The following is a 54974-nucleotide window of genomic DNA, read 5'->3' as shown; positions in this document are numbered from 1 at the left end:
GGGCTCGCCCATCATGTGCACCGTGCGGGGGTCCCCGTCCGGGCGGACGACGCGGAACTCCCCGTCGATGGGCCGGGCGTCGACCAGACAGTCGGTGACCATCGAGGTCAGCTTCGGCCGGTCCTCCTCCAGGACGACCGAGGGCAGTTCGTCGAGGGTGAGGGGAGGGGCGGCCAGGTCGCGGCCGAGGATGCGGTAGAGCTCCTCGGACCAGGCGGCCTCGTCCGTGAGCAGGTTCCACTCGGCGCTGCCGACCCGGCTGAGGAGCGACTCGCGCCCGTCGGCCGCCGGTGCGGCGGGCGTGGTCCGGACGGCCGGCGCGGACGGCGGCCCGTCCCGTAACTGGGCCAGGTGCGCGTCAAGATCGTCGAGCTGGTGCCGTGCGAGGTCGTAGAGCGCCCGCTGCCAGCGGCCCTGGGGGTCGGCCTGGTCCCCCGGTGCGCCCGGCCGGACGGCGTCCATGTCGCCCTTGAGCCGTCGTGTCTGCGTGATCAGCGCGTCGACCGGGCCGCGTCCTGGCGGCTGGGCGGCTGAGCGGTCCGCGGAGACATGGGGCGGCATGACGCACTCCGATACGGGACGGTTCGACGAGGGCTGACCAACGGCCGTCACGACTGTTGCACAGCGTGCGACGACGTGTAAGGGCTTTGGCAACACCCGATTCGGTGGTGCTTCTGGCATATGCCTCTGTCTCCCGGAAGGCGTGGCGGAACGTGGCCCGGGCGGGTCGCCGGGAGGTCAAGTCGTATGAGGCGTACGTGACTTGAGGGACTCGTGGGGACGTCGGAAAGGCCGTCAGTCATGCGTTCGACGGCCTGGTGTTCCCTGGTCATACGGCTGTGACGCAGGTCACAACAATTGGACCGCGCTTTCCCGTAATGCGAAAGGCCCCTGCGAGGTCGTACATGCATGGACATCACTCTGGAACAAGCCGTCCGCGCCCGTCTGATCACCGCGGAGGACCAGGAGCTGCCCGTGCCCGCCACGCTCCGCTACGACTCCGGCGACCCCTTCGCCGTGCACGTCGACTTTCCCGCGGAGGTCTCCCTGGAGGGCGAGGCGGTCACCTGGACGTTCGGCCGCGGTCTGCTGGAGCAGGGGGTGAGTGGCCCGGCCGGCAGCGGGGACGTGCACATCTGGCCCTGCGGACGGACGCTCACGGTGATGGAGTTCCACTCGCCGCTCGGAATGGCCCTGCTCCAGTTCGACACGGGCGCCCTGCGCCGCTTCCTGCTGCGCAGCTACGCGGTCGTCGCGGCGGGGCGGGAGGATGTCGCAGCCGCGCTCGACCGGGGGCTGCAGGCCCTCCTCGGCAACGTCTGAGGCCCACCCGGCGCGGCTGACCGGCCCTCCGGCGTCAGTGGCCGGTCCCGGCGTACAGGTCCGGACGCGGGGCGAGTTCGACCGGGGTGCGCGTGCCGCTCTCCAGCGCCCGGACCCCGGCCTCGGCGACGGCGGAGGCCGCGTAGCCGTCCCAGACGGTCGGGCCGGTGACCTCGCCCCGCCGGGTCGCGTCGACCCAGCGCTGCACCTCGCGGTCGTAGGCGTCCGCGAACCGCACCAGGTAGTCCTGGGGGACGTCCGCCGCGACGGTGCCCCGCGCGGTGACGGGCATCCCGTGGTCGTCGCCGATGCGCGCGGCGCCCCCCTCGCACACGGCCTCGCAGCGCACCTGGTAACCGAAGCCGCAGTTGACGAAGACCTCCACGTCCACCAGGGCGCCGCCCTCGGTCTCGAAGAGAACGAACTGCGGGTCCTGCAGGCCCTGCGGGGCGCCCGAGGAGACGCGCGGGCGCAGCACCGTGACCGCGGTCAGCTCCTGGCCCAGCAGCCAGCGGGCCGCGTCGATCTCGTGCGACACCGAGCTGTCGATCAGCATCGCGCTGGTGAAGTCCGGCGGCGAGGAGACGTTGCGGTGCACGCAGTGCAGCATCAGCGGCCGCCCGAGACGTCCGTCGTCCAGCAGCGCCTTGAGTCTGCGGTACTCGGCGTCGTAGCGCCGCATGAACCCGATCTGTGCCAGCCGGCGTCCGTGCCGGACCTCCGCCTCCATCACCCGCAGCGCCCCGGCCGACTCCGGCGCCATGGGCTTCTCGCACAGCACCGGAAGGCCCCGGGTGAAGGCCGCGAGCAGGGCTTCCTCGTGCGCGGGACCGGGCGAGGCGATCAGCACGGCCTCGACGCCGGGCGCGTCGAGCGCGGCCTCCGCCTCCGTGTGGACCGTCGCCGCCTCGATCCCGGCGACGGCCTCCTTCGCGCGCGCGGCGTCCGGATCCGCCACGGCGGCGACCCTCGCTCCGCTCACCGCTCGATCGAGTCGGCGTATGTGGTCGGCGCCCATGTGCCCGGCACCCAGCACCGCAACGCCCAGCAGGTCGGCCACGCGTGATCTCCTCCCCGGTCGACGATCACGCCGAAGCGTACGCCGCCGGGGGAGACGGCCTCTGGGGCCCGGTCAGTAACGCAGCACGCCGGCGAGCCCGTCCGCCGCGCCCAGGGCGCCGTCCGGGAGGAAGCGCACCTCGGCGCCGGTCTCCAGGCATTGCTCGACGATCTCGTCCACGACGTCCTCGCGGGCGTCGAGGTCGCCGCTCGCGGCGGAGACGAGGTGGTCTCCGTCGTCGCGGACCGTGACGCGGAAGTTCTCCTCGACGGCGAGCAGCCGGACCCGGCCCTCCCGTGCGCTCTGCCAGAGCTCGTCGACGCCGGCCGCGAACGTCCTGTGCCCCCGTGCGGAGTCGAGTTGCCGCATGACGGCCTCGGCGTCGCGGCGGGACTGCTCGTCGAGCACGGGGCGCACCGCCTGCCACACCGACTCGGGGGTGCCGTGGGAGAGTCCGCCGTGCGGGATGTGCAGGGCGTCCCGGCCGGCCGGCCCCTGCTCGTCGAGCAGCGCCAGCGCCGCCGGCTCGCCGGTGACGTACAGCGGCAGCGGGTCCTCGCGCTGCAGCCTGGCCACGGCGGCCTCGGCGGCCCGCAGGAAGTGGCGTGTGTCCTCGTCGCGGAAGGTGCTGGGCTGGTCGCCGATCCGCTGCCGGCGCTCGGCGTCGAAGTTCTCCCGGCTCCTGGTCAGCGGGAAGCCGCCGCCCTGCGCCTCGGTGACCCGGTCGGCGCCGCCGTGCCACAGCGTGACGCGGTCGGCGGAGACCGACAGCACCCGGAACGGGCGTTCGGAGGCCTGCGCTGAGACCAGGTTGCGGGTCAGGAACGTGTCGGAGAAGACGACGCGTTCGGGCACGGACCGGGCCAGGGACCACACCTGGTGCTCGCCCGGGGCGGCGTAGATGACCAGGCCGTCCTCGCTGTGCGACAGGTCGACCTCGGCCAGCGCCAGGTCCAGCCGGCCGGCGACGTCGGCACGCCGCTCGCGGGTCACCGCCGGGTCGTGCTCCAGCTGCTTCTTCGCCTCGGCCACGACATTGCGCAACCGGACGCGGTCCTGGGAGTTGTCGGGTTCGCGTCGATGGGTCGGCGTCAGCACGGACACCGCCGGATAGGGGCGCGGGCGGCGCAGTTCGGAGAGGGTCGCGGGGCTGAGTGCGTGCTCCATACGAGCACGATAGGACTGATTCGCATGCCGGGCATTTGGGGCAAGGTCGGCGTAAGTGTGCAGTCCGTCGCCGTCGCTGCGAAATCCTCGAGGGCGGCCGGTGACGGCGACCCCGGTCGCCGGTTACCGTACGCGTCAGTAACCGGGACAGCATCGCAGGAGGCACCCATGCCGCAGCTCGAAGTCGACGGCGCAGCCCTGACCTACGACGACGAGGGCCCGCGCGACGGCGACGGCGTGCCCCTCGTGTTCGTGCACGGCTGGACGGCGAACCGGCGCCGCTGGGACCACCAGGTGGCGCACTTCGCCCTGCGCCGCCGGGTCATCCGGCTCGACCTGCGCGGGCACGGGGAGAGCGGCGGCGCGGGCGTGAAGACGGTCGCCGAACTGGCGGCGGACCTCCTCGCCCTCCTCGACCACCTGGACGTGCCCCGCTGCGTCCTCGTGGGCCACTCGATGGGCGGCATGATCGCGCAGACCGTCGCCCTCTCCCACCCGGAGCGGGTGGAGCGCATGGTGCTGGTGAACTCCATCGGCCGGATGACCTACAGCCGGGGCAGAGGCCTGCTGATGGGGGCCTCCACGCTCGTCCCCTTCAAGATGTTCGTCGCCGCCAACATCCAGCGCGCCTTCGCACCCGGCTACCCCAAGGACGAGATCCGCGCCTACGTCAAGGCCTCCGCCGACACCCCGCGCGAGGTGGTCATGACGCTGTACGGCGCCATGCGCGCCTTCGACGTCCTCGACCGGGCCGGAGAGATCCAGGCGCCCACTCTCATGATCCACGGCTACCACGACATCCAGCTGCCGGTGCGGCAGATGCTGCGGATGGCCATGGCCTACCCGGACGCCGTCGTCCGCATCATCGACGCGGGCCACGAACTCCCGGTCGAGAAGCCGGCCGAGCTGACCGCCGCGATCGACGCCTTCGTGACCGACAAGCCCGCGTAGCGGGTGCGGGGAGGCCGTCAGCCGAAGCGGTCCGGGTCCGCCGCCTTCCAGTCCGCCTCCCACGACGGCGGCGGCCCCGCGAGCAGCTCTCCCGGCGCCAGCCACTCGTACAGGTCCGCGTACGAGCGTTCCACGCCCGGAGCGACCCGCCGGACCAGGTGGCCGGGAGCGAGCGCGCCCGGCTCACGCACGCCCATCGCCGCCATGATCCGGACGGCGTCGCGCACGGTCTCCCGCTGGTAGCGCTCGACCTGCCGGGCCCTGTCCGTCACGTGCAGGCGACGGGTGCGCAGCGGGTCCTGCGTCGCCACGCCGGCCGGGCAGCCGCCGGTGTGGCAGCGCCCGGCCCGCACACAGCCGACGGCGAGCATCATCGCGCGGGCCGCGTTCGTGTAGTCGGCGCCCTGGACGAGGCGCGCGACGACGTCCCAGCCCGTGGCCACCCGGCCGCTCGCGCCGATCCGGACCCGGTCCCGCAGCCCGACGCCGACCAGCGCGTTGTGCACGGTGACGAGCCCCTGGGTGAGCGGCATGCCGAGCCGCCCCGCGAACCCCGACGGAGCGGCTCCCGTGCCGCCCTCCGCTCCGTCGACCACCACGAAGTCGGGAACCGCTCCCTCCGCCAGCATCGCCCTGCACACCGCCAGGAACTCCCGCCGCGCCCCCACGCACAGCTTCAGCCCGACCGGCTTGCCGCCCGCCGCCTCACGAAGACGGGCCAGGAACAGCACCAGTTCGCGCGGCGTCGAGAACATCCGGTGCGAGGGCGGCGAGACGACGTCGACGCCCTCCGGGACCCGTCGCTCGCGCGCGATCTCGGCGCTCACCTTCACCGCCGGCAGCACCGCGCCCATGCCCGGCGACGCCCCCTGCGACAGCTTCAGCGACACGCACTTCACCTCGGGCAGCGCCGCCTTGTCCGCGAACTCCCGCCAATCGAGGCGGCCGTCGTCGCCGCGGCAGCCGAAGTACCCCGTCCCGATCTCCCAGACGAGGTCGCCGCCGCCTCGCAGATGGTGTTCCGACAGCCCGCCCTCCCCGGTGTCCTGCGCGAAACGGCCCAGCGCGGCGCCTCGGCTGAGGGCGAGGACCGCGCGCGCCGACAGCGCCCCGAAGCTCATCGCCGAGACGTTCAGCAGCGCCATGTCGTAGGGCTGCGAGCAGTCGGGCCCGCCCACCCGCACCACCGGCGGCTCCTCGGCCGCCTCCGCCGGCCGCAGTGACGGCACCAGGAACTCCGGCCCGTCCCACGCGTCGGCCCGCGGCTCCCGCACCGCCTCCCACCGCTGGTGCGGCCCTGCGGCGGGGCGCCTCAGACGTCCGGCCGGCGGGTGGTTGCGCCGTACGGAGTGACGCCGCCGCACCAGGTCCGCGGCGCCGACACAGGTCAGCGCCAGCGCCGGTCCGGCCGCCCACCACCACCGGCCGGACACCAGCAGCGCGGCGGGCGCCGACACGGCGGCGGTGAGGGCGACGAGCGGCAGTGGCCAGAACCGGCCCACTCAGTCGGCGTCCTCGTCGGGGCCGCACGAACTGCCGCTGGGCGGAAGCGAGCCGTACAGCAGGAAGTCGTCGACCTTGCGGTGCACGCACTTGGACGATCCGTACCCGGTGTGCCCCTCGCTCCTGTTGTCGAGCACCACGGCCGACGGCCCGAGCCGCTTCGCCGTCTCGACGGTCCAGCGGTACGGCGTCGCCGGGTCACCGCGCGTGCCGACCAGGAGCATCTTCGGCGTGCTCAGGTCCTTCACCTCGTCGCGGATGAAGTCGGTGCCCTTCGGGCGGCCGTAGCACATCAGGACCTCCGCCAGCCGGTACCGGCCGAACACCGGCGACGCCTCGTCGTAGGCGGCCCGCAGCCGTTCGAGGTCCGCGGTGACCTGCTGGGCGGTCGGGCGGTCGGGGTCGTCCGCGCAGTTGATCGCCATCAGCGCGGCGGGCAGGTTGTCCGGGGGGACGTCCTCGGCGTCGACGAGCGCGCCGGGCGAGGGCCCGCCGCCCGGCGACCGGAGCGGAAAGGGGAACGGGAAGGGGAGCGGAAGCGCGAAGCCGCCGCCGGCGAAGCCCAGGACGCCGCCGGCGTCGCCGTTCTCGATCAGCTGGGCCAGCGCCCGCTCCAGCGCCGGCCACAGCTCCCTGCTGTACAGCCCCTGCCCGAGAGCGCCGACCAGGTCCTGGCCGGTGAAGTCCGCGCCGAAGTCCGTCGGCAGCGGGTTCTCGTCCAGCGAGCGGACCAGCCGCACGACCGCCTCACGGGCCACCCGCGGATCCTGCCCGAAGGGGCAGGCGATGTCCTTCACGCACCAGCCGACGAAGTCGTCCAGCGCCACCTGCTGCCCCCGCGCGCCCGCGACGCCCTGCTCGGTGAGCGGCTCGGTCAGCGTGTCGACGCCGTCGAGGACCACGCGCCCCACCTTGCCGGGGAACCGGGCGGCGTAGACCGCGCCGAGCCGGCTGCCGTAGGAGAAGCCGAGGTAGTTGAGCTTCTTGTCGCCGAGCGCCTGGCGCATCACGTCCAGGTCCCGTGCCGCGTCCACCGTGCCGATGTGCGGCAGGACCGGCCCGGAGTGCTCGGCGCAGACGGCGGCGGCCTTCTTCAGCCGCGGCAGCAGGGTCCGTGGATCGGCCAGGGCCTCGTCGTCGTCCAGCGGGGCCAGTCCGCTGTCCTGCCCGGTCCCGCAGCTGACGGGGGAGGAGCGGCCGACGCCCCGGGGATCGAAGGCGACCACGTCGTAGCCGTCCGTGAGATCCATGAACTCCTTGCCGCCGTGAGCGAGTTCGGGGACTCCCGCGCCGCCGGGGCCGCCGAAGTCGAGCACCACGGAGCCGCGCTTGTGGCCGGTGGCCCGGTAGCGGGCGATCGCGAGGTCGAGCGTGGCCTTCTCGGGATGGGCGTAGTCGAGCGGGACGGTCAGCTTGGCGCACTGCAGGTCCTTGGGCATGCCGTCGCCCTTGCACGCCGACCACGCGACCTTCTGACCGTTGAACCGGGAGAGGTCGGCGCCGTCGTCCGCGTGCGCGTTCCGGTTCGCGGTGACCGTCGGAAGGCCCGCGCCCATCAGGGTCAGTGCGGCGGTGGCGGCGAGCGCACAGCGTCGCAACCCGGGCCGCGTCGACATCTTGGCCAGCATCAATGCCTCCAGGGACGCCCGCAGCGGTCCGGGGGACGGCGTCCTCGCTCACGATAAGCGGCCGTCCGGCGACCCGCCTCCGGGCGGTGGAGCCCTGCCCGCCCGCCTCGCCGGTGACCGGCGTGCGGGCGGGCCGCGTGAGCCGTCCGGCTCACGCGGCCCGCACGTCCGGGCGCCCGCGCGGCGGGTTCGGCGCCGGTTCGACGGCGGTGACGTCCGACCGGGTGAAAGGGCGCTCAGGCATAACCCGGGCGGTCCGCCGGCAGTTCTACCCGGTGCGGGCGAGTGCCCGCGACTCATGTCTGGAAGGCAGGGACCCCATGAGACGGGTTACCCGAACCGGTGTGATGGCCGTCGCCGCGGTGTCCGGCGCGATGGCCGTGGCACTGCCCGCACACGCCGACTCCACGGCGAACGGTTCCGCGGCGGGCTCGCCCGGGCTGATCTCCGGCAACGGCGTGCAGCTGCCCGTGCACCTCCCGGTGAACCTGTGCGGGAACACGGTGAACGTGGTGGGCGTGCTGAACCCCGCCGCGGGCAACACCTGCGCCGACGTGGGCACGGCCGCCGCGCACGGCGCGCACCGTGCCCCGTCCGGCGCCGCCGCCGAGGGGAGCGCGAAGGACTCCCCGGGCGTCGTCTCCGGCAACGGGGTCCAGCTGCCGGTGCACCTCCCGGTGAACGTCGGCGGCAACAGCGTGAACGTCGTCGGCATCGCCGACCCGGCCTTCGGCAACGAGTCCGTCAACGCCCCCGGCGAGGAGCCCGTGGAGCCCTCCGCGCCCGCGGTGCGGCCGCCGGTCCGGCACGACCCGCCGTCGCAGTCCCAGCACCCGGGCCCGCGGGCCGAGCCCCCGGCCCCCGCGCTCGCCCTCGCCCCGCAGGCCGTGGCTCCCGTCGCCGCGCTCGCCCGCACGGGAGCCGACGCCACCCTGCCCGCCCTCGGCGGCGGCGCCGCCCTGGTGCTCGGCGGGGCGCTGCTGTATCGGAGGTTCCGCCCGAGCGCCGAGCGCTGAGCGGCGCCGACGGGCGGACGAGCCGCAGACCCCGTCGGGCCGGGGCCCGCGGCCGCGCGCGACGGCCGGGGAGGACCCGCCGCTAATTGCGTTGTGCGGGGGCGCGCACAGGTGCTGGAGTGGGCGTATGGATCATGCCGCGGTACTCGCCCTGTACGACCGGGAGATGCGTGAAGGCGCGCGCCCCGAGAGCTCCGACGCCCGGGTCGAGAAGGCGGGGAGGGTGGTCCGGCACATCGGCGGCCACGGGGGCTGGAGCGGCGTCCTGTGGTCGGACCTGAGCGCGGCCGACGCGGACGCGGCCATCGCCGAGCAGATCGCCTGCTTCGGCCGCCTCGGCCACGAGTTCGAGTGGAAGCTGTACGGGCACGACCGTCCGGCCGACCTCGGGCGGCGGCTCGTCGCGGCCGGGTTCACGCCCGACCAGGAGGAGACGCTCATGGTCGGCGAGACGAGCGACCAGCTCCTCGACGTCGCACCGCCCGAGGGCGTCCGCATCGTCCCGGTCACGGACCGGGCGGGCGTCGAGCTCATGGTCGAGGCGAACGAGAAGGCCTTCGGCCGTGACGGTTCCTGGCTGCGCGACCTCCTGCACGCCCGCCTCGCCCGCGACCCCGGCGAACTCGTCGCCCTGGTCGCGCTGGCCGGGGACGTGCCGGTGAGCTCGGCGCGGATGGAACTCCTGCCGGGCACCGGGTTCGCCGGGCTGTGGGGCGGCGGCACCGTCGAGGGCTGGCGCGGCCGAGGTCTCTACCGTGCGCTGATCGCCCACCGCGCCCGCATCGCCGCCGAGCGCGGCTACCGGTACCTGCAGGTCGACGCCTCCGACCAGAGCCGCCCCATCCTGGAACGGCTCGGCTTCCGCGCGCTGAGCACGACGACGCCGTACGTCTACGCGCACTGACGCCCGTCGTGCCGGGCGCCGTGCGTCAGCGTCGTCGCGACTTCGCCCGGTCCAGTGCGGCGACGCCCACCGCGGCCAGCCCGATCTGGATGAGCCACTCGATCCAGTCGACGCCCTTCGTGTCGTCCACCCCGAGGCCCGCGGCGAGCAGCGAGCCGATCAGCGCCGCCACGATGCCGACCGCGATCGTCCACAGCACGCCGATGCGCTGGCGTCCCGGGACGACGAGCCGCCCGAGCACACCGATGACGATGCCGATGAAGATGGCACTGATGAGGCCGTCGATCTCCATCTCCGCCCCTCCGCTTCTCCGTGAGAGCCCGTTGACCTATGTGTGCCCGCGGGGCGGTGGGACAGTCCGTTCCGCTTGGCGGCGTCCGCCCCGGCGGGGACGGGCGCCGCGACGGCGGGGACGACGTGTGACGGCCGGGGCGACCTGTGTCCGCCGGTCGGCCCGGCCGTGCTCCCGGGTGCCGGAAGGGACTACGGGGTGGGGGTGCGGGTGCTCCGCGCCGCCGTGGCGATGCACATCAGCCCGAGGAGCAGGGCCAGTGCGCCGATGACGATGTTGTTGACCGCGACGCCGGCGTCCGGATGGTCGCCGACGATCCACGGTGCGACGATCATCCAGATGCCCGCCGCGCACATGGCCCAGCTCAGGCCGTACATCCGCGCGGGAGCAGCGGTGAAGCCGAGGCCCAGCAGGGCGATCGCGATGCCGACGATCAGGTTGTGGGTGACGAGGGCGGGCTGGCCGGTGGCGTAGTGGAGTACCCAGGGGGACACCGCGCAGTACAGACCGAGCAGGAACACCGGTCCGTCCACGAGTGCCACATCACGACCGCCGAGCATGCGGGCGTAACGCGCCCGCATCTCGTGAACGTCGGGGTGCGTCGACATGTCGCCTCTGGTGGGCGAGACGTTGGCCATGATCCGTCTCCTTTGACTCTCAGGGCCGACCGCTTCGGTGCGGTGTGCGGTAATCGCCGCGCACGCCCATTGTGCTCTTATTAATCCTTTATGTGTAGAGCTCGCGCCGACCGATCCGGCCTCCCGGGTCCTGCGCCGGCCGGTTCACCACGCGTCGCTTCTGCGTCGTATCGTGGCGTCGTGAGCGAGTCGCCGAGTCCCGATGACGCCGGTCTGACCACGGGGGCGCTGGCCCACCGGCTCGGCGTGGCGCCCACCACCCTGCGTTCGTGGGACCGGCGGTACGGCATCGGGCCCGCCGTGCGCGCGGACGGCCGGCACCGGCGCTGGCAGCCGAGCGACGTGGCGGTGCTGGAGGCGATGTGCCGGCTCACCTCGTCCGGCGTGCCGCCCGCGGACGCGGCCCGCGCGGCGAAGGACGCGGTGCTCCGGCCGGCCGCGGAAGCCGAGGACGCGGTCCCCGAACGGACGGGTACGCCCGGCGCTCCCGCGCTCGGCGGCGGCGACGTTCGTCAGGAGTGCCGTGGCCTGGCCCGCGCGGCCGTGCGCCTCGACGCGCCGGCCGTCGCGGAGCGGCTGGAAGCGGCCGTGGACCGGCACGGGCTCGCCGTCGCCTGGCAGGAGGTGATGGTCCCGACCCTGCACGCCGTGGGCCGTAAGTGGGCCTCGTCCGGCGACCGGTACGTCGAGGTCGAGCACCTGCTGTCCTGGCAGGTCTCCACCGCGTTGCGCCGGGCGCCCCACGCCGTCGTGAAGGGCGGCCGGGAGGGAGGGCCCGGGCCGGTGCTGCTGGCCTGCGTGCCGGGCGAACAGCACAGCCTGCCCTTGGAGGCACTCAACGCGGGCCTCCTCCAACTCGGCGTCCCGACGCGGATGTTCGGAGCCGCCGTGCCGGCCGAGGCGCTGACCGCGGCCGTGCGGCGGCTGGGCCCGGTCGCCGTGGTGCTGTGGTCGCAGACGCGCTCCACCGCAAGCCTGCCCCTGGCCAGGCATCTCGCGGACACCCGCTGGGGCGTCACCGGAGCCCGGCGGGCCCCGACCGTGGTGCTCGGGGGCGCCGGCTGGGCCGGCCGCCCCGCACCGGGCCTGCCCCGGCCCACGGGCCTGAGCGAAGCGCTGACGCTGCTGGCCGGCGCACAGGGTCACGGCACGGCGTGAGACGCGGCCGCGGGACCGAGCGCCGAGGCTCGGACGCGGTCGGCGGACGCGGCGCGGGCGGCGGACGCGGCGCGGGCGGCGGAGCAGGCGGGGGCGTCCGGTGCGGACGCCCGGTTCAGTGCAGCTTCTTCAGCAGTTCCGTGGCGAGCGGGGCCGAGGAGGCGGGGTTCTGGCCCGTGACGAGGTTGCGGTCGACGACCACGTGCGGCGCCCAGGGCTCGCCGACCCGCACGTCGACGCCCGCCTCGGTGAGCCGGTCCTGAAGCAGCCACTTCGCCTTGTCGCCCAGACCGGCCTGGTGCTCCTCGGCGTTGGTGAACGCCGCGATCCGGTAGCCGGCGAACGCGTTGGAGCCGTCCTCGGCGACCGCGGCGAGCAGCGCCGCGGGGCCGTGGCAGACGACGCCCAGCGGCCTGCCCGAGGCCAGGGCGTCGGTGAGGAGACGGCCGGACACGGCGTCGACCGCCAGGTCCTCCATCGGGCCGTGGCCGCCCGGGTAGAAGACGGCCGCGTAGTCGCCGAGGTCCACGTCCTCCAGGCGCAGCGGCCGCTGCAGCTCCGTCATGCCGGCCAGCACCGCGGCGACCCGGTCGGCGCCCTCCTGCCCGCCGTTGACCTCCGCGGCCAGGCTGCCCTTGTCCACGGTGGGCACGACGCCGCCGGGGGTGGCGACGACGACCTCGTGGCCCGCCGCCCGGAACGCCTCGTAGGGGGCGACGGCTTCCTCGGCCCAGAAGCCCGTGGGGTGCTGCGTGCCGTCGGCGAGCGTCCAGTGGTCGGCGCCGGTCAGCACGAAAAGAATCTTGGCCATGAGTGATCTCCGAGAGTGTCGGCGCCGACGCTCCGCTCCGCGGACCGCCGACGCATGGGTGCCTGAGCGAACCTAGGCGGTCGAGCCATAGGGATCCAATGAGGATTCCGATGCCCGACATCGACGATCCTATGGGCGGCGGAGGAATACTGGCGCGGTGGAACACAGCGACGGCCGGCCCGCCGGCCCCCTGGACCTGAACCTGCTGCGCACCTTCCTCGCCGTGTACCGCTCCGGCTCGTTCACCGGCGCGGCGCAGCTGCTGAGGCTGTCCCAGCCGACCGTGACGACGCAGATGCGGGCGCTGGAACGGCAGACCGGACGCGAGCTCTTCGAGCGGCTCCCGCGCGGCGTGTCGCCGACCGCCGTCGCCGACGAGCTGGCGGCCCGTGTGTCCGCGCCGCTCGACGAGCTCGCCGTCGTGGCCGACCCGGACCCGGCGGCGGGCCGGGCCGGTCCGGCCGACCCGGTGCACCTCGCCGGGCCGGCCGAACTGCTGTGCACCCGGGCGCTCCCCGCCCTGGCGCCACTGGTGGCCGGGGGAGTCCGGCTGCGCGTCGCCACCGGCCTGACCGACGCGCTGCTGGAGGAGCTGCGCGCGGGACGGCACGACCTGGTCGTGGCCACCACCCGGCCCCGCGGCCGTACCCTGCACGCGGTCCCGCTGGCGGACGAGGAGTTCGTCCTCGTCGCGGCTCCGGCGTGGGCCGAGCGGCTCCGGGGCCCGTTGGCCGCCGAGGGTCCGGCGGCGCTGCACGGCGTCCCGCTGATCACGTACGCCGAGGACCTGCCCATCGCGCGCCGCTACTGGCGGCACGTGTTCGGCCGGCGCCTGTCGGGCTCCGCCGCGGTGACCGTGCCCGATCTGCGCGGAGTGCTGGCCGCGACCGCGGCGGGCGCGGGCGTCACGGTGCTGCCCCGCTATCTCTGCCTCGGCGAACTGGCCTCCGGCGCCCTCGTCCCGCTCCACGAGCCGCCGGACCCGCCCATCAACACGGCGTACCTGGTCCAGCGGCCCGGGGCGGCGGCGAACCGGGACGTGACCCGGGTGCGCGATCTCCTGCTGAGCGTGGCCCCGCAGTGGTGACGGGCGCTCAGGGGCGTTCCCGCGCCCGCTTGAACCGCGCCAGCCCCTCCGAGAGCGTCACGACCGGGTCCGGGTAGTCGAGCGCCGCGCGGTCCGTACCGGTGAGCTTCCACGGCTCGTGCACCTCGGGCGCCGAAAGGCCCGCCAGCTCCGGCAGCCACCGCCGCACGTACGCCCCGTCCGGGTCGAACCGCTTCGCCTGGGTGACGGGGTTCAGCACCCGGTTGGGCCGCGAGTCGGTGCCGGTGCCCGCCACCCACTGCCAGTTGAGCTGGTTGTTGGCCACGTCCCCGTCGACCAGCAGCTCCAGGAAGTGCCGGGCGCCGATGCGCCAGTCGACGTACAGCGTCTTGGCGAGGAAGCTCGCGGTCAGCAGGCGGCCCCGGTTGTGCATCCACCCCTCGTGGCGCAGCTGCCGCATCGCCGCGTCCACCAGCGGGTAGCCGGTACGGCCCTCCCGCCACGCCTCGACGTCGGCGCGGGCCGTGCGCTCCGAACGCCAGCGGTCGTGCTTGGTGCGGTAGTCGGCGCTCGCCGCCCCGGGCCGGGCCGCGAGCACCTGACGATGGAAGTCGCGCCAGGCCAGCTGCTGCACGAACGCCTCGGCGCCCGGTCCGCCCACCTGGCGCGTGCGGTGCACGAGCTCCACCGCGGAGAGGGTCCCGAAGTGCAGATGGGGCGACAGCCGGGAGGTGACGTCGCCCGCCAGGTCGTCGTGCCCGTCCTCGTACGTGCCGACGCCCGACCGCAGCCAGGAGGCGAACCGCCGGCGGCCCTCCTCCTCGCCCCCCGCCGCCAGACCCGGCGACAGCCCCGCCAGGCCCTTGCGGGCGGGCAGCTCCTCGGAGCCGACCCCCTCCGGGACGGGCACGGTCCGGGGCGCGCCGAGCGGCTCACGCAGCCGTGCCCGCGACCAGTGCCCGAAGTACGGCGTGAAGACGGCGAAGTGGTCCGAGGTGGCCGGGGCGAGCGCGCCCGGACCGACGGCGGTCGTCACCTCGTCGTGCACATGCAGCCGTACGCCCTCCGCCTCCAGGGCGCGCCGCAGGCCGTCCTCGCGCCGCCGCGCGTGCCTGCTCACGTCGGAGGCCAGATGGACCTCGTCCGCCTCCGCCTCGGCCGCCACCCGGCACACCTGCTCCACCAGCTCGCCCGAGCGCACGACGAGCCGGCCGCCCCGCTCGCGCAGTCCCGTGTCGAGGTCGCGCAGACAGTCGGCGAGGAACGCCAGTCTGTTCGGCGCGGCGAACCCGGCGCGGTCGACGGCCCGGTCGCGCACGAACAGCGGGACCACCTGCCGGGCGCCGTCCAGGGCCGCGCGCAGCGGCGGGTGGTCGTGCAGACGCAGGTCGGCGGTGAACAGGACGAGCGAGACGTTCATGAGGGTGCTCCGGGGGACGGGTTCGTTGCGTGCATCGCTTCCGTTCGGCGGGGCCCGGCGGATGCAGCCGGGCGGGGCCGTCCGGGCCGCTCCCGCCGAGGCCGGTCAGCGGGCCGGTTCCCGTGTCCGCGCCGCCGCGTCCGCCACCGCCGCCTGCGCGATGTTGCGGGCCATGCCGCCGAACACGAGCGCGTGGAAGGGCGCCACGCTCCACCAGTAGGCGTGGCCGAGCAGGCCGTGGGGGTGGAACACCGCGCGCTGGTGGAAGCGGGCGCGGCCGCCGGCGGCCGGTTCGGCCCGCAGCTCCAGCCAGGCCAGGCCAGGCAGCCGCATCTCGGCCCGCAGCCGCAGCAGACGGCCGGGCTCGATCTCCTCGACCCGCCAGAAGTCCAGCGAGTCGCCCACCCGCAGCCGGGCGGCGTCCCGGCGGCCGCGGCGCAGCCCCACCCCGCCCGCCAGCCGGTCGAGCCGGCCGCGGACGGCCCAGGCGAGCGGGAAGGAGTACCAGCCGTTGTCGCCGCCGATGCCCTCGATCACCCGCCACAGCGAAGCGGGCGGGGCGTCGACGGCGAGGTCGCGGGTGTCGGTGTAGAGGCTGCCGCCGGCCCAGCCGGGGTCGGTGGGCAGGGGGTCGCTGGGAGCGCCCGGGACGGAGGCGGAGGACCAGCGGGTGGCGACCTGCGCCTCCCGCACCTTGCGCAGGGCGAGCCGGACCGCCTCGTCGAACCCGAGGGGATGGCCGGGCGGGTCCGGCACATGGCGGGCGATGTCGTGCTCGTGGCAGACGACCTCGTGTCGCAGCGACTCGGTGAGCGGCCGTGCGATCGAGGCCGGCACGGGGGTGACCAGCCCGACCCAGTGGCTCGACAGGCCGGGGGTGAGCATCGGCAGCGACAGGATCAGCCGGCGCGGAAGTTCGGCGATCTCGGCGTAGCGGAGCATCATCTCGCGGTACGTCAGGACGTCCGGCCCGCCGATGTCGAAGGCGCGGTCGACGTCGTCCGGGAGCCGGGCGCAGCCGACCAGGGCGCGCAGCACGTCGCGGACGGCCACGGGCTGGATCCGGGTGTGCACCCAGCTCGGAGTGACCATCACCGGCAGCCGCTCCGTCAGATAGCGCAGCATCTCGAAGGAGGCCGACCCGGAGCCGATCACCACCGCGGCCCGCAGCACGGCGGTGGGGACGCCGGAGTCCAGCAGGATCCGTCCCACCTCGGCGCGTGAGCGCAGGTGCGGCGACAGCTCCCGCTCGGGCACGCCGGCCGGGGTGAGAGCCCCGAGGTAGACGATGCGGCGCACGCCGGCCGCCCGGGCCTGCTCCGCGAAGATCCGGGCCGCCCTGCGGTCCGTCTCCTCGAAGTCGTCCCCCGTGGCCAGCGCGTGCACCAGGTAGTAGGCGACCTCGACGCCGTGCAGGGCGGCCGCGACCGACGCGGCGTCCGTGACGTCGCCGCGCGCCCTCTCGACGTCGTCGGCCCAGGGGTGGTCGCGCAGCCGGTCGGGATCGCGGGCCAGACAGCGCACCCGGTGCCCCGCGGCCAGCAGCTCGGGGACGAGCCGGCCGCCCACGTATCCCGTGGCGCCGGTCACCAGGCAGAGCGCTGGGGTGTCGTGGCCGTCTGAGGTCATGAGTCCTCAAGTCCCTTGTTCGGTCCGCGGTCGTTCGTCCGGTCGCCCCCTGGAGTCGGCCGGGCGATGTCCGCCGACGCGGCGACGTCCGGCGGACGATCCCTTGCAGATCGCTTCCACGCGGAGACGGCGTGCGGATGCCCCCCGGTGATATGCGCACGAACGAGTGATCGCCTACGACGACTGCGCCGACCCCGCGGCCACGGCCGACGAGCGTGCGGAGCGGGGGCCGGAAGAGGTGACGTCCCGGCCACTCGGGGATGAACATGTTCGCGCCGATCCCGGGAAGCCGCAGTACGGAGAAGTTGTCCGTTTCGCATCGGGAGGTGTCTGCCGCTATGAGCGCGAAGGTCTTGGAGCGTTTCCCCGCAGGATCCCCGCGAGGATCGTGGCCGGCGGAGGAGTACGCGGCACGGCGGCGAGCCGAGGGGGAGCCCGCGACCGTGGTCATGGACCTGAAGTCGGACGCCTTCCTCGTCGTGGTCCCCCTGAGCGACGAGGACTGACCTTCTGAGGAGGCCGGGCGACGCCCGGCCTCCTCAGAAGGACGCGGGGCCGTCGGCGGGTGTCCGGGTGCCTTTCCCCTGTCCCGCGTCGGTGAATTTCCCTGGTCCGCGATACGAGACCGGTCGGATTCTCCTTGACTGCCGTCGTCGACGGCTGCCACGATCAAGGACATGACGATGCGACCGGACCTCACGCGGCGACGCCATGTCGACCTCGCGCGGGTCTCCAGCGCCTCCTGTTGCGCCGCGGCCTGATCCCTTCTCGCGATCCGCCGCGCTTTTCCTTCTCTGCGCTTCTCTCCTTGAATCGCCTGGATTCACGGCGCCCGTTTCTCCCTGACGTCCGCACGCCTCCGGCGCCTGAACGCCGTGAATTCGGCGTGCCCGGAAACCTTCCGCACCAGGAGTTCCGCATGCCCGCCCGCCCGGGCCGGCGAGGTCGCCGCCGTCCTCGCGGATGAACTGCCCGCAGCCACCTGGTCGTCCCTACCGCTCCCACCCGGGGCCCCGCCACGCCGAGGCGCCCCGGGCTCCTTCGAAAGAGGACCCATGGCCACCGTCCTGTCCGTATCCGGCAGTCCTTCCGCCTCCTCCCGCACCGGCCGTCTGCTGCGCCACCTCGACCAGCGGCTCGCCGCCCAGGGACACCGGGTGATCCCGCTCGACGTCCGCACGGTCCCCGCCGCGGCCCTGCTCGGCGCGGACTTCCGTCACCCGGCGATCGTCGAGGCCACCGAGCTGTTCGCGCGCGCCGACGGCGTCGTCGTGGGCACCCCGGTCTACAAGGCGTCCTACTCCGGCGTCCTGAAGGCGCTCCTGGACCTGCTCCCGCAGTACGCGCTCACCGGCAAGACGGTCCTGCCCCTGGCCACCGGCGGCTCCACCGCCCACGTCCTGGCCATCGACTACGCCCTGCGCCCGGTGCTGAACTCCATGGGCGCGGCCCACATCGTGCAGGGCTGGTTCACCCTCGACAAGGACATCACCGCCCACGAGGACGGCTCCGTCACCGTCGCGCCGGCCGCCGCCGAGGCCCTCGCCCAGATCGTCGACCAGTTCTCGGCCGCGCTGGGGCGTACGCCGCACCTGGCCGTGGCGAGCTGAGGGCGCCGTCCGGCCCGTCCCGCCCCGAAGACGCCCGCGGGTCGCGGGACCGGCCCGCCGTGGCCCGCCGCCCGCGTCTCACCCCGCCAGCGCGGTGAGATGCGCCGCGCGCGACGCGGGCGTCTGGCCCTGGACCATCAGGAACAGGGCCTCTCTCGCCAGGCGTTGGGCCCTGTTCGTCAGCAGCATCGAACGGCCGCCCCCGGCCACCACCGCCGCCGTGGTGGCGGCCCGCATCAGCTCGAACGCCCGGGCCCGCAGAGCCAGCCGTCGCGCAGGGTGCTCGTGCGGCGCCGGGTGGTCGGCCAGGGCGTAGGCCTCGCCGCGCAGTGCCGTCAGCCGGGCCTGGAAGGGGGCCGCCGTGTCCTCGTCCAGCAGGGCGAGAGCCGCGCCGGTGACGCCGAACACCGCGGGGCCGACGTTCGCCGCCCTCGCGCGGTCCGTCGCCGCCCACTGCTCGTACGGGGTGCGCACAGCCACCGCCTCCTCCGGCAGCCACAGGCCGTCCAGCTCCAGGGAGACCGTGCGGGCCGCTGTCAGGGCCGCCAGGCGCATCGGGGCCGACGGTCGCAGGCCCGGCTGCGGACCTGCCTCGGCGAACGCGAACAGTGCCTCGTCCGCGTCGGTGACGCCGGCCAGCAGCATGACGTCGTTCAGGCCCCATCCCGTGTACCAGGGCACGGTCCCGTCGAAGCGCCAGCCGCCCCGCTCCCGGGCGGCCCGCACCGGCCTGCGCGGGTACGCCCGCAGATGCGCGTACGCCACCCCGGACAGCAGCTCACCGGTCGCCAGCCGGCCCAGCAGCCGTTCGCGCACCGGCGCCTCGCTCCCGGCCAGGGTCAGCACCGGGGTGTGGTGCTGCGTCTGCACGAACCAGGTCGAGCAGCACGCCCCGGCCAGGATCTCCGCCGTCTCCCGCACCACCGCCCCGGACGCCGCCGCGCCGCCGTACTCCTTCGGGGCGTTCAGTCCGAGCAGACCCGAGCGCCTGATCTCGGTCAGGTGCCCCACGGGCACCTCCCCCTGGTCGACCTGTTCGGCCTGCGGGGCGAGGAGGTCGTCGGCGAGGCGGCGGGCGCGGGCGACGAGAGGGTGCGCAGCGGTCATGGAGGAGATTCTTTCCCGGTCCCCGGCGCGGGGTGTCGATCCGGGGCGGCGCCGTTCGTGTAGGAGATGAGACAAGGGCACGACACGGCACGACACCCCAGGAGGACGTCATGACGCACTACCTGCTCAGCGTGGTCCAGCCGGCCGGCGGCGAGCCGCCCGCGGCCGAGGAGCTCGCCGGGATCATGCGCCGCGTGCAGGCGTACAACGACGAGCTGCGCGCCGCCGGCGCCTGGGTCTTCGGCGGCGGGCTGCACGGACCGGAGACGGCCACGATGCTGCGGCCGAAGGACGGCGACGTGCTCGTCACCGACGGGCCGTACGCCGAGGGAAAGGAGTACCTCGGCGGGCTGTGCCTGATCAAGGCCGCCGACCTGGACGAGGCCCTGGAGTGGGGCCGCAAGGCGGCCCTGGCCACGACCCTGCCCATCGAGGTGCGCCCCTTCGCCGACGCGCACTGAGCGATGCCGGACACCACGGACGTCGAGGCCGTCTTCCGCGCGGAGTACGGCCGGGCCGTCGCCGTCCTCGTCCGCTTCCTCGGCGACATCGACCTCGCCGAGGAAGCGGTCCAGGACGCCTTCGCCACGGCCGTGCGGCGCTGGCCGCGGACCGGTGTGCCGCCCAGCCCGGCGGGCTGGATCATCACCACCGCCCGCAACCGGGCCGTGGACCGGCTGCGCCGGGAGTCCACCAGGGACGCCCGCCAGACCGAGGCCGCCCTGCTGTACGCCGCCGACCAGCCCGTGGAGGAGGGCCCCGTGCGCGACGACCGGCTCCGCCTGGTCTTCACCTGCTGTCACCCCGCGCTGGCCCCACAGGCACAGGTCGCGCTGACCCTGCGCCTGCTCGGCGGTCTCACCACCGCGCAGATCGCCCGCGCCTTCCTCGTCCCCGAGCCGACCATGGCGCAGCGACTGGTCCGCGCCAAGGCGAAGATCCGCGACGCCCGCATCCCCTACCGGATGCCCCGCGACGCCGACCTGCCCGACCGCCTCGACGGCGTGCTCGCCGTCGTCTACCTGATCTTCAACCAGGGCTACGAGGGCGACGCCGGGCTGTGCGCGGAGGCCGTCCGCCTGGGCAGGCTCCTGACCGAGCTGATGCCGGACGAGCCCGAGGCCACCGGACTGCTGGCGCTGATGCTGCTCGTCGAATCGCGCCGCGGTGCGCGCGAGGACGCCGACGGCATGCTCGTGCCGCTGCCCGCACAGGACCGGGGCCGCTGGGACCGGGACCTGATCGCCGAAGGACAGGCGCTCGTCCGCCGCTGCCTGCGCCGCAACCGGCCGGGGCCGTACCAGATCCAGGCCGCGGTGCAGGCCGTCCACAGTGACGCACCGACCGCCGAGGCCACCGACTGGCACCAGGTGCTGCGACTGTACGACCAGCTCACGGCCGTCGCGCCGAGTCCGGTCGTGGCCCTGAACCGGGCGGTCGCCGTGGCCGAGACCGAGGGGCCGCGCCAGGCCCTCGACCTGGTCGACGCGCTGGACCTCGACGGCTACCACGTGTGGCACGCCGTCCGCGCCGACCTCCTTCGCCGTCTCGGCCGCGCCGCCGAGGCGGTGCACGCCTACGAGGCGGCCCTCGCGCTGAGCCGGAGCCCGGCGGAACGCGCCCTCCTGCAGCGGCGACGGCGCCAACTGCTCGCCGGTCCGGGAATGTAACGTGGGGGATGAATGGTTGGCATATACATCGAGCCGACGCTCGTCCCGAACTCCCCGGGCCGCCAGGCCCGCCCGACCCAGGGCCGCAAGGCCCGTGCACCCCAGCGAGGCACCGTGACCACCGCAGCCACACCCGAACAGCCCGCCGACGTCGTCGCCCGACTGCGCGCCGCCTTCCGCACCGGCCGCACCAAGCCCGTCGCCTGGCGCACGGACCAGCTGCGCCGGCTGCGCGCCCTTCTCACGGACCAGGGCGCCGAACTCGCCGCCGCCCTCCACGCCGACCTGGGCAAGAGCTCCACCGAGGCCTACCGCACCGAGATCGACTTCACCGTCCGCGAGATCGACCACACCCTGGAGCACCTGGACGGGTGGCTGAGCCCCGAGGCCGCCCCGGTCCCGGCCCACCTCGGCGCCGACGCCCGTGCCTGGACGCTGGTCGAGCCGCTCGGCGTGGTCCTGGTCATCGCCCCCTGGAACTACCCGGCCCAGCTCCTGCTCGCCCCGCTGGTCGGAGCCCTCGCCGCCGGCAACGCGGTGGTCGTCAAGCCCAGCGAGCTCGCGCCCGCCACCTCGGCCGCCCTGGCCCGCCTGCTGCCGGCCCACCTCGACACCGAGGCGGTCGCCGTCGTGGAGGGCGGGATCCCGGAGACCACCGCCCTGCTCGCCGAGCGCTTCGACCACATCTTCTACACCGGCAACGGCGCCGTCGGCCGGGTGGTCCTGCGCGCCGCCGCCGAGCACCTCACCCCGGTCACCCTCGAACTCGGCGGCAAGTCCCCGGCGTTCGTCGACCGCGACGCCGATCTCACCGTGGTCGCCGACCGGCTGGCCCGCGGCAAGTTTCTCAACGCCGGCCAGACCTGCGTCGCCCCCGACTACGTCCTGACCGATCCGGCGACGGCCGCCGCCCTGGAACCCCTCCTGAAGAGCGCGGTCGAGACGCTGTACGGGGCCGACCCGCAGACCTCCGCCGAATACGGCCGCATCGTCAACGAACGCCACTTCGACCGGCTCGGCGGCCTGCTCGGCTCGGGCCGGGTCGTGGTCGGCGGCGGTCACGACCGCGCGGACAAGTACATCGCGCCCACCGTGCTCGCCGACGTCGACCCGAAGTCGCCCGTCATGCAGGAGGAGATCTTCGGCCCGATCCTGCCGATCGTCACCGTCGAGGACCTGGACGAGGCGATCGGCTTCATCAACGACCGGGACAAGCCCCTCGCCCTCTACGTCTTCACCGAATCCGACGACACCCGGGACCGCATCGCCGGCGAGACCTCCTCCGGGGGCCTCGGCCTCGGTCTGCCGCTCGCCCACCTCACCGTCTCCGACCTGCCGTTCGGCGGCGTGGGCGAGAGCGGCATGGGCAGCTACCACGGGCGCTACTCCATCGAGACGTTCAGCCACCGCAAGGCGGTGCTGGAGAAGCCGCTGCACTGAACGGCTCGCACCGCGGGCGGCCGCCTCGACGCGAGGAGGCCGCCCGCGCCCACGACGTGACGCACGCCCAGGTCCGGCCGGCCTTGGAGCCTCGGCCGGGGCCCGCACGTCCTGGCCGTCCCGGGGACCGGAAACCCCGCGCACCCGGAAGAGAACGCGGCCGCCGGGGCCCTGCGCCTCACGGGAGAGGAACTGCGACGCCCGGACGCGGCGCACCGCGCCGCCGGTGAGGCCCGTCCGGCGGAGAGTGGCGCGGCGAAGGTTTTACGTATAACCTCACCCGTCAACCCCCTTCCGGAATGCCCTCCGGAGTGCTCCGCACCCGCCTGTGAAAGGTCCCGATGAGTCGCATCGCCCTGGTCACCCTCGTCGTCGACGACTACGACGAGGCGATCCGCTTCTACACCGGGGCGCTCGGCTTCCGGCTCGTCGAGGACGAGCCCCGCCCCGACGGCGCCCGCTGGGTCGTCGTGCGCCCGGGGGACCGTCAGGACGGCGTGGGGCTGCTGCTCGCCCGCGCCAAGGACGAGGCCCAGCGCGCCCGGGTCGGGGACCAGACCGGCGGCCGTGTCGGCTTCTTCCTGCACACCGAGGACTTCGCCGGCGACCACGCCCGCATGCTCGCCGCCGGGGTGACCTTCCTGGAGGAGCCCCGTCACGAGCCGTACGGCTCCGTCGCCGTCTTCCAGGACCTGTACGGAAACCGCTGGGACCTGCTCCAGCCGGCCACCGCCTGAGCACCGCCCGCCGAACCACTCGCCGAGGAACACGCACATGACCGCGCCCCGCATCGACACCGACACCCTCCGCCGGCTCCCCAAGGCCGTCCTGCACGACCACCTCGACGGCGGCCTGCGCCCCGCCACCGTCGTCGAACTCGCCGAGGAGGTCGGCCACGCCCTGCCGACCACCGACCCCGACGAGCTGGCCGCGTGGTACTTCGAGGCCGCCAACTCGGGCGACCTGGTGCGCTACATAGCCACCTTCGAGCACACCCTCGCCGTCATGCAGACCCGTGAGGGCCTGCTGCGCACCGCCGAGGAGTACGTCCTCGACCTGGCCGCGGACGGCGTCGTCTACGGCGAGGTCCGCTACGCCCCCGAACTGATGCTGAACGGCGAGCTGACGCTCCCCGAGGTCGTCGAGACGGTCCAGGAGGGCCTCGCGGCCGGTATGGCGAAGGCCGCCGCCGCGGGCAGCCCCGTCCGGGTCGGCACCCTGCTCTGCGGCATGCGGATGTTCGACCGCGTGCGCGAGGCCGCAGACCTCGCGGTCGCCTTCCGGGACGCGGGCGTCGTCGGCTTCGACATCGCCGGCGCCGAGGACGGCTTCCCGCCCGCCGACCACCTCGACGCCTTCGAGCACCTGCGCCGAGAGAACGTCCCCTTCACCATCCACGCGGGTGAGGCCCACGGCCTGCCCAGCATCCACCAGGCCCTCCAGGTCTGCGGCGCCCAGCGCATCGGCCACGGCGTGCGCCTCACCGACGACATCGTGGACGGCAAGCTCGGCCGGCTCGCGGGCTGGGTGCGCGACCGCCGGATCGCGCTGGAGATGTGCCCCACCTCCAACCTCCAGACCGGCGCCGCCACCTCGATCGCCGAGCACCCGATCACGGCCCTGAAGGACCTCGGCTTCCGCGTCACCCTCAACACGGACAACCGGCTGGTCTCCGGCACCACGATGACCCGGGAGATGGCGCTGCTGGTCGAGGAGGCGGGCTGGGGCGTGGAGGATCTGCGCACGGTCACGGTGAACGCCCTCAAGAGCGCGTTCATCCCGTTCGACGAGCGCAGGGCCCTCATCGAGGACGTCGTCCTGCCGGGCTACGCGACCGCGCTCTGAAGGATCCCGCGGACGTAGGCGGCCTGTCCGACGTGCTGCAGATCGTCGGACAGGACGCTCACCAGCCGCACGCCCAGCGTGACCGGCGGATCCCAGCGTTCGTCCACCACGCGCTCCAGGTCCGCCGCCGTGAGCGCGCGCAGCGCCGTGAGGGTCTGCGCGTGCACGGCGTCGTGGTACCCGGTCAGCAGCTCGGCTTCCCGTACCCGCACCTTCGCGACCTGCGCGGAGCTGTGGCCGTAGCCGGTGTCCCGGCGCGGCAGATCCAGACCGAACCGTTTCTCCCAGTCCTGGGTCAGCCACACCTGGTCGAGTCCGAAGGCGTCCGCGACGTGGTCGTCCTGGACCCGGGTCAGATGCCACACCAGCCAGGCGGCCGAGTTGGCCCCGGCGGCGGGCCGGGCGCCGAGACCGTCGGGGTCCAGGCCCTCGACGGCCGCGTGGACCTCTTCCTGAACGCGGCCGAACCCGTCGATGAGGATGTCCTTGGCGTGCATACGTCCACCATCGCTCAGCCCGCGCTCATCCGCCCCCCGTTTCCAGCAGCCGCATCAGCCCGTTTCCAACAGCCCCATCAGCGCCCTGGCCGCGGGGCTGGTCGCCCGGGTGGGCGGCAGCAGGGCGACCGTCTCGTAGGCGGCCTCGCCCGTGCCCTCGAGGGCCAGGGCGGTGAGGGCCTCGCGCTTGTGCCGGAAGTGACGCGGCACGACCGCGACGCCCAGGTTCTCGTCCACCAGGTCCAGCAGGTCGTGCACGTCGTTGACCTCCAGCGCGACCGTGCGCCGCACCCCCGCCCCGGCGAACGCGGCGTCCGTGGCGCGCCGCGGGCCCCAGTCCGGGTGGAAGTCGACGAACACCTCGCCGGCCAGGTCCTGCGGCGTCAGCGCCGCCGACGTCCCGGCGAGCCGGTGGTCGGGATGGCACAGCACGTACATCGGCTCGGCGGCCAGCGGCACACAGCGCAGCTGATCGGTGTCGGGCTGGGTGCGGTAGGCGAAGGCCAGGTCGAGCCGGCCGGCCGTCACCTCCTCGCCGAGCGCGCCCGACCCCGTCTGGCGCAGCCGGATCTCCACGTCGGGATGGCGCCGCCGGAACGCCGCGAGCAACCCCGCCACGTGCACCCCGGCGATGCACTGCTCGGTCCCCACCGCGAGGGTGCCGCGGACCACGCCCTGCACGGCGGCCACCGCCTCGTGGGCCGCGCGCACCTGCGCCAGGACGCGCTCCGCCTCGGCCAGCAGCGCCCGGCCCGCCTCCGTCAGCGTCACCCTGCGGGTGGTCCGCACGAACAGGGGCGCGCGCAGCTCCCGCTCCAGCGCCCGGATCGACGCCGACAGCCCCGACTGGGAGACCATCAGGCGTTCGGCGGCCCGGGTGAAATGCTGGTCCTCGGCGACGGCGACGAAGTGCTGGAGGTGGCGCAGTTCCATGATTGAGAAGCCTAGCCGCTGAATTCCATCGGATTCTTCTGTTGGACCACTGCCCGCAGGCGGAGTCAGAGTGGGAGAAGGTTCCGGAAACAGATCGTCCCGAACCGTCGTGCCAACCCCTCCTGGAGTCGCGTTGTACACCGCACACCCCGACCGTTACGCGGACATGCCCTACCGGCGCACCGGACGCAGCGGCCTGAAGCTCCCCGCGCTGTCGCTCGGCCTGTGGCACAACTTCGGCCCGGACCGCCCGGTCGAGACCCAGCGGGCCATCCTGCGCCGCGCCTTCGACCTCGGCATCACCCACTTCGACCTGGCCAACAACTACGGCCCGCCGCCCGGCGCCGCCGAGTCCGCGCTCGGCGGGTTCCTGAAGAGCGACTTCGGGGCCTACCGCGACGAGCTGGTCATCTCCACCAAGGCCGGCTACCTGATGTGGCCCGGCCCGTACGGCGAGTGGGGCTCGCGCAAGTACGTGCTGTCCTCGCTGGACCAGAGCCTGTCGCGCATGGGGCTGGACTACGTGGACGTCTTCTACTCGCACCGCCCCGACCCGCAGACTCCCCTGGAGGAGACGATGGGCGCCCTGCACTCCGCGGTCCAGCAGGGCAAGGCGCTCTACGTCGGCGTCTCCAACTACTCGGCGGAGCAGACCCGGGAGGCGGCCCGCATCCTCGGCGAACTGGGCACCCCGCTGCTCATCCACCAGCCCCGCTACTCGATGCTGGACCGCCGTCCGGAGACCGAGGGCCTGCTGGACGCCCTGGACGAGCTCCAGGTCGGCTCGATCGTGTTCTCCCCGCTGGAGCAGGGCCTGCTGACCGGCCGCTACCTGAACGGCATCCCGGAGGACTCGCGGGCGGCGAGCGACAGCCCCTTCCTGAACTCCGAGGCGCTCACCGAGGAGCTCGTCGGGAAGCTGCGCGCCCTGAACGAGATCGCCGAGTCCCGTGGTCAGTCCCTCGCCCAGCTCGCCCTCGCCTGGGTGCTGCGCGGCGGCCGGGTGACCTCGGCACTGGTGGGCGCGAGCAGTGCCCGGCAGATCGAGGACAGCGTCGGCGCCCTGGACCGGCTGGACTTCGAGGACGAGGAGCTGGCCCGGATCGACGCCGTGATCAACGGCTGAGCCGCTCCGTCAGCCGCACGGTCACCGAGTCGCCCTCCCCCTTTCCGATCGCCTTGCGCACCTCGGCCTTGACGGGGAGCTTGTGGGTGCCGTCCCCGAGGGCCATGAAGGAGCTGCGGAAGGGGTGCCCGTCGACCGTTCCGCGGATCTTCACCAGCCCGCGGGTGCCGAAGAACGCGACGGACCCGGGCCAGACGACATAGGTCCAGCCGCCGGTCGCCGGACTCCTGCGCAGGACGGCGGTGAATTCGGCATTCAGTGTTCCGCTTGTGCTCCCGTTCGCCATTTCGTTCGTCGTCGCGTCCGTGCTTCCGTCGGCGCTCATGAAGTCCTCCGATCGCGGTGATCCCTTTTGGTGTGGACCGCCGCGAGCGGAGGAATTCATCGCTTCCCGGGCTTCAGCTTCCGGCGGGCACGCGGTCGAGGAATCCGAGGACGGAGGTGATCCGGTCCTGCGCGTCCAGCGTGATGACGTCGGATCCGGCCACCGGCGCCGCACCTCCGCCGGAGGAGGGATCCCCGGCGTCGCTCACCAGCTCCCAGGAGAACCGGGCCGTGTCGTGGTGCCCGTCGACCACGCCCGTGGGCCGGAAGGAGAAGCCCGGGAACTGGGCTTGCACGGCCGAGACCAATTCGGCGATCTCCTCGTGGCCGACGGCGTCGGCGAGCGGGTCGGTGTACCGGCCGTCCTCCGCCCACGCTGCGTCGACAGCCTTGGCCAAAGCCTCGAACCCGCGGGCATTCCAGGCCTCGAAGTAGCGGGCGACGGCGTTTTCGTACCGGTCGGTGTTCGCGGACATGGGGGAATCAGCCTCCGTCGAGGTCGTCGTCACTGGTCAGAAGCCGGATTCGGGTCTTCGCCGATCCGGTGTCACCAGCCTGCCCGCGCCCGCCGCCCCGGTCGATTACCCGCCGGGTAATGACGGCGGTCCCCGGCGCGCGCCGAATTCCGGCCATGAGCCATGGGGAATATGCCAAGAGACTGGCCAAAAAGACATGGTGACAGTGATTCACCAGTGAACATACTCGAACGTCAGGGACGAGTTCACTCATAGGAGCCGCACGGAAAGCGAGGAAGCGCCGGCGAACGAGCACCGGGGGAGAGGGACGTGCACGACGAATTCCTGTGCCATGTCACGGCGTACGGCGTCTGCGACGGCCGGCGCATCGGCGTACCGCTCGGCACCTACCGGGCTCCGACGCTCGCGCTCGCGCTGTGGTGGCTGCGGGACCGGGCCTCATGGATGGCGGAACGGCTGGATCCGCAGCCCGACAGCGAGCACATCCCGCCGGGCGCGCTGGTCCCGGTCGCCGACAGCGTGCGCGACGTGCCCGCGCTGCTGCGGGCCTGGTGCGCCGACCTGGACCGGCAGGAGCTGGTGGCCGACGAGCTGGCGGGCGGCCGGCTGGTGCGCATCGCGGTCAGCGACGACACCACCGAATACGAACTGCTCGCCGAGTCCGTCGACGCGCTGCGCATGCAGCGGACCGTGCCTGCCCTCGTCCTCCCCGTCGGCTGAGGCGCTTCGCCTCCGCCCGGCCCCTCCGCATTCCGCCCCCGGCCCCTCCCGGGGCCCCGCCCGCGCTCCGTCTCGTCCCCGCCGTCGCAGGGCACCCGGACGGGCGAATCGATAGAATTCCGGCATGGTGGAACGGCCGGTCCCCTCGACTGCGCCCGCACTCGTGCTGGCGACCGAGACGGGCTCCACCCTGCTGGTCCCGGGCCGCGACTACCGCGTCGGCCGCGATCCGCTCAGCGACGTCGTCATCGATGACGCCCGGGTCTCCTGGCGGCACGCCGTGCTGCGCTGCGCGGGCGGCCACTGGACGGTCGAGGACCAGCACAGCACCAACGGCACCTACGCCGACGGCGACCGCGTCCACGCGTGGAGCGTCGGCCCCGGCAGCCTCATCCGCTTCGGCAGCCCGTCCGACGGGCCCTACGTCATCCTGTCCTGCCCGCCCCGGTCCCTGACGGAGCGGCCGTCGGGCGTGTCGATGCCCGCGGCGACCGGCGCCTTCCGGCAGCCCACCGGCGTCCGGACGCTGCCGTCGCACACCGTGCGGATCGGCCGTGCCCCCGACAACGACCTGGTCGTCGACGACCTCGTGGTCTCGCGCCGGCACGCCGAGCTGCGCGCGCTGCCCGGCGGCGGACACGAGATCGCCGACCTGGGCAGCCACAACGGGACGTACCTCAACGGGCGGCCCGTGGAGCGCGCCCCGCTCGGCCCCGGGGACGTCGTGGGCATCGGCCACTCGGCGTTCTGCCTGGCCGGCGACCAGCTCCAGGAGTACGTCGACACCGGGGAGATCTCCCTCGACGTACAGGACCTGACGGTCGCCGTCGACCGCGGACGCAAGGTCCTCCTCGACCACGTGTCCTTCCCGGTGGGGGAGAAGTGCCTGCTCGGGGTCGTCGGACCCAGCGGCGCCGGCAAGTCCACCCTGCTCGGAGCCCTGACCGGGCAGCGCCCCGCCGACCGCGGCACGGTCGTCTACGACGGCCGTGACCTCTACCGCGACTACGCCGAGCTGCGCCAGCGCATCGGACTGGTCCCCCAGGACGACATCCTGCACGCCCAGCTGACCGTGCGCGCCGCCCTCGGCTACGCCGCCGAACTGCGCTTCCCCCAGGACACCCTGAAGGCCGAGCGCCGGGAACGGGTCGAGGAGGTCATCCGCGAACTCGGACTGGAGCAGCGTGCCGGCCAGCCGGTGCACAGCCTCTCCGGCGGTCAGCGCAAACGGGTCAGCGTGGCCCTGGAACTGCTCACCAAACCCTCGCTGCTCTTCCTGGACGAGCCGACCTCCGGCCTCGACCCCGGTATGGACCGCTCGGTGATGCACATGCTGCGCGGTCTCGCCGACGACGGCCGCACGGTCGTCGTCGTCACCCACAGCGTCCTCAGCCTCGACGTCTGCGACCGGCTGCTGGTGCTCGCGCCGGGCGGCCGGGTCGCCTACTACGGGCCGCCCGCGGACGCGCTGGCCTTCTTCGGCTTCGAGCAGTGGCCCGAGGCCTTCGAGGCGTTCGAACGCGACCGGGACCGGGACTGGGCGGGGGAGTACCGCGACTCGCCGCTGCGGCGGCAGTACGTGGTCGACGCCGGGGAGCAGCCCCGGCTGCCCCGCTCCGGCCCGGTGATCATGCTGCCGCCGCCCCGGCCCCGCAGCCGGGCCGCGCAGCTCGGCACGCTCGTCCGGCGGTACGCGGCCGCGCTCGCCGCCGACCGCACGTTCCTCGCGATCATGATCGCCCTGCCGTTCGTCATGGGAGCCATGGCCCGGGCCCTCGCCGGGAGCGAGCTCACCCGGGACACCGCGATGAACGCGCTGCTCGTCCTGTGCGTCGGAGGGGTCCTCACGGGCGCGGCCAACGCCGTGCGCGAACTCGTCAAGGAACGGGTGATCTACCGGCGGGAACGCGCCGTCGGCCTGTCCCGGTCGGCGTATCTGATGTCCAAGGTCGTCGTCCTGGGCACGGTGACCGCCGGGCAGGCGGTGGTGCTGACGCTCGTCGCCCTGCTCGGAGTGGACCTGCACGCGCCCGGCGGCCGAGGCGTGCTGACGGCGCCCCTGGTGGAGATCGCCGTCGCGGTGGCGCTGCTGGGCTTCACGGCGATGATGCTCGGCCTCGTGGTCTCCGCGCTGGTGCGCAAGGAGGAGGTGACGATGCCGCTGCTCGTGCTGCTCGCCCTCGTCCAGGTGGTCTTCTGCGGGGCGCTGCTGAAACTGGACGGATTCCCGGGCCTGGAGCAGTTCGCCTGGCTGGCGCCCGCACGGTGGGCGCTCGGCGCGATGGCGGCCACGGTCGGACTGTCCCGGCTCGTGCCCGGTGACATCACCGCTGATCCGCTGTTCGCACACTCGGCGGCGGTGTGGCTGCTCGACACGGCGATGCTGGTCGTGCTCTCGGCGCTCTTCGCGTTCGTGGCCTCCCGCCTCCAGCGCAGGCACGAGCCCGCCGTGATGCGCAGGTGACGCCCGAGTCGGCCCCGGCCGCCCGAGTCGGCCGCGGCCGTTCGCGTCCGTCCCGGCCGTCCGGGGCGCGTCGGACCGCGAGGGGGGCGGGACGGCGTCGGACGCGGCCGGCGCCGCGCGGATCCGAGGGCCTGCACTCCGGCTCTCGCGCCGGGCGACGCGAAGTCGGTGGAGCCGGTGTCATGCCGCGCAGCCCGTCACTCGCACGGCGTCCGCCGTCAACTGGGTCCCGTCCCGTCCCGGCGACGGAGCGCCTCGACCGCCGCCCCGCCCAGGAAGCCCGCGGCCGCCCCCCACAGCGCGGCCGCACCCAGCGCCGACCACACCTCGGGGCGCAGGAACAGCCGCCCGGACAACTGGCCCCCCAGATCGCCCAGGCCGAGGACCGACAGGCCGTAGTGCGCGGAGATCCGGCAGGTCAGGCAGATCATGAGCACCGTGAGCACCAGTGCGACCGCCGTGCGCAGGGCGTGCCACCGCACAGGCGTCCGGGGCGGCGAGTGCGCGGCCGTCAGGAACGCGGCCGCCGGCACCAGGATCGCGTCGACGACGACCAGCCACCACACCCGCCCGTCGTGCTCGGCGAGGGTGCTCAGGTTCAGCCGCGCGGTGTCCGGTCCGCGCAGCACCTCGTCCAGGACGTGCGGCATCGGCAGGGCGAACGGCCCCTCCACCCGGCCGTTCCAGGTGGCGCCCAGCCCGATGGTGAACACCGGCCAGACCACATTGGGCATCCCGAGCAGCACCACCGCGAACGTCTCGGCCGGGTGCCCGCGGGTCGCCGCGACGACGAGCGCGACGACCACCCCCAGGGCGACGCAGCCGAGCAGCAGCACGAGCATCGCGTGCGCGGCCGGCCGTACCGACCGCTGCAGACGCAGCAGCCGTGCCGGCAACGGCGCCGAGCGCGAGACCAGCAACGCCGCCACGAGCACGCCGGCCAGCCACGCCGAGCCGGACACGAGCGTCAGCGGCACGTCGGCGGTGAAGCCTGCCTCCGGGCTGACGCCGAACAGTTCGCCCAGGTCGTTCAGCGTGTCGTCGCCGAGAGGGAGCGCGAAGGTCCGGTGCGCGGCGAGCGCGGCGCCGAGCAGGCCGAGCAGCCAGACGACGGCGATCCGCGCCGCCCAGCCGGCCAGCTCGGCGACGCTCGCCACCGCCCGGCGCCGCAGCGGCCGCAGAAAACCCGCGCCGACGACGAGCGCCCCCACGAGAGTGACCGACAGGGGCATCACCGTCAGGTTCGCCCGGGTGCCGGCGAGCCCGCCCGCATCGCCGGAGACCTCGACCGTGCCGCCGACGGCCGTGACGACGGTCGCCGCGACCACCCGGGGGAACGCGCCGTCGGGCAGATCCGAGGCTCCGGCCGCCCACAGGCCCAGCGCGGCGATCACCCCCATGACGATCAGGCCGGCCACCGCCGTGACGATCGCGCGGCCCCACCCGTGGCGGGACACTGCCTGGTCATGGGGGCTGTGCGGGATCACCCTGCCACGCTAGGCAGCCCCGGCGGGGCGCGCCTGCCGGGAGGGCCGTTCGCGACGGGCCGGCAGGTCGGCCGCGGTCATGGCCGCCGTGTGAGGAACCCCATGGTCGTTGCGTGCAAGAGGTGATAAATGAGGGGGACTGCACAGCGCGAGTCGGGGTACGAGCACTGGTGCACAGCAGCGTCCGGCATGTCCGGCCTCCTAGAGAGAAACGCATGATCGAGCACATCGAGCACCTGGACGGGGCAGTGATACCGATTGGTTTCGATGTACCCGTGGAACCGCTGAGGCGGGCTGCGCACTACACGGGTGAGCCCGGCTGCATAGCCGAGGCCCGTGCCTTCGCCGCCCACTTCGTCGAGCAGCTCAGGACCGAGTGGTGCGCCACGGTCGGGGACCGGGTGATCGGCGAGGTGATGCTGGTGGTCAGCGAGCTGGTGACCAACGCCGACCGCCACAGCAACGGGCCGTACATCCTGGAACTGGAGGGCACGGGCGCCACGGTGACGGTGTGCGTCTACGACAGCAGCGACGCGCTGCCCATGCGGTTCCCGAAGGACCCCCAGCGCATCGGCCGGCACGGTCTGGAGATCGTGCACGCGGTCTCGGCGGAGGTCACCGCCGAGCGCGTGCCGGTCGGCAAGCGCGTCCGCGCCGTGCTCAAGCTCGAAGCCTAGGCCGGTGGGGCTCCGCCCCGTCCTTCCTCCGGTTCGCCGCATGCCTTTCGTCGGCCGACGACGTGCTCTCCGTCGGCCGACGCTCCTTGCTCTTCACGCTTTTGCCCCTGCGGCCCTCGCTGTCGAACCCGATGGCCCTGCTGTCGACCCCGGCTCGGCCGGGGTCGCTTCCCGTCTCCGGCGGGCGGCTCCGTCAGGCGCAGCCGAGCTCGCCCAGCATGCCCTGGCGCAGCCGGGCGATGATCCGCTTGATCAGACGGGAGACGTGCATCTGTGAACAGCCGAGCCGCTCGCCGATCTCCGCCTGCGTGGCTTCCTCGACGAACCGCATGTGGATGATCTGCCGGTCGCGCTCGCTGAGCTCGGCCATGAGCGGGGCGAGGGAGTGGTAGTCCTCGACGAGGCGCAGTCCCTCTTCCTCCACGCCGATGAAGTCGGCCAGGACCGCCTCGCCGTTCTCCGGACCGTCGCCGGTGAGCGCGGCGTCGAGGGAGGAGGAGTTGTAGCCGTTGGCCGCGATCTGCGCCTCGACCACCTGGCTCTCCGCGATGTTCATCAGCGTGGCCAGCTCGGCCACCGTCGGCTCCCGGTCGAGACGGCTGGCGAGCTCGTCGCGCGCCTTGGCCAGTTCGACGCGCAGCTCCTGCAGCCGGCGGGGCACATGGACCGCCCAGGTCGTGTCCCGGAAGAAACGCTTGATCTCACCGACGATGTAGGGGAGCGCGAACGACGTGAACTCCACCTCGCGGGCCACCTCGAACCGGTCGATGGCCTTGATCAGGCCGATCATCCCGGTCTGGACGATGTCCTCCATGTCGTCCCCGCGGCCCCGGAACCGACCGGCCGCGAACCGCACGAGGGACATGTTCATCTCAATGAGGGTGTTGCGCGCGTACTGGTATTCGTGGGTGCCCTCTTCCAGCACGGCCAGGCGCTGGAAGAACTGCCGGGACAATTCGCGGGCGTCGCGCGGAGCGATGCTGCGAGGCGCCTCGATGCCCGGCAGCGGTGCGCTGTCCCTGCCGGCTCCGGCGCCGCCCTCGACGACCTCTGCCTCCGACCGGTTCACGGCGGTCTGCATGGTCTCTCCCTCGACAGTCACGGTTCGGCGTCTGCTGTTCTCGGTCCGTGAGCGGACACACACGTGCACGCCCGTTCAGGGGGCGGGTACCCGGTCTTCGCGGACCCATGCATACGAATGTCGAAGAAAATCGTAGCGGCCGCCCATCCGTCGGCAACCCGCCCGCCGGCGACCCGCCGCCGACGGACCGCCGCCCCCGGTGCCCGCCCACGGCCCCCGGCCGCCCGCGCCCGTCGATTCCACCGAGGGCGCAATGCCGCACTCTTGCGGGCCCGACCGGCGCTCCTAGGCTTGAGAGGTGAGCAATCAAGACGTGAGCAGCCAAGCGCCGAACCGAGCCCGCGTGATCCCCTTGCGCCCGCCCTCCGCGCGCCCGGGCGTCCCCGTCTCCTCTCCCGATCCCGCCGTCTCCCGGCCCGCCGCGAGAGAGCCCCTGTGGCGGGACCTGATCGGAGACGTCCTGCGCCGCGAACGGCAGGCGCAGGAGCGCACCCTCAAGGACGTCGCCGACTCCGCCCGCATTTCCATGCCGTACCTGTCGGAGGTCGAGCGCGGCCGCAAGGAGGCCTCCTCGGAGGTCCTCGCGGCCGCTGCCCAGGCCCTCGGCCTGAGCCTGGGCGACCTGCTCTCCCAGGCCCAGGGCGAGCTGGTCAGGCTCGCCGGCCGGCCCCCCGCGCGCAGCCGCGCGACGCCCGCCTCGTCGTACGACGGGCTCTGCCTGGCCGCCTGACGGGCACCGCGGGCCGGCGTCTCACACCTTGGCGAGACGCCGGCTCACCACCTCGTCGGCCAGCCCGTAGGCCACCGCCTCCTGGGCGGTGAACACCTTGTCGCGGTCCATGTCGGCGCGCAGCGTCGTGACGTCGTGCCGGGTGTGCCGGGCCAGCACCTCCTCCACCTGCGAGCGGATGCGGACCATCTCCGCAGCCTGCAGCGCCAGATCCGACACGGTGCCCTGCCGGCCGCCGCTCGCCGGCTGCCCGAGCAGCACGCGCGCGTGCTCCAGCACGAACCGCCGGCCGGGGTCCCCGCCGGCCAGCAGCACGGCCGCCGTCGAGGCCGCCTGTCCGACGCAGAACGTCGAGATGGGGGCCTGGACGTACGTCATCGTGTCGTAGATCGCCATCAGCGAGGTGAACGAGCCGCCGGGCGAGTTGAGGTAGATCGCGATCTCGTTCTCCGGCGCCGACGACTCCAGATGCAGGAGTTGCGCGATGACGACGTTGGCGACGCCGTCGTCGATCTCCGTGCCGATGAAGATGATCCGCTCGGACAGCAGCCGGCTGAACACGTCGTAGGACCGCTCGCCCTGCGGGGTCCGCTCGACGACGTTCGGAATCGTGTAGGTCCCCATGTCACAGCCCCATCCGTCGCTTGGAGGCGGTGGGCTGGACGTCCGCGAGGGACTCCACGACCCGGTCCACCATGCCGTACTCCCTGGCCTGCTCCGCCGTGAACCAGCGGTCGCGGTCCCCGTCCCGGGAGATGGTCTCCGGGGACTGTCCGGTGTGCTCGGCGGTGATCCGCTCGATGGTCCGCTTGGTGAACTCCAGGTTCTCGGCCTGGATCTCGATGTCCGCGGTGGTGCCGCCGATCCCCGCCGACGGCTGGTGCATCATCACGCGTGCGTTCGGCAGCGCGTACCGCTTGCCGGGAGCGCCGACGCTGAGCAGGAACTGGCCCATGCTGGCCGCGAAGCCCATGGCGAGCGTCGAGACGTCGTTGGGGATCAGCTGCATCGTGTCGTAGATCGCCAGGCCCGCGTGCACCGATCCGCCCGGGCTGTTGATGTACAGGCTGATGTCGGTGCGCGGGTCCTCCGCCGACAGGATCAGCAGCTGGGAGCAGATCCGGTTCGCGGAGACCTCGTCGACCTGGGTGCCGAGCAGGACGATGCGCCGGCCGAGCAGCTGCGCGGCGAGCTGGTCGTCGAACCGGGTGGGCGCCGTGTCGCCCTCCTCGGCCCGGGGGGCGAACGTGGTGTGTGGAGTCATCGGTTCTCCTCGTCGTGGCGCGGATGCCGTCGACTCCACTGTTGACCGGGCTCCGCGCCCGGACGCCGTTTCTCTGCCCGCGGCAGATTCGCCAGGGGCAGAGGGCTCCGGGGTGTCGTGCGCGGCCCGCCGGAACGTCCGGGCTCGGGTCCGGCGGGCCGCGCACGTCCGGCGGTCCGGCCGATGAGTTCCGGAGCCCGCGGGAGTCGACACTGAAGACCGCGTCCCACGCCCAGGAGGTTTGCGATGACCACCGACGGATTCACCACGTGTCTCTGGTTCGACGGCCAGGCCGAGGAAGCCGCCCACTACTACGTCTCGATCTTCAAGAACTCCGCGATCGGGAGCATCGGCCGCTACAACGAGGCCGGTCCCGGTCCGGCGGGCTCCGTGCTGGCCGTCGAGTTCACGGCCAACGGACAGAGGTTCGTCGGGATCAACGGCGGCCCGCAGTTCACCTTCAGCGAGGCGATCTCCTTCCAGATCCACTGCGCGGACCAGGAGGAGGTCGACCACTACTGGGCCAAGCTCACCGAGAACGGCGGCGAGCCCGGCCCGTGCGGCTGGCTGAAGGACAGGTACGGGCTGTCCTGGCAGGTCATCCCGGACGGGGTGATCGAGATGATCAGCGACCCCGACCCCGAGAAGGCCGCGCGCACCACCCGGGCCATGTACGCCATGGGCAAGCTCGATCTCGCCGCCCTGCGCAGGGCCTACGAGGGCGAGTAGGCGCCGGACGCCGGGGGCGGGCCGGCCGACCGGGCTTCGGCCAGGATCTCTCCGATCACATGCCGGGAGTTCTCCGCCAGCGGCGGATTGGTCTCCCAGTAGTACGGCAGCTGGATCAGCGAGATCGACAGGGCCCAGCCCCGGCCGCGCGCCCACTCGGCGTCGTCCGCGCCCACGGCGTCGCGGAAGGCGCCGCGCGCCGAGGCGGGGAGCAGATTCCAGGCGACGATCAGATCGACGGCCGGGTCGCCGACCCCGACGCAGCCGAAGTCGATCACCGCTGCCAGTCGCCCGTCCTGGACCAGCACGTTCCCGGGCGAGATGTCCCCGTGGGCCCATACGGGCGGCGCCGTGCGGCCCGGCGCCCGCAGCGCCTCCTCCCACAGGGCGGTGACCGCGTCGGTGTCGATCCGCCCGGTGAGGCGGGCGAGGGCGTCGCGGGTGGGGGCGTCGCGCTCGGCCAGCGGAACGCCGCGGTGGTTCCGCGGGCCGCCACGCGGGTCGATCCCGCGCAGGGCGGTGACGAACGCCGCCAGCTCCGCCGCCAGCGACAGCGGCCGCTCCACGGCGCCCGCGACGGGGTTGCGGCCGTCCAGCCAGCCGTAGACCGACCACGGCCAGGCGAACCCCTCTCCCGGCCTGCCCTGCGCCAGCGGCACCGGCGCCGCCACCGGCAGCGCGGGCCCGAGCCGGGCCAGCCAGCGCGCCTCGTGCCCCACGCTCTCGACCGCGCCGGGGTGCCGGGGCAGTCGCACCACCTTGTCGTCGCCCAGCCGGAACATCGCGTTCTCCGTGCCGGAGGAGGGCAGCCGCCGCACGGGCAGCCCGGCCCACCGCGGGAACTGGGCGGCGACGAGCCCGCTCACCAGCGGGGCGTCGAGGTCGACCTCGTCCGGACGCATCTTCACAGCGGCACACATGCGCCCCATTGGACGAGGCCGACTGCCCCGCCGTCCAACGGATTTCGCGGCGCGGCCGACCGGTCCGGTCCGGGTCGCACGCCGGGTCGCACGCCCGGTCGCTCCTGGCGGCCCGCGTGCTCGGCGCGCGGGCCGAGGGGCGGGTGGCTAGCGTGAGGAACCGGACAAAACCCATCTCATCAGGAGGGCCGTCGTGATGGCCGTACGACCAGAGGGAGCCCCGTGCTGGGCCGACGCGATGTTCAGCGACGTGGAGGGCGCCAAGAGGTTCTACGGCGACGTCCTCGGCTGGACCTTCGGCGAGGCGACGTCGGAGTACGGGAACTACACCCAGGCCTACGTCGACGGCAAGGCGGTGGCCGCCGTCGTCCCGCCGATGCCCGGTCAGGAGGGACAGTCCCAGTGGTGCCTGTACTTGGCCTCCCCGGACGCCGCCGCGACCGCCGCCAGGATCCGTGAGCACGGCGGCGAGGTGCTGATGGAGCCGATGCAGGTCGGGGATTTCGGCACCATGTGCCTGGGACGCGAACCCGGCGGCGCCGTGTTCGGGGTGTGGCAGGCGGGCGTCCACGAGGGCTTCGAGGCCCCACCCGAGCAGCCCGGCGCGTTCTGCTGGGCCGAGGTCTTCACCCGCGAACCCGAGAAGACGGACGCGTTCCTCCCGGCCGTCTTCCCGTACAAGGCCAAGCAGATGCGGGACGACGCCGTCGACTTCCGGATGTTCGACGTCGGCGGCCAGACCGTGCTCGGCCGGATGCGGATGGGGGAGGAGTTCCCGCCCGAGGTGCCGTCGTACGTCAACGTCTACTTCACGGTCGAGGACTGCGACGAGGCGGTGGCCAGGGCTACCCGGCACGGCGGCGTGCTGCGCTTCGGTCCGATGGACACGCCGTTCGGCCGGTTCGCGGCGCTCAGCGACCCGCAGGGCGCGAGCTTCTCCGTGATCGACTTGACGACCACCGCGGGCGAGATGCCCCAAGCCGACGAGGTGCCCTAGAAGGTCGAGGACCCGGGGCCCCATGGCATGATCGTGCGCATGCGTGAACGAGTGGTGGCCGCGTGCGACGGGGCCTCGAAAGGGAACCCGGGTCCGGCGGCCTGGGCGTGGGTGGTCGCGGACGACGCGGAGGCGCCGACCCGCTGGGAGGCGGGGCCGCTCGGCAGAGCCACCAACAACGTCGCCGAACTGACCGCGTTGGAACGCCTGTTGGCTGCGACCGACCCGGCCGTTCCGCTTGAGGTCCGCATGGACTCGCAGTACGCCATGAAGGCCGTCACCACCTGGCTGCCCGGCTGGAAGCGCAACGGCTGGAAGACCTCCGCGGGGAAGCCGGTGGCCAACCAGGAACTGGTCGTGCGCATCGACGAGCTGCTCGAGGGCCGCTCGGTCGACTTCCGCTACGTGCCCGCCCACCAGGTCGACGGCGACCCGCTCAACGACTTCGCCGACCGCGCCGCCAGCCAGGCGGCGATCGTCCAGCAGCCGGCCGGCAGCGCTCAGGGGTCCCCCGAGCCGCCGGCCTCGCCGGACACCCCGAAGACGGCGTCCGGACAGAAGAACGGCCGCCCCGCCGGGAACAAGTCGTCCCGGCGGAGCGGCGGTTCGTCCTCCCGCACGATCAAGGCCAAGTTCCCCGGCCGCTGTCCGTGCGGCCGCCCCTACGCGGCGGGCGAGGAGATCGCCAAGAACGCGCAGGGCTGGGGGCACCCGGAGTGCCGTACGGCGGACGCGGGTTGAGCGAGGGCGCGGCCGTCACAGCACCGCGCCGCGCCACCCTCCGGTCTCCAGGCCGCGGTCCTCGATGAACTCCTTGAAGCGCTCCAGATCGCCCTTGGCGCGACGCTTCACCAAGCCCAGCTTGTCGCCGACCTTCTCGGCGACGCCCTCCGGCTGGAACTCCATCTGGAGCATCACCTTGGTGTGTCCGTCGTCGAGCCGGTGGAAGGTCACCACCCCGGCCTGCCGGGCCTCGCCGGAGACGGTGGTCCAGGCGACCCGTTCGTCGGGGATCTGTTCCGTGATCTCCGCGTCGAACTCCCGGTGCACGCCGTCGACACTGGTCACCCAGTGCGTGAGCGTGTCGGACCGCTGTTCGACGCGTTCCACCCCGCTCATGAACTTCGGGAACGTCTCGAACTGCGTCCACTGGTTGTAGGCGGTGTGCACGGGCACGCCGACCTCGATGGATTCCTCGACCTGCGACACGGTCGTCTCCTCCTGCGTTGTCGTGGTTCGTATGGTCGGTGACGTCGGTGCGGGTACCCGTGACCCGTGCCGCAAACCGGGCGGCGGCGATCAGCCGGCGACGGCGCGAGCGGGACGGTCCGCGTCGAGGGCGTCGAAGGTGTAGTACGCCGTGTGATCGAGAAGGTCCGCCGGGGCGGTGTCGTTCCAGGGCTTCATCGTCTCGTGCAGATCGACGACGTCCGGCGTCCCGCCGCCGGGGAGGTAGGCGGACCCCGGGTGCCGGCGCTGCCACTGGGCCCACAGCTTGTCTATGTAGGCGTGGTGCAGCCAGAACACCGGGTCGTTGGGGGAGACCCCGGTCCCCATCTGGCCGCCGACCCACACATGGACCCGGTTGTGCAGATTGACCCCGCGCCAGCCCTCGAGATGGTTGCGGAAGCCGTCGGAGGCGCTGTTCCAGGGCGCCATGTCGTACGTCGCCATCGCCAGGACCGAGTCCACCTCGGACCGGGTCGGCAGCTCGCGCACGCCCGCCCCCAACGCGCGCCGCAGATAGGTGCGCCCGTCCACCCGCACGTTGATCGGCCAGGCGCCCGCCGAGGCGGCGAACGGGCCGTCCATCACCTGGCCGTCCCGGCTGCGCCCGCTGCCGCCCAGGAAGTCGGGCGCCCACAGCGACGAGCGGGGCGAACGGTCGGCGGACCAGTCCCAGTACGGCAGCGACACCGACGCGTCCACGGACTGCAGCGCCCGCTCGAACTCCAGGAGGAATCTGCGGTGCCAGGGCAGGAACGACGGCGAACGGTGGCCGGTGCGCTCCCCGTTGTCGGTGTCGCCGAGGATGAAGGCGTTGTGAGTGGTGACGAAGGCGTCGTAGCGGCCGTTGCGCTTGAGTTCGAGGACGGCGGCGACGAACCGCCGCTTCTCGTCGGAGGTCAGGGACGCCTGGTTCTTGCGGACGGTCATGTGCGGTGCTCCAAGGGTGCGGGAGAGGAGGGCGGACGGCGGCCGGTCAGCCGGCGGGGAAGGGTTCGAGCCGGGCGCCCTGCAGCTCGTCGACCGCGGCGCGGGCCGCGGCCCTCGGCGTGGACACCGGGGCGTAGTGACTGACCACGCTGATCCAGGAGCCGTCGGCGTTGCGCATCACGTGCAGCTCCACCCCGTCGACGTACACGGCGTAGCCGCCGCCGTGGTGGTGGCCGCTCCCGGTGGCGGGCCGGCCCTGTATGCGGCGGCCCCGGTAGACCTCGTCGAAGGACTCGGGGGAGTCGTGGGAGCCGCCGTGGGCGTCGTGGTGCGGCTCGGCGGCCCGGGCGGCGGTGGCGGCGGCGAACGGGGCACCGGCGACGACGGCCGCCGCGGTGAGTGCGCGACGACGGCTGAGTTCCGGCATGCGGGACCTCCTGGAGTGCGTTCGGTTGACGACTCCGCATGCCTATCGGCGGCGTGGAGAGGGGGAGAAATCGCTCCCGACCGGTTGGCCGCGATCCGGACAATCAATTACAAGTCGTACAGCGTTGAACGAAGATGATCTTGTCGCGGAATGGCCTCCGGCGGAGCGGAAGGGGCAATTCCTTTGTGCCGGGACCCCGCTTTCGGTGGACTTTCGCGCGCCCGCGCTCCGCCGGTGGTGTGGCTCACGTGCGAAAAGTGGCGCGATCGGGCACGAGGGGCGGCCGGCGGCCCGCGCCCTTCCTGCTACCCTGCGTCGTCAATCAACCACGACCGGTAACCCCTGGGGGTGTGCGTGAAGGTCGCCTGTGTCGGCGGCGGGCCCGCCGGCCTGTATCTCTCGATCCTGCTCAAGCGGCAGGACCCGTCCCACGACGTCACCGTCCACGAACGCAACCCGGAGGGCTCGACCTACGGCTGGGGCGTCACCTACTGGCAGGGGCTGCTCGACAAGCTCCGCGCCTGCGACCCCGAGTCGGCGGAGGCGATCGAGGAGCACTCCGTCCGCTGGAACGAGGGTGTCGCCCACGTGGGGGACCTGGCCACCCGTCAGCCGGGGGACGAGGGGCACGGCATCGGCCGGCACAAACTGCTCGAACTCCTCGCCGCGCGCGCCCGCGCCCTCGGCGTGCGCCTGGAGTTCGAGAGCGAGGTATCGGCCGACGACCTGCCGGACGCCGATCTGGTCGTGGCCGGCGACGGCGTGCACAGCGCCCTTCGCTCCCGTCACGCGGAGGAGTTCGGCGCCGCCCTCACACCGGGCCGCAACCGCTATGTCTGGCTCGGCACCACCAAGGTCTTCGACTCCTTCACGTTCGCCTTCGTGGAGACCGAGCACGGCTGGATCTGGTGCTACGGCTATCCCTTCAGCTCCGAACAGAGCACCTGCGTCATCGAGTGCGCGCCCGAGACCCTGGCCGGCCTCGGCCTCGACCGGGCGAGCGAGGCCGACAGCCTCGCCGCTCTGGAGAAGCTCTTCGCGCACATCCTCGACGGCCGTCCCCTCATCGGCCGCGCCGCCTCCGACGGCGGCTCCCCGTGGCTCACCTTCCGCACCCTCACCAACCGCACCTGGCACCGGGACCGGCTCGTCCTGCTCGGCGACGCCGCCCACACCACGCACTACTCGATCGGCGCCGGCACCACCCTCGCCCTGGAGGACGCCATCGCCCTGGCCGAGGCGCTGCGCGAGAGCACCGACCTGCCGCAGGCGCTCGCCCGCTACGAACGCGAGCGCCGCTCCGCGCTGCTCTCCCTGCAGAGCGCCGCCCGCTACAGCGCGCAGTGGTACGAGAACCTGACCCGCTACATCCATCTCCCCCCGGAGCAGATGTTCGCGCTCCTCGGTCAGCGCCACTCGCCCCTGCTGCCCTATGTGCCGCCCCAGCTGTACTACCGGCTCGACCGGGCGGCCGGGCGGCTGGAGGTCCTGCGCCGGTTCAAGCGCTGGCTGGGGCCGAAGCTGGCGCGGGGAGCGCACGCCCGCGCGCTGAGCGCCCGCGAGTGACCGGACGGGCCCTCCGGATCAGGTGGACCGGCCTTGGGTGAATGGCAATTCACTGTTACGGTGAATTTCCATTCACCTCCGTTCGTGTCGCACCGGCCGCTGGAGTGTCCATGGCGTCGCCCGCTCCGATATCCGCTCCGACCGGTGAGCGCTCCGGTCTGCGGGCCCGGCTGACCATCCCGGTGCTGGCGTACTGCGGCATCCTCATGGCGGTCATGCAGACCGTCGTCGTCCCGCTGCTGCCCGACCTGCCCCGGCTCACCGGCGCCTCTGCGGGCGCGGTCTCCTGGATGGTGACCGCCTCGCTGCTGTCCGGCGCGGTCCTCACCCCGGTCCTCGGTCGCGCCGGCGACATGTACGGCAAGCGACGGGTGCTGCTCCTGTCGTTCGCCCTGATGGCCGCCGGTTCGGTTATCTGCGCCCTCACCTCCGACATCGGCGTCCTGATCGCGGCGCGCGCCCTGCAAGGCGCCGCGTCCTCCGTCGTCCCGCTGTCCATCAGCATCCTGCGCGACGAACTGCCCCCGCAGCGACGGGGATCCGCCGTGGCGCTGATGAGCTCCACCGTCGGCATCGGGGCCGCGCTGGGGCTGCCCGCGGCGGCCGTGGTCGTGCAGTACGCGAACTGGCACGTGATGTTCTGGGTCACCGCCGCGCTGGGCGCGACCGGCGTCGCGCTGATCCGGTGGGCGGTGCCGGAGTCGCCCGTCCGCGAGCCCGGCCGGTTCGACGTCACCGGCGCGCTGGGACTGGCCGCCGGGCTGGTCTGCCTGCTCCTGGCCGTGTCCCAGGGTGGCCAGTGGGGCTGGGCGAGCCCTCGTGTCGTCGGCCTGTTCGTGGGCGCGGCCGTCGTCCTCGCCCTGTGGCGCCGGCAGCAGCTGCGCGCCGAACGGCCGCTGGTCGACCTGCGCCTGGTGTCACGGCCCAGCGTCGGGCTCTCCCACGTGGCCGCGCTCCTGACCGGCTTCGCCTTCTACGCCAACTCGCTGGTCACCGCCCAGCTGGTCCAGGCCCCGAAGGCGAGCGGCTACGGACTCGGGCTGTCCATCGTCCAGACCGGTCTGTGCCTGCTGCCCGGGGGCGTCACGATGCTGCTGTTCTCGCCGGTCTCGGCCCGCATCTCCCAGGCGCGCGGCCCGCGCGTCACTCTCGCCCTGGGCGCCGCCGTCATCGCCTCGGGATACGCGGTGCGCGTCGCCGACAGCCGCGAACTGTGGATGATCATGGTGGGGGCGACGGTCGTGTCGACCGGCACGACCCTCGCCTACTCGGCGCTGCCCGCGCTCATACTGCGCGCCGTCCCGCCCGGGCAGACCGCCTCGGCGAACGGCGTCAACGTCCTGATGCGCACCATCGGCCAGGCCGTCTCCAGCGCGGCCGTCGCCGCCGTGCTCGTGCACCACACGGGCCTCGTCGGCGGACGGGTGGTGCCGACCCTGCACGGCTACCTGGTGGCCTTCGCGGTGGCGGGCGCGGTGGCGCTGGCCGCCTGCGCGGTGGCGCTCACCATCCCCGGCGACTCCGCCCCGGACGACACGCCGCGCGCTCGCGGCCGCACCCGGCCGGTGAGCGACGGCGCGATGGAGGGAGCATGAGTGCCGTGAGCACCGCACCCGACGCCCCCGCCGCCAGCGGCCGCCGGCCCCCCGCACGGCGCGACGCCGAAGCCACCAAGGCGGCCATCCTGCGCGCCGCCCGCCACCTCCTCGCCCGCCAGGCGCACGCCGACATCACCCTCAAGGCGGTCGCGGAGCGCGCCGGGGTCAGCGCGCCGCTGGTGGTGAAGTACTTCGGCAACAAGGACGCCCTCTTCGCCCACGTGATGTCCTTCGAGGAGGACGCCGACGCCCTGCTCGACGCCCCGCCGGCCGAACTGGGGCGGCACATGGTCCGGCACGTGCTGGTCAGCCAACGCGAGCGCGGCGCCGACCCGGTGCTGCGCATCGTCTTCGCGCCCCTGCACGGCGAGCACGGCGACGTCCTGCGCGCCAACTTCCGCGCCCAGGTCACCGGGAAGCTCGCCGCCCGGCTGACCGGTCCCGACGCGGGCGTGCGCGCGGAACTCGCGGTCGCCGCGCTGCTCGGCCTCGGCGTGATGTTCGGCATCGCGCGAGGCGCCGCCCTGCGGGCGATGCCGGTCGAGGACGTCGTCGACCGGTACGGGCCCACGGTGCAGGCGCACCTCGACGGCCGGGTCCCCGAGCTCCCGCCCGGACCGGCCGGGGAGTGATCCGCCGCGGGGGCGCGCGCCGGAGGCGACCGGGGCCGCGCCGTGTCGCACCGGGTGACAGACTGTCGCCATGGACGAGCGCGAATTCGGTAGGTCTGGTCAGCACGCATCCGTCGTCGGTCTCGGCACCTGGCAGCTGGGCGCCGACTGGGGAGACGTCGACGACAAGGAGGCGCTGACGGTTCTGGAGGCGGCGGCCGAGTCGGGAGTCACCTTCTTCGACACCGCCGACGTCTACGGCGACGGACGCAGCGAGCAGACCATCGCCGCCTTCCTGAGCGGCCGGCCGGACCTGCACGTGCTGGTCGCCACCAAGATGGGCCGCCGGGTGGAGCAGATTCCCGGGAACTACGTGCTCGACAACTTCCGCGCGTGGAACGACCGTTCCCGCCGCAACCTCGGCGTCGACCGGATCGACCTGGTCCAGCTGCACTGCCCGCCGACCCCCGTCTACTCGACCGACGAGGTGTTCGACGCCCTCGACACGCTGGTCGAGGAGGAGCGCATCGCGCACTACGGCGTCAGCGTGGAGACCTGCGCCGAGGCCCTCACCGCGATCGCCCGGCCCGGCGTGGCGAGCGTGCAGATCATCCTCAACCCCTTCCGCCTGAAGCCCCTGTACGAGGTGCTCCCGGCGGCCCGCGCGGCCGGCGTCGGCGTCATCGCCCGCGTCCCGCTCGCCTCCGGTCTGCTCTCGGGCAAGTACACGGCGGACACCGTCTTCCCGGAGAACGACCACCGCGCCTACAACCGGCACGGCGAGGCCTTCGACCAGGGGGAGACCTTCTCCGGCGTCGACTACACCACCGGCGTCGAGGCCGCCGTCGAGTTCGCGGCCCTGGCCCCCGAGGGGTACACCCCGGCCCAGCTCGCGCTGCGCTGGATCATCCAGCAGCCCGGCGTGACCACGGTGATCCCGGGCGCCCGCTCACCCGAGCAGGCCCGCGCCAACGCGGCCGCGGCCAAGCTCCCCGCACTCTCCGAGCAGACCCTCGCGGCCGTCCGCGACCTCTACGAGCGGCGCATCAAGGACCAGGTCGAGGGACGCTGGTAGACGAACCCGGCGGTGAGCGGCGAAAACCGCCGCTCACGGGGTACTCGCGATGAAGAGGAGGTCGACGGGACCACTCGGAACCGGGAGGACGGTACAGGTGACGGACACGGCGACGAACGCCGCGCGGAGCACGGGGCGCAACGAGACCGAGGAGGAGAGAGCCGACCGGATGTGGGTGGAGCTCCTCCAGGAGATCCGCGTCGCCCAGACGGGTGTGCAGATCCTCTTCGGCTTTCTGCTGACCGTCGTGTTCACCCCGCGCTACGCGGGCCTGCAGGACGCCGACAAGGTCATCTACATCGTGACCGTGGTCCTCGGGGCGTGCGCGACCGGAGCCCTCATCGGACCGGTGTCCCTGCACCGACTGGTCTCCGGCCGGCGGGTGAAGCCGCAGACGGTGCAGGTGGCGTCCAGGCTGACCTTCGTCGGTCTGATCCTGCTGCTCGCCACCATGACCTCCTCGCTGCTGCTGATCCTGCGCGTGGCCACCCATGACGCCTTCGTGCCCTGGCTGGTCGCGGGTGTGGTCTCGTGGTACGCACTGTGCTGGTTCGTGCTGCCCCTGTGGACCCGGCGCCGCTACACGACGGACTGAGCCGGACCGGTCCGACGGTCCGGCCCAGCCGGGTTCACCCGGCTTCGGGCCCTGCGCCGCGGGCCCCGCGCAGCGCGGCGATGCAGGTGCCGATCGCCTGCTGGAGCTCTTCCAGCTGCTGCACCATGTCGTCCTCGTAGAACTCCTGCGTGTCGACGTCGTCGAAGGTCAGCTCCTCGAAGACCCTGGTCGCCCGCTGCAGGCTGCTGTAGAACTTCGTGCGCCGTTCCTGCACGCGCAGTTCGGGGTCGGCCTCGACCGTCTCCACGACCAGGGACTTCATGGTGTCGTAGGCCTCGCTCGCCCACTCCCCGGAGTCCTCGTCGTCGTCGAGCTCGTCGAGCAGCGACAGATGGCGCTCGGCTTCCTGGCGCAGCTCGACGGGCGCGTCCACGGTCTGGCCCGCGGGCGTCTTGATCAGGCCGGACTCGGCGATCTGACGCACATACCCGATCCGGTCGGCCGAGCGGCTCTCGGAGGCCACCGCCTTCTTCAGGTCGTCGGTGCGCACCACGTCCCGCGCCAGCTCGGTCTGCAGGTCCGGGTCCTCCTTGATGCGGTCCAGGAGGGCGGCGCGGGCCGCGCGGGCGGTCGAGGGGTCGGCGAGGATCGCGGCGCGCAGGGCGGTGGGATTCTCCGCGACCTCCAGCGCCTTCGTGGGGCGGATGCCCTCGGCCTCGGCGGCCTCCGCGATCGCGGTCCCGCGTTCGGAGGCGGCGCTGGAACGCGAGACGTAGTAGGTCAGCCACACCTCGGCGTCCGGCAGCTCCACCTCCTGGCCCGGCGCGAGCTCCTCGAAGTGCGGGACCAGACCGTCGTCGGCGGCCCGGTCCCACGCCTTGTAGTAGCGCATGACGCGCTCGGGGGAGCAGCCGGCCAGCTCCGCGAACTCCTTCGCCGACACCTTCGGCGTCTCGTCCGCGCTCTGCCCGCCGGGCCGGACGCTGCGCGCCACCATCAGGCCGAAGGCCCACCCGCCGGTCCGCGCGTAGACGCCGAACTCGCGGGCGTCGCGCGCCACGAGGTCCGACAGCGGCGCGGGGCCCGTCGCGGGGAGCGTCCCGGCGGGCGGCTCGACGGACATCTCGGCAGGCGTCTCGACGGACGTCTCGGACAGGTCGGTCGCCAAGGTCACGGATGACTCTCCTCTGCGGGCTGCTGGACATAGGATCGGCACTGCGAGAGTGCCGATCCGCAGCCTATATGGGCCCATTGGCGACGCTTTGCCCGACCCGCCTGCCGTCCGGCCGGCCCGCGGTCCCCTCAGCCGAAGGCCTCGCGCAGGGCGGGCAGCAGGGTCTTCTCCGACCAGTCCAGATACGCCGGCTGCGAGTCGCCGCCGATCTGCACCAGGGCGATCTCCGTGAACCCGGCCTCGGCGTAGGGGCGTACGGCCTCGACGAAGTCGTCCGGATCGTCGCCGCAGGGGATCGAGGAGGCGACGTCGTCGGGAGTGACGAACTGGGTCGCCGCGTCGAAGGAGTCGGGGTGGGGCAGTTCGGAGTTCACCTTCCAGCCGCTGCCGAACCAGCGGAACTGGGCGTGCGCCCGTTTCACCGCGGCCGCCCGGTCGGAGTCGTGGCAGACCGGGAGCTGACCCACGCGCGGCTTGCCCGCGCCGCCGTGCCGGTCGAAGGACTCCAGCAGACCCGGCTTCGGCTCGGTGGCGATCACCAGGTCGGCCAGCCGGCCGGCGAGCGCGCACGAACGCTCGCCCGAGACGGCGATCCCGATGGGCGGCGGCTCGTCGGGAAGGTCCCACAGCCGCGCCGAGTCCACGTCGAAATGGGTCCCGTGCCGCGTGACGTGCCCGCCCTCGAACAGGGCGCGGATGATCCCGACGGCCTCCTCCAGCATCTCGTGCCGTACGTCCACCGAGGGCCAACCGCCGCCGATCACGTGCTCGTTGAGGTTCTCCCCGGAGCCCAGCCCCAGCCGGAAGCGCCCCTCGGACAGCAGTTGCATCGTCGCGGCCTTCTGCGCCACCACCGCGGGGTGGTAGCGGAAGGTCGGACAGGTCACGTACGTCATGAGCGGGATGCGTGACGTGGCCTGGGCGGCGGCCCCGAGCACGCTCCACGCGTACGGCGAGTGCCCCTGCGAGCGCAGCCACGGGAAGTAGTGGTCCGACGTCACCGAGAAGTCGAATCCCGCCTCCTCGGCCCGCACCACGTGGTCGACCAGGTCCCGAGGGCCGGCCTGCTCGGTCATCATCGTGTATCCGATTCGTACCATGAGGTCCGAGTCCCCGGCCGACGGCAGGGGAAACGGGTCGTCCGCGGCCGGAAAACCCGTCGATCGCCGGGCGCGGGCGGGGCAGGATGCGGGCATGAGCGACCACCCCCCGCCTTCCGGCACCTCGTCCGCCCTGCCGTCGAGCACCCCGTCCGCGGAGGGCGTCGACTCCCTCGGCGTCCTCGCGTTCCTCGACGCCGTCGAGTCGGCCGAGCTCGTGGAACCGCACAGCCTGATGATCCTGCGGCACGGCCGGGTCGTCGCCTCCGGCTGGTGGGAGCCGTACACCTCCGACCGGCTCCACCTGCTGTACTCGCTCAGCAAGAGCTTCACGGCGACGGCCGCCGGCTTCGCCCTCGCGGAGGGGCTGATCGGACTCGACGACCCGGTCGTGTCGTACTTCCCGGAGCTCGACGCGGAGATCACCGACCCGCGCAGCCGGGCCGTGCTGGTGCGCCATGTGGCGTCCATGGCGAGCGGCCACGAGGAGGAGACCTACGACCGGGCCCACGCCCTCGACCGCGACGACCTCGTCCGGGGCTTTCTGCTGCTGCCGCCCGACCGTGAACCGGGAAGCGTCTTCGCCTACAACCAGCCCGCCACCTATACGCTCGCCGCGATCGTGCAGCGCGTGACCGGCCGCTCGCTCACCGCGTATCTGCGGCCGCGTCTGCTGGATCCGCTCGGCGTCGGCGACGTCGCCTGGCTGACCGACCGGTCCGGCCGTGAGCTCGGCTTCAGCGGACTGCACGGCACGACCGACGCCGTCGCCCGGCTGGGACAGCTCTATCTGGACGAGGGCACATGGCAGGGGGAACGGCTGCTGTCCCGGGAGTGGGTCGCCGAGGCCACCCGCGAACACGTGCCGACCCGTCCCGGGGCCCCGGCCGGTGCGGACCGGCAGGACTGGGACCGCGGCTACGGCTTCCAGTTCTGGCGCTCGCGGCACGGCTACCGCGGCGACGGGGCCTACGGGCAGTTCTGCCTGATCCTGCCGGAGCACGACGCCGTGATCGCGACCACCGCCGCCACCGGCGACATGCAGGCGTTGCTCACCCTCGTCTGGGAGCATCTGCTGCCCGCGTTCCGGCCCGGTCCGCTGACCGGCCGCGAGGAGGCCGACGCGGCTCTCGCCCGGCGTCTGGTGCGGCTCGCGCTGCCCCCGGCCGCCGGCGAGCCCGCGCCGCCGCAGGAGGCCGGCCGCTGGGCGGGAGCCGCGTTCGCCCCCGACGGCGGTGTCTGCGCCGACCAGCCGGGACTGACCGGCGTCACGGTCGCCGGGGGAGGCGGCGACGGGTGGTCGCTGGGCCTCGCGGAGAAGGACGGCGACCTCAGGCTGGAGCTGCCCACCACCGGCGGCTGGCGGGTGAGCGACGAACCGCTGCCCACCGCGGTCTGCGGCGGGTGGACCGACGCCGACACGCTCACCGCGCACGTCGTCTTCCTGGAGACCCCGCACCGACTGCGGGTGACCTGCTCCCTCGCCACGCGGACGTTCACCGCCCGCTGGGACACGACGCCCCTGCACCGCGGTCCGCTGCGCTCGATGCGCGCACCGGACCGTACGTCCCGGTCAGGCGGCTGAGCCGGGCCGGAAGGTCTTCAGGAACGTGTCGAGGGCCTGCCGGTCGGCCTTGGTGTCCCAGTCCTCGGCGGGCGTCGTCCACCGCAGCGAGAAGCTGCGGTGCCCGCCGAGCAGGAAACCGCGGCCGAACGTCCGTTCCTGACCGCCGTCGACGTCGACGACCCACTCCATGTCGGCGGCCTTGTACCCCAGGTACGTCGTCGCGCGGATCGCGCCGATCCGCCGGAAACCGTCGTCCTTCCTCAGGTTCGGCTCGACGTCGTCCCGCCAGACGGCGACCGGGTCGTCTCCGGCTCTCTCGCTGTAAGTCACCGCGAGAGTGCGCGCATCGCCGGGCGCGCCGAAGGTGACGCGGTACGCGTGGTCGGCGCCGCGTGCGGTGTCCAGCCGCTTCCACCCCGCGGGCAGGGCGACCGAGAAGCCCTCGGGCGCCCGGTAGACCCGGAAGCCCTGCGGGAGCGCGGTCGCGGTGGCGGAGGGCGAAGCGTCCGGCGAGGCGCTCACGGACGGGCGGGCCGGCGCGGCTGGGCTCGCGGCCGTCGGCGGCGGGGTGGGCGCGGGCGCGGGCGTGGTGGAGCCTCTGTCGGCGTCCTCGTCGGGCGCCGGGGCGGACGTGGACGGCCGGGCCCGCGTCCCTCCCGCCGAGGTGTCGTCGGCGTCGGGCAGCTGGTGGGTCACGACGAGGGCGGCGAACGCCACCGTGACGACGGCCAGCGCGGTCCCGGCCGCCATGGCCCGGCCGCTCCACTGCGGGCCGACGTGCCGGACCGCGGCGCAGACGCGCCGCAGCCGCGGCGTGGGCAGGCCGGTGTGCGGGTCGTCGTCCAGCACCCGGGTGAGGGACTGGCGTACGACCGTGCGGGTCAGCCGCTCCCGGGAGTCCTTGCGCAGCAGCCCCTGCACGGTCGGGTTGAGGGGGCCCGCCCGCAGGGGAGCGCGCAGGGGCAGCCGGTCCACGCCCTTCAGCGTGCTCTCGGGCCGGTCCCGGTCCCGGTACGGCGGCCGTCCCTCGACCATCGTGTAGAGGATCGCGCCCAGCGCCCACAGGTCGGCCGCCGGGCCGATGCGCTCGTCGCGCGCCTGCTCGGGGGAGGCGTACGACGGCGCGGCCACCCGCGGGGCGAGCGTCGCCCCCGCCAGCCCGAAGCCGGTGAGGACGAGGGGGCCCTGGCTGCGCAGGAACACCTGTCCGGGGCTCAGTTCGCCGTGGGTGATGCCCTCACCGTGCGCGGCCTCCAGGACGTCCAGCAGCTGCAGCCCGATCGCCGCCGCCCGGGCCGGGCTGAACGCGCCCTTCTGCGCCATGAGCTGGCCGAGCGGCAGGCCGTCGATCCACTCGGTGACGGTCCACAGGGAGCCCGTCTCCTCCACGGCGTCGATCACCGTGGCGATGCGGCCCGGACACAGCCGCGCCATCGTCTCGGACATGCCCAGCACCCGGTCGGCGGCCTGGCGCGCCTTCTCCTCGCCCTGGTCGGGGGGCAGTCCGATCCGGGTGACCAGGCAGGGCCGGACCGCACCGGTCTCCTCGACGTACTCGCCGTACCAGCTGACGCGGTTCGTCTCCCGGTGGACGACGTCGAGCAGCCGGTACCTCCCGGCGACCAACTCGTGCGTGGAGACGTGCGTCTTGACCATGGCCATCCCTCGCTGAACCGCTGGTACTCACCTTTCCCAGTGGTACGCCCTGCGTGAGGGGGTCCGTTCAATCGAAGGGCAACTCCGGCGCGATTCCTGTCTTTCATTCAAGAAAGCCGGGCGTTCGACCGTATGCGTGTGCGAGGAAAAGGGAATGGGCGCGCGGGCACGCCCGGCGGGTTTTCGGTATCCCTCCGAAGGGACGCCGGCTCAGCGCAGCCCGAACCGCTCCGTCCAGACCGTCATGTCCGTGGTCGTCGCGTTGCCGCCGCAGACCACCAGGCCCAGCCGCACGTCCTGCCCCATCCGCTCGACGACCTGCCGGGCCGCGGGCAGCAGACAGCCCGCCGCCGGCTCGGTCCACAGCTTGGCGTGTTCGGCGAGGTCCAGACAGCCCCGCACGGCCTCCCGGTCGGGAACGCTCAGCACCTCGGTGACCAGGGCGGACACATGGTCGTACGTCAACTGCGAGACGCTCGGCGCACTGAGGGTGGAGACGATCGACGACAGCGCGACCGGCACCGGCCCGCGCGCCGTCAGCGCCTCCGTCATGGCCTGTGCCCCCTCGGTCTCCACGCCCCAGATCCGCACCTGCGGACGGCGGGCGCGCAGGGCCGCGGCGACGCCGGCGATCAGCCCGCCGCCCCCGACGCTGACCAGGACGTCCGTGACGTCGTCCGCGTCGGCGGCGAACTCCAGACCGACCGTGCCCTGCCCGGCGACGACCAGGGGATCGTCGAACGGGTGCACCAGCGTGAAGCCCTCCTGCCGCAGCCGCTCCACCAGCGAGAACGCGCCGTCCATGGTGTCGGTCAAGCGCACGGACGCGCCGGCCGTCCGCGCGATCTCGACGGCACGGGCGGGCGCCGAACGCGGCATCACCACCGTGGCCTTCACCTCCAGCGCGGCGGCCATGACCGCGAGCGCGATGCCGTGGTTGCCGCCGCTCACCGCGACGACCCCGGCCGCCCGTTCCGCCTCGCTCAACGACAGCAGCTTCGCCGTCGCGCCACGCGCCTTGAACGAGCCGGTGCGCTGCAGGAGTTCCAGCTTCGCGGTCACCGGCACGCCGAGCAGCGCCGACAGGCCGGGGCTCGGCACGGTCGGGGTGCGGACGACGTGTCCGGCGATCCGCTCGGCGGCCGCCTCGATGTCCGAGATGCCGATCAACGCAGTCACCCTTCCGGCGCGGGCGAAGAGGAGGGGAAGGGGCCGCGCCTCGTCCGCTCGCACCCTCGCCCGCGGCCACGCCCCGGGTCAACTCGTTTGACGTCCCGCCTCGCAGGTCCCCGCGTACGCCGAAGCCGACCGGGCGCGCAGATCGCGGACCGCGCCGACGGCCGGCGGGTCTCGCCGAGCGCCGGCCCGCAGGCGCAGGGCCGCCCGCCCGTCCCGACGAGCCCCGTGGCCCGGCCGCCGCCGCCACGACCGATTGCGGACAGCCCGCCACGACCGGTTGCGGCCAGCCCGCCGGGCTCGGATCCGGTCAGCCCGCCGGGCCCGGATCCGGTTCGATCAGGTGCTCGCGGTAGGCGATCGCCACCGCCTCCGTACGGCTCGCGGCGCCCACCTTGGCGAGGATGTTGGAGACATGGACGCTGGCCGTCTTACCGCTGATGAAGAGCTCCTCGCCGATCTGCCGGTTGCTGCGGCCGAGGGCGAGCAGCCGCAGGACGTCCTGCTCCCGGGCCGTCAGCGCGACCGAACGGTCCCGGGCGGTGGAGGGGCCGGCGGCCGGGCGGCCGCTCCAAATCAGGGCGTCCGCCCGCTCCAGCAGCGGAGTGGCCCCCAGCCGTGCGGCCGTCTCCCGGGCGGCCCGTGCCTCGGAGGTCGCCTCCTCACGCCGGTCCGCCGCGAGCAGGGCCTGCGCGTACCGCAGCCGGCAGCGGGCGAGTTCGTAGGCGTCGCCGTAGCCGAAGGCCTGCACCGTCTTCTCCCAGGCGGCCGCGTCCGGGCCCGTGACGGCCCAGGCGCACTCGGCCTCCGCGCGGGCCAGCCAGGCCCGCCCCTCGGGGCCCTGCGGCACGCCCGTCTGGCCATGCAGGGTCACCTCCCGGGCCGGCTCCAGCAGTTCGGCCGCGACGGCGGACCAGCGCCGGGCCGCGCTCTCGTCGCCCTCGCGGCGTGCCGCGGCGGCCGCGTCGGCCACCGGGGTGAGGGCCAGCGCGGTGAGCCGCACGGTGACGTCGGGGCGGCTTCCCGCTTCGTCCGTCAAGGACTCGACCGAGGACCGCAGCCGGGCCACCGCGGCCTCCGCGTCACCGCTCAGCGCCGCCGCGTCGGTCAGGACGATGCCCGCGACGAGCGCCGCCATCCAGTCGTGGCGCCCTCCGACGAGGGCCCGGGCCCGCTCCACGGCGCTGCGCTCGCCGCGCGCGAGGGCGACGTACAGCGCGGGGCCGAGCGCGAAGCCGCCCGACGCCGGGAGGACCGCCAGGTCGTCGGCCGCGGTGCGCAGGCACTCGTCCCACCGGCCCAGGGTGTAGAGCACCAGGAGCTGCAGATAGCGCATCTCCAGCGGATACGGCGAGGACAGCAGACCCGCCCGGCGGGCCCGGTCCAGGCCCTCGGCCAGCCAGGGCAGACACTCCGCCGGCTCCCCGGCCTCATAGGCCCCGATCGCCAGGGAGAACAGGGCGCGCATCTCCACGGGGGCGTTGCCCCCGCGCCGGGCCAGCTCCCGGGCCTCCTTCAGCAGGGCCCGCCCCTCGGGGGAGCGGCGGCCGCCGCCCTCCAGGTTGGCCAGCGACACCAGCAGGTCGGCGCGCGCGTCCGTCAGCCCGAGCCGCTCGGCCACGCCCAGCGCCTGCCGGGCCACCCGCAGCGCGGTGGCCACGTCGCC

56 protein-coding genes (2 of these 56 cut by a window edge) are annotated in these 54974 nt (G+C 73.5%); 28 read left to right on the top strand and 28 right to left on the bottom strand.

The features are described 5' to 3' along the window. Positions 1-561: the 5' portion of a PP2C family protein-serine/threonine phosphatase gene (locus tag Sri02f_RS30000; RefSeq protein ID WP_109004469.1), read on the bottom strand. It extends 837 nt beyond the left edge of the window; 561 of the gene's 1398 nt are visible here — the first part of the coding sequence; its start codon is at positions 559-561; the stop codon falls past the left edge of the window. A 348-nt stretch (positions 562-909) separates the two neighbouring features. On the opposite strand from Sri02f_RS30000, the gene Sri02f_RS29995 reads away from it, so the two are divergent. Continuing rightward, on the top strand, positions 910-1323 hold the full coding sequence (locus Sri02f_RS29995; protein ID WP_109004468.1) for an SsgA family sporulation/cell division regulator: 414 nt from the start codon (positions 910-912) through the stop codon (positions 1321-1323). Positions 1324-1357: 34 nt separating this feature from the next. On the opposite strand, the gene Sri02f_RS29990 is transcribed toward Sri02f_RS29995, so the two are convergent. Together Sri02f_RS29990 and Sri02f_RS29985 are read right to left on the bottom strand one after the other, a co-directional pair. Then, positions 1358-2383, bottom strand: coding sequence for a Gfo/Idh/MocA family protein (locus tag Sri02f_RS29990; protein ID WP_109004467.1), 1026 nt, complete (start codon positions 2381-2383; stop codon positions 1358-1360). A gap of 72 nt (positions 2384-2455) precedes the next feature. Continuing rightward, on the bottom strand, positions 2456-3550 hold the full coding sequence (locus Sri02f_RS29985) for a baeRF3 domain-containing protein (RefSeq protein ID WP_109004466.1): 1095 nt from the start codon (positions 3548-3550) through the stop codon (positions 2456-2458). Positions 3551-3718: 168 nt separating this feature from the next. Here Sri02f_RS29985 and Sri02f_RS29980 point away from each other — a divergent pair, with 168 nt between their 5' ends. Further along, positions 3719-4501 (top strand): alpha/beta fold hydrolase, encoded by a 783-nt coding sequence (locus tag Sri02f_RS29980; RefSeq protein ID WP_109004465.1) that lies wholly within the window; start codon positions 3719-3721, stop codon positions 4499-4501. A gap of 17 nt (positions 4502-4518) precedes the next feature. On the opposite strand, the gene Sri02f_RS29975 is transcribed toward Sri02f_RS29980, so the two are convergent. Together Sri02f_RS29975 and Sri02f_RS29970 are read right to left on the bottom strand one after the other, a co-directional pair. Further along, complete coding sequence (locus Sri02f_RS29975; protein WP_109004464.1) at positions 4519-6003, bottom strand: FMN-binding glutamate synthase family protein; 1485 nt, start codon at positions 6001-6003, stop codon at positions 4519-4521. Next, positions 6004-7632 (bottom strand): alpha/beta hydrolase, encoded by a 1629-nt coding sequence (locus Sri02f_RS29970; protein ID WP_109004463.1) that lies wholly within the window; start codon positions 7630-7632, stop codon positions 6004-6006. It lies immediately after the preceding gene. A 320-nt stretch (positions 7633-7952) separates the two neighbouring features. On the opposite strand from Sri02f_RS29970, the gene Sri02f_RS29965 reads away from it, so the two are divergent. Then, positions 7953-8648 (top strand): chaplin, encoded by a 696-nt coding sequence (locus Sri02f_RS29965; protein ID WP_109004462.1) that lies wholly within the window; start codon positions 7953-7955, stop codon positions 8646-8648. A 127-nt stretch (positions 8649-8775) separates the two neighbouring features. Beyond that, positions 8776-9552 (top strand): GNAT family N-acetyltransferase, encoded by a 777-nt coding sequence (locus Sri02f_RS29960; protein ID WP_109004461.1) that lies wholly within the window; start codon positions 8776-8778, stop codon positions 9550-9552. A gap of 25 nt (positions 9553-9577) precedes the next feature. On the opposite strand, the gene Sri02f_RS29955 is transcribed toward Sri02f_RS29960, so the two are convergent. Beyond that, entirely contained in the window at positions 9578-9844 is a 267-nt protein-coding gene (locus Sri02f_RS29955; protein WP_109004460.1) for a GlsB/YeaQ/YmgE family stress response membrane protein, read from the bottom strand. 191 nt (positions 9845-10035) lie between these two features. Beyond that, entirely contained in the window at positions 10036-10482 is a 447-nt protein-coding gene (locus Sri02f_RS29950) for an SPW repeat protein (RefSeq protein WP_109004459.1), read from the bottom strand. 180 nt (positions 10483-10662) lie between these two features. On the opposite strand from Sri02f_RS29950, the gene Sri02f_RS29945 reads away from it, so the two are divergent. Next, the gene (locus Sri02f_RS29945; RefSeq protein WP_245970867.1) at positions 10663-11640 is read left to right on the top strand and encodes a MerR family transcriptional regulator; all 978 of its coding nucleotides are present in this window, start codon (positions 10663-10665) and stop codon (positions 11638-11640) included. Between the two features lie 115 nt (positions 11641-11755). Here the strand turns inward: Sri02f_RS29945 and Sri02f_RS29940 are convergent, their stop codons facing one another. Beyond that, positions 11756-12451 (bottom strand): type 1 glutamine amidotransferase domain-containing protein, encoded by a 696-nt coding sequence (locus Sri02f_RS29940; RefSeq protein WP_109004457.1) that lies wholly within the window; start codon positions 12449-12451, stop codon positions 11756-11758. Positions 12452-12608: 157 nt separating this feature from the next. On the opposite strand from Sri02f_RS29940, the gene Sri02f_RS29935 reads away from it, so the two are divergent. Continuing rightward, complete coding sequence (locus tag Sri02f_RS29935; protein WP_109004456.1) at positions 12609-13538, top strand: LysR family transcriptional regulator; 930 nt, start codon at positions 12609-12611, stop codon at positions 13536-13538. 7 nt (positions 13539-13545) lie between these two features. Here Sri02f_RS29935 and Sri02f_RS29930 read toward each other — a convergent pair whose 3' ends face one another. Continuing rightward, positions 13546-14919 (bottom strand): cryptochrome/photolyase family protein, encoded by a 1374-nt coding sequence (locus tag Sri02f_RS29930; protein WP_109004455.1) that lies wholly within the window; start codon positions 14917-14919, stop codon positions 13546-13548. A 105-nt stretch (positions 14920-15024) separates the two neighbouring features. Further along, on the bottom strand, positions 15025-16548 hold the full coding sequence (locus Sri02f_RS29925; protein ID WP_109004454.1) for an SDR family oxidoreductase: 1524 nt from the start codon (positions 16546-16548) through the stop codon (positions 15025-15027). 338 nt (positions 16549-16886) lie between these two features. Here Sri02f_RS29925 and Sri02f_RS29920 point away from each other — a divergent pair, with 338 nt between their 5' ends. From Sri02f_RS29920 to ssuE, 3 genes are all read left to right on the top strand, one after another. Then, positions 16887-17054, top strand: a complete 168-nt coding sequence (locus tag Sri02f_RS29920; protein ID WP_174855734.1) for a DUF8839 family protein — start codon at positions 16887-16889, stop codon at positions 17052-17054. 171 nt (positions 17055-17225) lie between these two features. After that, positions 17226-17309, top strand: a complete 84-nt coding sequence (locus Sri02f_RS44175; protein WP_373865140.1) for a putative leader peptide — start codon at positions 17226-17228, stop codon at positions 17307-17309. 294 nt (positions 17310-17603) lie between these two features. Beyond that, complete coding sequence (gene ssuE / locus Sri02f_RS29915) at positions 17604-18158, top strand: NADPH-dependent FMN reductase (protein ID WP_109004453.1); 555 nt, start codon at positions 17604-17606, stop codon at positions 18156-18158. Positions 18159-18236: 78 nt separating this feature from the next. On the opposite strand, the gene Sri02f_RS29910 is transcribed toward ssuE, so the two are convergent. Next, positions 18237-19265, bottom strand: a complete 1029-nt coding sequence (locus Sri02f_RS29910; RefSeq protein ID WP_109004452.1) for an acyl-CoA dehydrogenase family protein — start codon at positions 19263-19265, stop codon at positions 18237-18239. Between the two features lie 110 nt (positions 19266-19375). Between Sri02f_RS29910 and Sri02f_RS29905 the strand changes: the two genes are divergently transcribed. The 5 genes from Sri02f_RS29905 (at position 19376) to Sri02f_RS29880 (ending at position 24220) form a co-directional block, all read left to right on the top strand. Further along, entirely contained in the window at positions 19376-19726 is a 351-nt protein-coding gene (locus Sri02f_RS29905) for a YciI family protein (RefSeq protein ID WP_109004451.1), read from the top strand. A gap of 3 nt (positions 19727-19729) precedes the next feature. Continuing rightward, positions 19730-20935 (top strand): RNA polymerase sigma factor, encoded by a 1206-nt coding sequence (locus Sri02f_RS29900; protein WP_109004450.1) that lies wholly within the window; start codon positions 19730-19732, stop codon positions 20933-20935. Between the two features lie 114 nt (positions 20936-21049). Further along, positions 21050-22375: an aldehyde dehydrogenase family protein gene (locus Sri02f_RS29895; protein WP_245970874.1), complete on the top strand. Its 1326-nt coding sequence runs from the start codon at positions 21050-21052 to the stop codon at positions 22373-22375. A 341-nt stretch (positions 22376-22716) separates the two neighbouring features. After that, positions 22717-23112, top strand: coding sequence for a VOC family protein (locus Sri02f_RS29885; RefSeq protein ID WP_109004448.1), 396 nt, complete (start codon positions 22717-22719; stop codon positions 23110-23112). A gap of 37 nt (positions 23113-23149) precedes the next feature. Continuing rightward, a complete protein-coding gene (locus Sri02f_RS29880) occupies positions 23150-24220 on the top strand; it encodes an adenosine deaminase (protein ID WP_109004447.1) in 1071 nt (356 codons plus the stop codon). Here the strand turns inward: Sri02f_RS29880 and Sri02f_RS29875 are convergent. Both Sri02f_RS29875 and Sri02f_RS29870 read right to left on the bottom strand, forming a co-directional pair. Further along, positions 24202-24717 (bottom strand): mycothiol transferase, encoded by a 516-nt coding sequence (locus tag Sri02f_RS29875; RefSeq protein WP_109004446.1) that lies wholly within the window; start codon positions 24715-24717, stop codon positions 24202-24204. The two genes, Sri02f_RS29880 and Sri02f_RS29875, sit on opposite strands and share 19 nt — an antisense overlap. Before the next feature lie 54 nt (positions 24718-24771). After that, complete coding sequence (locus Sri02f_RS29870) at positions 24772-25650, bottom strand: LysR family transcriptional regulator (RefSeq protein ID WP_109004445.1); 879 nt, start codon at positions 25648-25650, stop codon at positions 24772-24774. A gap of 133 nt (positions 25651-25783) precedes the next feature. Here Sri02f_RS29870 and mgrA point away from each other — a divergent pair, with 133 nt between their 5' ends. Next, entirely contained in the window at positions 25784-26776 is a 993-nt protein-coding gene (gene mgrA / locus Sri02f_RS29865; protein ID WP_109004444.1) for an L-glyceraldehyde 3-phosphate reductase, read from the top strand. Here the strand turns inward: mgrA and Sri02f_RS29860 are convergent. After that, positions 26766-27062 carry a DUF1905 domain-containing protein gene (locus tag Sri02f_RS29860; RefSeq protein WP_167467647.1) on the bottom strand — a complete coding sequence of 99 codons (297 nt, stop codon included), beginning with the start codon at positions 27060-27062 and terminating at the stop codon, positions 26766-26768. The two genes, mgrA and Sri02f_RS29860, sit on opposite strands and share 11 nt — an antisense overlap. A gap of 112 nt (positions 27063-27174) precedes the next feature. Further along, positions 27175-27576, bottom strand: coding sequence for a nuclear transport factor 2 family protein (locus Sri02f_RS29855; protein WP_109004443.1), 402 nt, complete (start codon positions 27574-27576; stop codon positions 27175-27177). Positions 27577-27885: 309 nt separating this feature from the next. Here Sri02f_RS29855 and Sri02f_RS29850 point away from each other — a divergent pair, with 309 nt between their 5' ends. Together Sri02f_RS29850 and Sri02f_RS29845 are read left to right on the top strand one after the other, a co-directional pair. Then, a complete protein-coding gene (locus tag Sri02f_RS29850; RefSeq protein ID WP_109004442.1) occupies positions 27886-28296 on the top strand; it encodes a hypothetical protein in 411 nt (136 codons plus the stop codon). A 124-nt stretch (positions 28297-28420) separates the two neighbouring features. After that, positions 28421-30760 carry an FHA domain-containing protein gene (locus tag Sri02f_RS29845; protein ID WP_109004441.1) on the top strand — a complete coding sequence of 780 codons (2340 nt, stop codon included), beginning with the start codon at positions 28421-28423 and terminating at the stop codon, positions 30758-30760. 218 nt (positions 30761-30978) lie between these two features. Here the strand turns inward: Sri02f_RS29845 and Sri02f_RS29840 are convergent, their stop codons facing one another. After that, positions 30979-32247 carry a streptophobe family protein gene (locus tag Sri02f_RS29840; protein ID WP_109004440.1) on the bottom strand — a complete coding sequence of 423 codons (1269 nt, stop codon included), beginning with the start codon at positions 32245-32247 and terminating at the stop codon, positions 30979-30981. 215 nt (positions 32248-32462) lie between these two features. Between Sri02f_RS29840 and Sri02f_RS29835 the strand changes: the two genes are divergently transcribed. After that, positions 32463-32924, top strand: a complete 462-nt coding sequence (locus tag Sri02f_RS29835) for an ATP-binding protein (protein WP_109004439.1) — start codon at positions 32463-32465, stop codon at positions 32922-32924. A gap of 193 nt (positions 32925-33117) precedes the next feature. Here the strand turns inward: Sri02f_RS29835 and Sri02f_RS29830 are convergent, their stop codons facing one another. After that, complete coding sequence (locus tag Sri02f_RS29830) at positions 33118-34005, bottom strand: RNA polymerase sigma factor SigF (protein ID WP_109004438.1); 888 nt, start codon at positions 34003-34005, stop codon at positions 33118-33120. A 313-nt stretch (positions 34006-34318) separates the two neighbouring features. On the opposite strand from Sri02f_RS29830, the gene Sri02f_RS29825 reads away from it, so the two are divergent. Then, complete coding sequence (locus tag Sri02f_RS29825; RefSeq protein ID WP_109004437.1) at positions 34319-34735, top strand: helix-turn-helix domain-containing protein; 417 nt, start codon at positions 34319-34321, stop codon at positions 34733-34735. Between the two features lie 21 nt (positions 34736-34756). Here Sri02f_RS29825 and Sri02f_RS29820 read toward each other — a convergent pair whose 3' ends face one another. Together Sri02f_RS29820 and Sri02f_RS29815 are read right to left on the bottom strand one after the other, a co-directional pair. Further along, the gene (locus Sri02f_RS29820) at positions 34757-35359 is read right to left on the bottom strand and encodes a ClpP family protease (protein ID WP_109004436.1); all 603 of its coding nucleotides are present in this window, start codon (positions 35357-35359) and stop codon (positions 34757-34759) included. 1 nt (position 35360) lies between these two features. Next, entirely contained in the window at positions 35361-35999 is a 639-nt protein-coding gene (locus tag Sri02f_RS29815) for an ATP-dependent Clp protease proteolytic subunit (protein WP_109004435.1), read from the bottom strand. A 246-nt stretch (positions 36000-36245) separates the two neighbouring features. Between Sri02f_RS29815 and Sri02f_RS29810 the strand changes: the two genes are divergently transcribed. Further along, on the top strand, positions 36246-36728 hold the full coding sequence (locus tag Sri02f_RS29810) for a VOC family protein (RefSeq protein ID WP_109004434.1): 483 nt from the start codon (positions 36246-36248) through the stop codon (positions 36726-36728). Here the strand turns inward: Sri02f_RS29810 and Sri02f_RS29805 are convergent. Then, complete coding sequence (locus Sri02f_RS29805; RefSeq protein WP_373865139.1) at positions 36713-37657, bottom strand: aminoglycoside phosphotransferase family protein; 945 nt, start codon at positions 37655-37657, stop codon at positions 36713-36715. The genes Sri02f_RS29810 and Sri02f_RS29805 overlap by 16 nt on opposite strands. 187 nt (positions 37658-37844) lie before the next feature. Between Sri02f_RS29805 and Sri02f_RS29800 the strand changes: the two genes are divergently transcribed. Continuing rightward, positions 37845-38645 carry a VOC family protein gene (locus Sri02f_RS29800; RefSeq protein WP_109004432.1) on the top strand — a complete coding sequence of 267 codons (801 nt, stop codon included), beginning with the start codon at positions 37845-37847 and terminating at the stop codon, positions 38643-38645. 27 nt (positions 38646-38672) lie between these two features. Beyond that, entirely contained in the window at positions 38673-39386 is a 714-nt protein-coding gene (locus tag Sri02f_RS29795; RefSeq protein WP_109004431.1) for a ribonuclease H family protein, read from the top strand. 15 nt (positions 39387-39401) lie between these two features. Here the strand turns inward: Sri02f_RS29795 and Sri02f_RS29790 are convergent, their stop codons facing one another. The 3 genes from Sri02f_RS29790 to melC1 form a co-directional block, all read right to left on the bottom strand. After that, positions 39402-39854 (bottom strand): SRPBCC family protein, encoded by a 453-nt coding sequence (locus Sri02f_RS29790; RefSeq protein ID WP_109004430.1) that lies wholly within the window; start codon positions 39852-39854, stop codon positions 39402-39404. Positions 39855-39944: 90 nt separating this feature from the next. Further along, positions 39945-40802: a tyrosinase MelC2 gene (gene melC2, locus Sri02f_RS29785; RefSeq protein WP_109004429.1), complete on the bottom strand. Its 858-nt coding sequence runs from the start codon at positions 40800-40802 to the stop codon at positions 39945-39947. Between the two features lie 46 nt (positions 40803-40848). After that, positions 40849-41229: an apotyrosinase chaperone MelC1 gene (gene melC1 / locus Sri02f_RS29780; RefSeq protein WP_109004428.1), complete on the bottom strand. Its 381-nt coding sequence runs from the start codon at positions 41227-41229 to the stop codon at positions 40849-40851. Positions 41230-41577: 348 nt separating this feature from the next. Here melC1 and Sri02f_RS29775 point away from each other — a divergent pair, with 348 nt between their 5' ends. The 5 genes from Sri02f_RS29775 (at position 41578) to Sri02f_RS29755 (ending at position 46674) form a co-directional block, all read left to right on the top strand. Further along, on the top strand, positions 41578-42795 hold the full coding sequence (locus Sri02f_RS29775; RefSeq protein WP_109004427.1) for an FAD-dependent monooxygenase: 1218 nt from the start codon (positions 41578-41580) through the stop codon (positions 42793-42795). A 110-nt stretch (positions 42796-42905) separates the two neighbouring features. Next, the gene (locus Sri02f_RS29770) at positions 42906-44390 is read left to right on the top strand and encodes an MFS transporter (protein WP_109004426.1); all 1485 of its coding nucleotides are present in this window, start codon (positions 42906-42908) and stop codon (positions 44388-44390) included. Next, entirely contained in the window at positions 44387-45025 is a 639-nt protein-coding gene (locus tag Sri02f_RS29765) for a TetR/AcrR family transcriptional regulator (protein ID WP_109004425.1), read from the top strand. The genes Sri02f_RS29770 and Sri02f_RS29765 overlap by 4 nt, the downstream gene beginning before the upstream one ends. Before the next feature lie 70 nt (positions 45026-45095). Further along, the gene (locus tag Sri02f_RS29760; protein WP_109004424.1) at positions 45096-46079 is read left to right on the top strand and encodes an aldo/keto reductase; all 984 of its coding nucleotides are present in this window, start codon (positions 45096-45098) and stop codon (positions 46077-46079) included. A gap of 97 nt (positions 46080-46176) precedes the next feature. Beyond that, positions 46177-46674: a DUF6328 family protein gene (locus Sri02f_RS29755; RefSeq protein WP_174855733.1), complete on the top strand. Its 498-nt coding sequence runs from the start codon at positions 46177-46179 to the stop codon at positions 46672-46674. Positions 46675-46708: 34 nt separating this feature from the next. Here Sri02f_RS29755 and Sri02f_RS29750 read toward each other — a convergent pair whose 3' ends face one another. Further along, on the bottom strand, positions 46709-47809 hold the full coding sequence (locus Sri02f_RS29750; protein WP_373865138.1) for a hypothetical protein: 1101 nt from the start codon (positions 47807-47809) through the stop codon (positions 46709-46711). Positions 47810-47937: 128 nt separating this feature from the next. Next, a complete protein-coding gene (locus Sri02f_RS29745) occupies positions 47938-48909 on the bottom strand; it encodes an LLM class F420-dependent oxidoreductase (RefSeq protein WP_109004506.1) in 972 nt (323 codons plus the stop codon). A 94-nt stretch (positions 48910-49003) separates the two neighbouring features. Here Sri02f_RS29745 and Sri02f_RS29740 point away from each other — a divergent pair, with 94 nt between their 5' ends. Further along, on the top strand, positions 49004-50494 hold the full coding sequence (locus tag Sri02f_RS29740) for a serine hydrolase domain-containing protein (protein WP_109004423.1): 1491 nt from the start codon (positions 49004-49006) through the stop codon (positions 50492-50494). Here the strand turns inward: Sri02f_RS29740 and Sri02f_RS29735 are convergent. From Sri02f_RS29735 to Sri02f_RS29725, 3 genes are all read right to left on the bottom strand, one after another. Continuing rightward, complete coding sequence (locus Sri02f_RS29735) at positions 50483-52138, bottom strand: serine/threonine protein kinase (RefSeq protein WP_109004422.1); 1656 nt, start codon at positions 52136-52138, stop codon at positions 50483-50485. The genes Sri02f_RS29740 and Sri02f_RS29735 overlap by 12 nt on opposite strands. Before the next feature lie 204 nt (positions 52139-52342). Beyond that, the gene (locus Sri02f_RS29730) at positions 52343-53302 is read right to left on the bottom strand and encodes a threonine/serine dehydratase family protein (RefSeq protein ID WP_109004421.1); all 960 of its coding nucleotides are present in this window, start codon (positions 53300-53302) and stop codon (positions 52343-52345) included. 316 nt (positions 53303-53618) lie between these two features. After that, positions 53619-54974 carry the 3' end of an ATP-binding protein gene (locus Sri02f_RS29725; protein ID WP_109004420.1) on the bottom strand. It continues 1638 nt past the right edge of the window, so 1356 of the gene's 2994 nt are visible here — the last part of the coding sequence; its start codon lies beyond the right edge, outside the window; its stop codon occupies positions 53619-53621.

Origin of the sequence: Streptomyces rishiriensis (assembly GCF_003112535.1) — a bacterium.
GTDB classification, from domain to species: domain Bacteria; phylum Actinomycetota; class Actinomycetes; order Streptomycetales; family Streptomycetaceae; genus Streptomyces; species Streptomyces rishiriensis.
Note: the sequence above shows the minus strand (reverse complement) of the source record. Positions and strands in the feature narration are given on the sequence as shown.

Coding starts and splice junctions, on each gene's coding strand:
- Sri02f_RS29745 (WP_109004506.1), bottom strand. CDS start 48,909: ATGGTACGAATCGGATACACGATGATGACCGAGCAGGCCGGCCCTCGG.
- Sri02f_RS29910 (WP_109004452.1), bottom strand. CDS start 19,265: ATGACCGCTGCGCACCCTCTCGTCGCCCGCGCCCGCCGCCTCGCCGAC.
- Sri02f_RS29930 (WP_109004455.1), bottom strand. CDS start 14,919: ATGAACGTCTCGCTCGTCCTGTTCACCGCCGACCTGCGTCTGCACGAC.
- Sri02f_RS29855 (WP_109004443.1), bottom strand. CDS start 27,576: ATGTCCGCGAACACCGACCGGTACGAAAACGCCGTCGCCCGCTACTTC.
- Sri02f_RS29860 (WP_167467647.1), bottom strand. CDS start 27,062: ATGGCGAACGGGAGCACAAGCGGAACACTGAATGCCGAATTCACCGCC.
- Sri02f_RS29880 (WP_109004447.1), top strand. CDS start 23,150: ATGACCGCGCCCCGCATCGACACCGACACCCTCCGCCGGCTCCCCAAG.
- Sri02f_RS29835 (WP_109004439.1), top strand. CDS start 32,463: ATGATCGAGCACATCGAGCACCTGGACGGGGCAGTGATACCGATTGGT.
- Sri02f_RS29905 (WP_109004451.1), top strand. CDS start 19,376: ATGACGCACTACCTGCTCAGCGTGGTCCAGCCGGCCGGCGGCGAGCCG.
- Sri02f_RS29985 (WP_109004466.1), bottom strand. CDS start 3,550: ATGGAGCACGCACTCAGCCCCGCGACCCTCTCCGAACTGCGCCGCCCG.
- Sri02f_RS29795 (WP_109004431.1), top strand. CDS start 38,673: ATGATCGTGCGCATGCGTGAACGAGTGGTGGCCGCGTGCGACGGGGCC.
- Sri02f_RS29920 (WP_174855734.1), top strand. CDS start 16,887: ATGAGCGCGAAGGTCTTGGAGCGTTTCCCCGCAGGATCCCCGCGAGGA.
- melC2 (WP_109004429.1), bottom strand. CDS start 40,802: ATGACCGTCCGCAAGAACCAGGCGTCCCTGACCTCCGACGAGAAGCGG.
- Sri02f_RS29815 (WP_109004435.1), bottom strand. CDS start 35,999: ATGACTCCACACACCACGTTCGCCCCCCGGGCCGAGGAGGGCGACACG.
- Sri02f_RS29800 (WP_109004432.1), top strand. CDS start 37,845: ATGGCCGTACGACCAGAGGGAGCCCCGTGCTGGGCCGACGCGATGTTC.
- Sri02f_RS29885 (WP_109004448.1), top strand. CDS start 22,717: ATGAGTCGCATCGCCCTGGTCACCCTCGTCGTCGACGACTACGACGAG.
- Sri02f_RS29995 (WP_109004468.1), top strand. CDS start 910: ATGGACATCACTCTGGAACAAGCCGTCCGCGCCCGTCTGATCACCGCG.
- Sri02f_RS29765 (WP_109004425.1), top strand. CDS start 44,387: ATGAGTGCCGTGAGCACCGCACCCGACGCCCCCGCCGCCAGCGGCCGC.
- Sri02f_RS29950 (WP_109004459.1), bottom strand. CDS start 10,482: ATGGCCAACGTCTCGCCCACCAGAGGCGACATGTCGACGCACCCCGAC.
- Sri02f_RS29970 (WP_109004463.1), bottom strand. CDS start 7,632: ATGCTGGCCAAGATGTCGACGCGGCCCGGGTTGCGACGCTGTGCGCTC.
- Sri02f_RS29830 (WP_109004438.1), bottom strand. CDS start 34,005: ATGCAGACCGCCGTGAACCGGTCGGAGGCAGAGGTCGTCGAGGGCGGC.
- Sri02f_RS29740 (WP_109004423.1), top strand. CDS start 49,004: ATGAGCGACCACCCCCCGCCTTCCGGCACCTCGTCCGCCCTGCCGTCG.
- Sri02f_RS29925 (WP_109004454.1), bottom strand. CDS start 16,548: ATGACCTCAGACGGCCACGACACCCCAGCGCTCTGCCTGGTGACCGGC.
- melC1 (WP_109004428.1), bottom strand. CDS start 41,229: ATGCCGGAACTCAGCCGTCGTCGCGCACTCACCGCGGCGGCCGTCGTC.
- Sri02f_RS29980 (WP_109004465.1), top strand. CDS start 3,719: ATGCCGCAGCTCGAAGTCGACGGCGCAGCCCTGACCTACGACGACGAG.
- ssuE (WP_109004453.1), top strand. CDS start 17,604: ATGGCCACCGTCCTGTCCGTATCCGGCAGTCCTTCCGCCTCCTCCCGC.
- Sri02f_RS29960 (WP_109004461.1), top strand. CDS start 8,776: ATGGATCATGCCGCGGTACTCGCCCTGTACGACCGGGAGATGCGTGAA.
- Sri02f_RS29900 (WP_109004450.1), top strand. CDS start 19,730: ATGCCGGACACCACGGACGTCGAGGCCGTCTTCCGCGCGGAGTACGGC.
- Sri02f_RS29875 (WP_109004446.1), bottom strand. CDS start 24,717: ATGCACGCCAAGGACATCCTCATCGACGGGTTCGGCCGCGTTCAGGAA.
- Sri02f_RS29965 (WP_109004462.1), top strand. CDS start 7,953: ATGAGACGGGTTACCCGAACCGGTGTGATGGCCGTCGCCGCGGTGTCC.
- Sri02f_RS44175 (WP_373865140.1), top strand. CDS start 17,226: ATGACGATGCGACCGGACCTCACGCGGCGACGCCATGTCGACCTCGCG.
- Sri02f_RS29735 (WP_109004422.1), bottom strand. CDS start 52,138: ATGGCCATGGTCAAGACGCACGTCTCCACGCACGAGTTGGTCGCCGGG.
- Sri02f_RS29845 (WP_109004441.1), top strand. CDS start 28,421: ATGGTGGAACGGCCGGTCCCCTCGACTGCGCCCGCACTCGTGCTGGCG.
- Sri02f_RS29820 (WP_109004436.1), bottom strand. CDS start 35,359: ATGGGGACCTACACGATTCCGAACGTCGTCGAGCGGACCCCGCAGGGC.
- Sri02f_RS29955 (WP_109004460.1), bottom strand. CDS start 9,844: ATGGAGATCGACGGCCTCATCAGTGCCATCTTCATCGGCATCGTCATC.
- Sri02f_RS29810 (WP_109004434.1), top strand. CDS start 36,246: ATGACCACCGACGGATTCACCACGTGTCTCTGGTTCGACGGCCAGGCC.
- Sri02f_RS29770 (WP_109004426.1), top strand. CDS start 42,906: ATGGCGTCGCCCGCTCCGATATCCGCTCCGACCGGTGAGCGCTCCGGT.
- Sri02f_RS29940 (WP_109004457.1), bottom strand. CDS start 12,451: ATGGCCAAGATTCTTTTCGTGCTGACCGGCGCCGACCACTGGACGCTC.
- Sri02f_RS29870 (WP_109004445.1), bottom strand. CDS start 25,650: ATGGAACTGCGCCACCTCCAGCACTTCGTCGCCGTCGCCGAGGACCAG.
- Sri02f_RS29760 (WP_109004424.1), top strand. CDS start 45,096: ATGGACGAGCGCGAATTCGGTAGGTCTGGTCAGCACGCATCCGTCGTC.
- Sri02f_RS29805 (WP_373865139.1), bottom strand. CDS start 37,657: ATGGGGCGCATGTGTGCCGCTGTGAAGATGCGTCCGGACGAGGTCGAC.